Source organism: Parapedobacter sp., assembly GCF_035556095.1.
Classification (GTDB): Bacteria; Bacteroidota; Bacteroidia; order Sphingobacteriales; family Sphingobacteriaceae; genus Parapedobacter.
The window spans coordinates 230686-288356 of the sequence record NZ_DATMFT010000005.1; the positions used below are offsets into that span (position 1 = coordinate 230686).

At 48.5% G+C, this 57671-nt stretch carries 53 protein-coding genes and 2 tRNA genes (2 of these 55 only partly in view); 21 read left to right on the top strand and 34 right to left on the bottom strand.

The window, feature by feature from the left end:
* Window positions 1–709, top strand: partial view of a sigma-70 family RNA polymerase sigma factor gene (locus VNQ80_RS03000; protein WP_090605261.1) — the 3' portion only. The gene continues 152 nt to the left of window position 1, outside the view; the window shows 709 of its 861 coding nt (coding positions 153–861); its start codon lies off the left edge, out of view; its stop codon occupies window positions 707–709.
* Between the two features lie 70 nt (window positions 710–779).
* Here the strand turns inward: VNQ80_RS03000 and VNQ80_RS03005 are convergent, their stop codons facing one another.
* The gene (locus VNQ80_RS03005; RefSeq protein WP_325635966.1) at window positions 780–3611 is read right to left on the bottom strand and encodes a M16 family metallopeptidase; all 2832 of its coding nucleotides are present in this window, start codon (window positions 3609–3611) and stop codon (window positions 780–782) included.
* A 164-nt stretch (window positions 3612–3775) separates the two neighbouring features.
* Between VNQ80_RS03005 and VNQ80_RS03010 the strand changes: the two genes are divergently transcribed.
* Window positions 3776–4345 carry a hypothetical protein gene (locus VNQ80_RS03010; protein ID WP_325635967.1) on the top strand — a complete coding sequence of 190 codons (570 nt, stop codon included), beginning with the start codon at window positions 3776–3778 and terminating at the stop codon, window positions 4343–4345.
* Window positions 4346–4349: 4 nt separating this feature from the next.
* Window positions 4350–4826 carry a hypothetical protein gene (locus tag VNQ80_RS03015; protein ID WP_325635968.1) on the top strand — a complete coding sequence of 159 codons (477 nt, stop codon included), beginning with the start codon at window positions 4350–4352 and terminating at the stop codon, window positions 4824–4826.
* Here the strand turns inward: VNQ80_RS03015 and VNQ80_RS03020 are convergent.
* The gene (locus VNQ80_RS03020) at window positions 4823–6226 is read right to left on the bottom strand and encodes a sialate O-acetylesterase (protein ID WP_325635969.1); all 1404 of its coding nucleotides are present in this window, start codon (window positions 6224–6226) and stop codon (window positions 4823–4825) included. The genes VNQ80_RS03015 and VNQ80_RS03020 overlap by 4 nt on opposite strands.
* Before the next feature lie 91 nt (window positions 6227–6317).
* On the opposite strand from VNQ80_RS03020, the gene VNQ80_RS03025 reads away from it, so the two are divergent.
* The 3 genes from VNQ80_RS03025 (at window position 6318) to VNQ80_RS03035 (ending at window position 9649) form a co-directional block, all read left to right on the top strand.
* Window positions 6318–7673: an exonuclease domain-containing protein gene (locus VNQ80_RS03025; protein WP_325635970.1), complete on the top strand. Its 1356-nt coding sequence runs from the start codon at window positions 6318–6320 to the stop codon at window positions 7671–7673.
* Between the two features lie 115 nt (window positions 7674–7788).
* A complete protein-coding gene (locus VNQ80_RS03030; protein ID WP_325635971.1) occupies window positions 7789–9240 on the top strand; it encodes a glycoside hydrolase family 76 protein in 1452 nt (483 codons plus the stop codon).
* 55 nt (window positions 9241–9295) lie between these two features.
* Entirely contained in the window at window positions 9296–9649 is a 354-nt protein-coding gene (locus tag VNQ80_RS03035; protein WP_325635972.1) for a DUF4180 domain-containing protein, read from the top strand.
* Between the two features lie 65 nt (window positions 9650–9714).
* On the opposite strand, the gene VNQ80_RS03040 is transcribed toward VNQ80_RS03035, so the two are convergent.
* Window positions 9715–10914 carry a hypothetical protein gene (locus VNQ80_RS03040; RefSeq protein WP_325635973.1) on the bottom strand — a complete coding sequence of 400 codons (1200 nt, stop codon included), beginning with the start codon at window positions 10912–10914 and terminating at the stop codon, window positions 9715–9717.
* The gene (locus VNQ80_RS03045; protein ID WP_325635974.1) at window positions 10907–11527 is read right to left on the bottom strand and encodes a sigma-70 family RNA polymerase sigma factor; all 621 of its coding nucleotides are present in this window, start codon (window positions 11525–11527) and stop codon (window positions 10907–10909) included. Before VNQ80_RS03045 ends, VNQ80_RS03040 begins: the two co-directional genes overlap by 8 nt.
* 139 nt (window positions 11528–11666) lie before the next feature.
* Here VNQ80_RS03045 and VNQ80_RS03050 point away from each other — a divergent pair, with 139 nt between their 5' ends.
* The 5 genes from VNQ80_RS03050 to VNQ80_RS03070 all read left to right on the top strand — a co-directional run bounded on the left by VNQ80_RS03050 (window position 11667) and on the right by VNQ80_RS03070 (window position 16109).
* Window positions 11667–12659, top strand: coding sequence for a glycosyltransferase (locus VNQ80_RS03050; RefSeq protein ID WP_325635975.1), 993 nt, complete (start codon window positions 11667–11669; stop codon window positions 12657–12659).
* 291 nt (window positions 12660–12950) lie between these two features.
* The gene (locus VNQ80_RS03055) at window positions 12951–13172 is read left to right on the top strand and encodes an ABC transporter permease (protein WP_325635976.1); all 222 of its coding nucleotides are present in this window, start codon (window positions 12951–12953) and stop codon (window positions 13170–13172) included.
* Complete coding sequence (locus VNQ80_RS03060) at window positions 13147–13392, top strand: hypothetical protein (RefSeq protein WP_325635977.1); 246 nt, start codon at window positions 13147–13149, stop codon at window positions 13390–13392. The genes VNQ80_RS03055 and VNQ80_RS03060 overlap by 26 nt, the downstream gene beginning before the upstream one ends.
* A 66-nt stretch (window positions 13393–13458) precedes the next feature.
* Entirely contained in the window at window positions 13459–15846 is a 2388-nt protein-coding gene (locus tag VNQ80_RS03065; RefSeq protein WP_325635978.1) for an ABC transporter permease, read from the top strand.
* Between the two features lie 77 nt (window positions 15847–15923).
* Window positions 15924–16109, top strand: coding sequence for a hypothetical protein (locus tag VNQ80_RS03070; RefSeq protein WP_325635979.1), 186 nt, complete (start codon window positions 15924–15926; stop codon window positions 16107–16109).
* A gap of 173 nt (window positions 16110–16282) precedes the next feature.
* Here the strand turns inward: VNQ80_RS03070 and VNQ80_RS03075 are convergent, their stop codons facing one another.
* The 5 genes from VNQ80_RS03075 to VNQ80_RS03095 form a co-directional block, all read right to left on the bottom strand.
* Window positions 16283–17485: a GTP-binding protein gene (locus VNQ80_RS03075; protein WP_325635980.1), complete on the bottom strand. Its 1203-nt coding sequence runs from the start codon at window positions 17483–17485 to the stop codon at window positions 16283–16285.
* 205 nt (window positions 17486–17690) lie between these two features.
* The gene (locus tag VNQ80_RS03080) at window positions 17691–18386 is read right to left on the bottom strand and encodes a hypothetical protein (protein ID WP_325635981.1); all 696 of its coding nucleotides are present in this window, start codon (window positions 18384–18386) and stop codon (window positions 17691–17693) included.
* A 216-nt stretch (window positions 18387–18602) separates the two neighbouring features.
* Complete coding sequence (locus VNQ80_RS03085; protein WP_325635982.1) at window positions 18603–19319, bottom strand: hypothetical protein; 717 nt, start codon at window positions 19317–19319, stop codon at window positions 18603–18605.
* 176 nt (window positions 19320–19495) lie between these two features.
* Window positions 19496–19858, bottom strand: a complete 363-nt coding sequence (locus VNQ80_RS03090; RefSeq protein ID WP_325635983.1) for a hypothetical protein — start codon at window positions 19856–19858, stop codon at window positions 19496–19498.
* Window positions 19859–19963: 105 nt separating this feature from the next.
* Window positions 19964–21133: a damage-control phosphatase ARMT1 family protein gene (locus VNQ80_RS03095; RefSeq protein WP_325635984.1), complete on the bottom strand. Its 1170-nt coding sequence runs from the start codon at window positions 21131–21133 to the stop codon at window positions 19964–19966.
* A gap of 201 nt (window positions 21134–21334) precedes the next feature.
* Between VNQ80_RS03095 and VNQ80_RS03100 the strand changes: the two genes are divergently transcribed.
* Complete coding sequence (locus VNQ80_RS03100) at window positions 21335–21880, top strand: dihydrofolate reductase family protein (RefSeq protein ID WP_325635985.1); 546 nt, start codon at window positions 21335–21337, stop codon at window positions 21878–21880.
* Window positions 21881–21954: 74 nt separating this feature from the next.
* Here VNQ80_RS03100 and VNQ80_RS03105 read toward each other — a convergent pair whose 3' ends face one another.
* The 8 genes from VNQ80_RS03105 to VNQ80_RS03140 form a co-directional block, all read right to left on the bottom strand.
* Window positions 21955–22695 carry a murein L,D-transpeptidase catalytic domain family protein gene (locus VNQ80_RS03105; RefSeq protein WP_325635986.1) on the bottom strand — a complete coding sequence of 247 codons (741 nt, stop codon included), beginning with the start codon at window positions 22693–22695 and terminating at the stop codon, window positions 21955–21957.
* Window positions 22696–22761: 66 nt separating this feature from the next.
* Entirely contained in the window at window positions 22762–23757 is a 996-nt protein-coding gene (locus VNQ80_RS03110; protein ID WP_325635987.1) for a L,D-transpeptidase, read from the bottom strand.
* Window positions 23758–23944: 187 nt separating this feature from the next.
* Window positions 23945–24967 carry an LLM class flavin-dependent oxidoreductase gene (locus VNQ80_RS03115; RefSeq protein WP_325635988.1) on the bottom strand — a complete coding sequence of 341 codons (1023 nt, stop codon included), beginning with the start codon at window positions 24965–24967 and terminating at the stop codon, window positions 23945–23947.
* A gap of 185 nt (window positions 24968–25152) precedes the next feature.
* Window positions 25153–25226, bottom strand: a tRNA-His gene (locus tag VNQ80_RS03120).
* Between the two features lie 64 nt (window positions 25227–25290).
* Window positions 25291–27183, bottom strand: coding sequence for a molecular chaperone HtpG (gene htpG / locus VNQ80_RS03125; protein ID WP_325635989.1), 1893 nt, complete (start codon window positions 27181–27183; stop codon window positions 25291–25293).
* Between the two features lie 117 nt (window positions 27184–27300).
* The gene (locus tag VNQ80_RS03130; protein WP_325635990.1) at window positions 27301–27879 is read right to left on the bottom strand and encodes a hypothetical protein; all 579 of its coding nucleotides are present in this window, start codon (window positions 27877–27879) and stop codon (window positions 27301–27303) included.
* A gap of 210 nt (window positions 27880–28089) precedes the next feature.
* Window positions 28090–29115: an outer membrane beta-barrel protein gene (locus tag VNQ80_RS03135; protein WP_325635991.1), complete on the bottom strand. Its 1026-nt coding sequence runs from the start codon at window positions 29113–29115 to the stop codon at window positions 28090–28092.
* A 138-nt stretch (window positions 29116–29253) separates the two neighbouring features.
* Window positions 29254–30564 (bottom strand): ammonium transporter, encoded by a 1311-nt coding sequence (locus VNQ80_RS03140; RefSeq protein WP_325635992.1) that lies wholly within the window; start codon window positions 30562–30564, stop codon window positions 29254–29256.
* A gap of 436 nt (window positions 30565–31000) precedes the next feature.
* On the opposite strand from VNQ80_RS03140, the gene VNQ80_RS03145 reads away from it, so the two are divergent.
* From VNQ80_RS03145 to coaA, 3 genes are all read left to right on the top strand, one after another.
* Window positions 31001–32053 (top strand): patatin-like phospholipase family protein, encoded by a 1053-nt coding sequence (locus VNQ80_RS03145; RefSeq protein WP_325635993.1) that lies wholly within the window; start codon window positions 31001–31003, stop codon window positions 32051–32053.
* A 71-nt stretch (window positions 32054–32124) separates the two neighbouring features.
* A complete protein-coding gene (locus tag VNQ80_RS03150; protein ID WP_325635994.1) occupies window positions 32125–32493 on the top strand; it encodes a methylglyoxal synthase in 369 nt (122 codons plus the stop codon).
* Window positions 32494–32580: 87 nt separating this feature from the next.
* Complete coding sequence (gene coaA, locus VNQ80_RS03155) at window positions 32581–33537, top strand: type I pantothenate kinase (protein ID WP_325635995.1); 957 nt, start codon at window positions 32581–32583, stop codon at window positions 33535–33537.
* On the opposite strand, the gene VNQ80_RS03160 is transcribed toward coaA, so the two are convergent.
* The 8 genes from VNQ80_RS03160 to VNQ80_RS03195 form a co-directional block, all read right to left on the bottom strand.
* The gene (locus tag VNQ80_RS03160) at window positions 33534–34433 is read right to left on the bottom strand and encodes a mechanosensitive ion channel family protein (RefSeq protein WP_325635996.1); all 900 of its coding nucleotides are present in this window, start codon (window positions 34431–34433) and stop codon (window positions 33534–33536) included. The two genes, coaA and VNQ80_RS03160, sit on opposite strands and share 4 nt — an antisense overlap.
* A gap of 34 nt (window positions 34434–34467) precedes the next feature.
* On the bottom strand, window positions 34468–34962 hold the full coding sequence (locus VNQ80_RS03165) for a dihydrofolate reductase (RefSeq protein WP_325635997.1): 495 nt from the start codon (window positions 34960–34962) through the stop codon (window positions 34468–34470).
* Window positions 34963–34974: 12 nt separating this feature from the next.
* A complete protein-coding gene (locus VNQ80_RS03170; protein WP_325635998.1) occupies window positions 34975–35796 on the bottom strand; it encodes a thymidylate synthase in 822 nt (273 codons plus the stop codon).
* 178 nt (window positions 35797–35974) lie between these two features.
* Window positions 35975–39148, bottom strand: coding sequence for an efflux RND transporter permease subunit (locus tag VNQ80_RS03175; protein WP_325635999.1), 3174 nt, complete (start codon window positions 39146–39148; stop codon window positions 35975–35977).
* Window positions 39149–39183: 35 nt separating this feature from the next.
* Window positions 39184–40260 carry an efflux RND transporter periplasmic adaptor subunit gene (locus VNQ80_RS03180; protein ID WP_325636000.1) on the bottom strand — a complete coding sequence of 359 codons (1077 nt, stop codon included), beginning with the start codon at window positions 40258–40260 and terminating at the stop codon, window positions 39184–39186.
* Between the two features lie 21 nt (window positions 40261–40281).
* Window positions 40282–41616, bottom strand: coding sequence for a TolC family protein (locus tag VNQ80_RS03185; protein ID WP_325636001.1), 1335 nt, complete (start codon window positions 41614–41616; stop codon window positions 40282–40284).
* A gap of 28 nt (window positions 41617–41644) precedes the next feature.
* On the bottom strand, window positions 41645–42247 hold the full coding sequence (locus VNQ80_RS03190) for a TetR/AcrR family transcriptional regulator (protein WP_325636002.1): 603 nt from the start codon (window positions 42245–42247) through the stop codon (window positions 41645–41647).
* Between the two features lie 205 nt (window positions 42248–42452).
* Window positions 42453–42914, bottom strand: coding sequence for an Lrp/AsnC family transcriptional regulator (locus VNQ80_RS03195; protein ID WP_325636003.1), 462 nt, complete (start codon window positions 42912–42914; stop codon window positions 42453–42455).
* A gap of 129 nt (window positions 42915–43043) precedes the next feature.
* On the opposite strand from VNQ80_RS03195, the gene VNQ80_RS03200 reads away from it, so the two are divergent.
* Together VNQ80_RS03200 and VNQ80_RS03205 are read left to right on the top strand one after the other, a co-directional pair.
* Entirely contained in the window at window positions 43044–43187 is a 144-nt protein-coding gene (locus VNQ80_RS03200; protein ID WP_325636004.1) for a hypothetical protein, read from the top strand.
* Window positions 43188–43198: 11 nt separating this feature from the next.
* A complete protein-coding gene (locus tag VNQ80_RS03205) occupies window positions 43199–44143 on the top strand; it encodes an NAD-dependent epimerase/dehydratase family protein (protein WP_325636005.1) in 945 nt (314 codons plus the stop codon).
* Between the two features lie 155 nt (window positions 44144–44298).
* Here the strand turns inward: VNQ80_RS03205 and VNQ80_RS03210 are convergent.
* A tRNA-Phe gene (locus VNQ80_RS03210) sits at window positions 44299–44371 on the bottom strand.
* 187 nt (window positions 44372–44558) lie between these two features.
* Between VNQ80_RS03210 and mnmA the strand changes: the two genes are divergently transcribed.
* On the top strand, window positions 44559–45647 hold the full coding sequence (gene mnmA / locus VNQ80_RS03215; protein ID WP_325636006.1) for a tRNA 2-thiouridine(34) synthase MnmA: 1089 nt from the start codon (window positions 44559–44561) through the stop codon (window positions 45645–45647).
* A 23-nt stretch (window positions 45648–45670) separates the two neighbouring features.
* Here the strand turns inward: mnmA and VNQ80_RS03220 are convergent, their stop codons facing one another.
* The 4 genes from VNQ80_RS03220 to pfkA all read right to left on the bottom strand — a co-directional run bounded on the left by VNQ80_RS03220 (window position 45671) and on the right by pfkA (window position 49042).
* Window positions 45671–46102: a hypothetical protein gene (locus VNQ80_RS03220; RefSeq protein WP_325636007.1), complete on the bottom strand. Its 432-nt coding sequence runs from the start codon at window positions 46100–46102 to the stop codon at window positions 45671–45673.
* 122 nt (window positions 46103–46224) lie between these two features.
* Complete coding sequence (gene gap / locus VNQ80_RS03225; RefSeq protein WP_325636008.1) at window positions 46225–47220, bottom strand: type I glyceraldehyde-3-phosphate dehydrogenase; 996 nt, start codon at window positions 47218–47220, stop codon at window positions 46225–46227.
* A 5-nt stretch (window positions 47221–47225) separates the two neighbouring features.
* Window positions 47226–48074 carry a hypothetical protein gene (locus VNQ80_RS03230; protein ID WP_325636009.1) on the bottom strand — a complete coding sequence of 283 codons (849 nt, stop codon included), beginning with the start codon at window positions 48072–48074 and terminating at the stop codon, window positions 47226–47228.
* Window positions 48071–49042 carry a 6-phosphofructokinase gene (gene pfkA, locus VNQ80_RS03235; RefSeq protein WP_325636010.1) on the bottom strand — a complete coding sequence of 324 codons (972 nt, stop codon included), beginning with the start codon at window positions 49040–49042 and terminating at the stop codon, window positions 48071–48073. The genes VNQ80_RS03230 and pfkA overlap by 4 nt, the downstream gene beginning before the upstream one ends.
* Window positions 49043–49307: 265 nt before the next feature.
* Between pfkA and VNQ80_RS03240 the strand changes: the two genes are divergently transcribed.
* Window positions 49308–50006 (top strand): NUDIX hydrolase, encoded by a 699-nt coding sequence (locus VNQ80_RS03240; protein ID WP_325636011.1) that lies wholly within the window; start codon window positions 49308–49310, stop codon window positions 50004–50006.
* 44 nt (window positions 50007–50050) lie between these two features.
* Here VNQ80_RS03240 and VNQ80_RS03245 read toward each other — a convergent pair whose 3' ends face one another.
* Both VNQ80_RS03245 and VNQ80_RS03250 read right to left on the bottom strand, forming a co-directional pair.
* Window positions 50051–53416, bottom strand: a complete 3366-nt coding sequence (locus VNQ80_RS03245) for a DEAD/DEAH box helicase (protein ID WP_325636012.1) — start codon at window positions 53414–53416, stop codon at window positions 50051–50053.
* A gap of 35 nt (window positions 53417–53451) precedes the next feature.
* Complete coding sequence (locus VNQ80_RS03250) at window positions 53452–54759, bottom strand: HAMP domain-containing sensor histidine kinase (RefSeq protein WP_325636013.1); 1308 nt, start codon at window positions 54757–54759, stop codon at window positions 53452–53454.
* A gap of 228 nt (window positions 54760–54987) precedes the next feature.
* Here VNQ80_RS03250 and VNQ80_RS03255 point away from each other — a divergent pair, with 228 nt between their 5' ends.
* The gene (locus tag VNQ80_RS03255) at window positions 54988–55314 is read left to right on the top strand and encodes an iron-sulfur cluster assembly accessory protein (RefSeq protein WP_325636014.1); all 327 of its coding nucleotides are present in this window, start codon (window positions 54988–54990) and stop codon (window positions 55312–55314) included.
* A gap of 18 nt (window positions 55315–55332) precedes the next feature.
* Here VNQ80_RS03255 and bshB1 read toward each other — a convergent pair whose 3' ends face one another.
* Both bshB1 and VNQ80_RS03265 read right to left on the bottom strand, forming a co-directional pair.
* On the bottom strand, window positions 55333–56067 hold the full coding sequence (gene bshB1 / locus VNQ80_RS03260) for a bacillithiol biosynthesis deacetylase BshB1 (RefSeq protein WP_325636015.1): 735 nt from the start codon (window positions 56065–56067) through the stop codon (window positions 55333–55335).
* A 3-nt stretch (window positions 56068–56070) separates the two neighbouring features.
* On the bottom strand, window positions 56071–56697 hold the full coding sequence (locus VNQ80_RS03265) for a DUF4294 domain-containing protein (protein WP_325636016.1): 627 nt from the start codon (window positions 56695–56697) through the stop codon (window positions 56071–56073).
* 227 nt (window positions 56698–56924) lie between these two features.
* Between VNQ80_RS03265 and VNQ80_RS03270 the strand changes: the two genes are divergently transcribed.
* Window positions 56925–57671, top strand: the 5' end (the start) of a protein-coding gene (locus VNQ80_RS03270) for a bifunctional (p)ppGpp synthetase/guanosine-3',5'-bis(diphosphate) 3'-pyrophosphohydrolase (RefSeq protein WP_325636017.1). It continues 1461 nt past the right edge of the window; only the first 747 of its 2208 coding nucleotides appear in the window; the start codon lies at window positions 56925–56927; its stop codon lies off the right edge, out of view.

Genomic DNA, 57671 nt, shown 5'->3' on the forward strand with positions numbered 1-57671 from the left:
GGAGCGATTGACGAAGACAAACCTTCGGTTTGTGGTCTCCGTAGCCAAGCAATACCAAAACCAGGGACTTACCTTGGGCGACTTGATCAACGAGGGAAACCTTGGGTTAATCAAGGCCGCTAAACGTTTTGATGAAACGAAGGGCTTTAAATTTATTTCTTATGCGGTGTGGTGGATCCGTCAATCCATCCTCCAAGCTATCGCCGAGCAATCCCGCATCGTGCGCCTTCCACTGAATCAGGTAGGTTCGTTAAGTAAAATCAGTAAAGCATTCTCCAAATTGGAGCAGGAATACGAACGGGAACCCTCACCTGAGGAACTGGCAGACATTCTGGAAACTACCGTTGACAAGGTTTCAGACACGTTAAGCAATTCCGGGCGCCATGTTTCCATGGACGCTCCTTTTGTTCAAGGCGAAGAGAATACGTTGTTGGATGTATTGGAAAACGCCGACCCGGATACGGATAGCACGCTTATCGACGAGTCGCTTTCCGAAGAAATCAAACGGTCTTTGGCTACGCTTACCGAGCGCGAACGCGAAATCATCGTATTGTTTTTCGGCTTGGGCTCTAACCACCAATTGTCGCTAGAGGAAATCGGCGAAAAATTCAACCTTACCCGTGAGCGGGTGCGCCAGATTAAAGACAAAGCGTTGCAGCGCTTACGGCATACATCCCGCAGCAGGATCTTGAAATCCTACTTAGGTTAATGTATTAAAGCATACATTACACAAGAAACGCCCTGTATGTCAGGGCGTTTCTTGTTGCAATACGCGCGTATTATTGCGCTTCCGGCATAAGTACGAATTTGAATAGCCGCTCTTCTCCAAGGTATTTGTTTGCAACGGCTTTCACACTTTCAGGGGTCACCTTGTTCAGTTCATCCAAGTAACGCAAGATGTACGCGGGGTCCTCATTGCGCTGGTAAGCACCTGATAAGTGCCCCAACCAAAAGCCATTTTCACGTAGCTGGACTTCCAGCTGGCGTTTCTGTTCACTCACAAACTTCTCGATATCCACCTGCTCGGGCCCATGTTGTTTGATTTTATTGATTTCGTCAAGTGCGGAAAGCATCAATGGTTCCACCATATCGGGACTAGTGCCATAGGCCAAGCTAAACGAATACCGATGCCGCGGGGATTTGGCGTACGACGCCCGTGCTGACACGCCGTAAACGCCGCTTTCAGCCTCGCGGAGGCGCTCAATCAATTTGATGTTCAGGATACTTTCCAACGCATCGAGTTGCATGTTCTCCGCTTCCGAATAATCGTAATCGCCAAAATAGTACAGCCGTACGCTGGCTTTCTGTTCCTTGCCCCGGTACACTGTGCGTTCCAATCCCGCATCAGGTGGATAGATGCCCAGGTCTCGGGCTTCTTCCTCCCTATCCGTTGTGGGCAGGCCGCCGAGGTATTGCAGCACCAGCGGCGTCAGTTCTTCCTCGGTAAAGCTACCAACGATGGTTACCGTAAAGTCGGAAGCATCAGCAAAACGCTGCATGTAGATGGCGTATGCCATATGAGGGTCTACCTGGTCCACTTGCGCTACCGTCATGCTGGTGCGGCGGATGTTGTCGTCGTAAAGCACCGCGTTAATCGTGTCCGAAAATACGGCGTCTGGATCTTCTTGCCGATTGGCTAGCGAGGCCTTTATACGTTGCATATAACCCTCAAACACATCCATGTCAAGACGCGGAACGGTAAAATAGGCGTAGATGAGTTCAAATGCCGTATGCAGGTCCTTCTTACCGCTAGTGGCGTTAAAGCCTTCCGACAACTCACCGATATAAGGCCGTACGGACACCTTTTTGCCACTGAGGTACTTCGACAGCTGAGTGGCATCATAATAGCCGAGACCACTTCCCCCCACCACGCTTGCTGCATATGCGGCCGAGAGAAAATCCTTGTCATCATAGAGCGCCGTACCGCCGGGACTGAATGCAGTCAGACTGATTTCATCGTTCTTGAAATCAGTAGGTTTCAAGACCACACGTATACCGTTACTCAAAGTCAACTCAGTCACCCCTAATTCCGGTCTTTCGTGCCGGTTAACCACCGTTCCCGGCTCGGGTAGCTCTTCCAACAATGGCACGTCCTGCACGTCGTCGTCATATGGTGCAATATCCGCCACTTTTACCGTGGCCAGCCAGCCGTTCACGGTTTGTTCATCAGGCAGGCTATCCCTGTCCTTTTCAGGTGCCAAGATAAGGATGTCGCAATTCACATCGGTATAGTACTGGTCTGCGAGTGCATTGACATCGCCTAGCGCAATCGTGCCGATGAGCGATTTTCCTAAGCGATATCGGTCTTCATTACTTAGCGCTCGCTCTCCTTGCAGGAAATGGTTGAGGTAAGTCCCTACATAGCTTTCCGATTTCCGTTTGTCGCGTTCGGCATAAGACGATTCCACACTGGTGAGAAAATTGCTTTTGGCGCGCTCCAGTTCTGTAGCCGTAAAACCATGGCGTTTTATGCGCTCAAACTCGGTTACCACCGCTTCAAAACCGCGTTGCATTTCTCCCGGTTTTGCGGCGACGTACATTGTAAAGGCATCCAATCCCCGGAGAAATCCACCAATGCTGCCACCACCTTGGATGAAGGGCGGATCTGATTGGCGGGTCAGCTCCGCGAAGCGGGCACCGGCCATCTGGTTGAAGAGCGACTTGTTGAGCTGCGCGCGGTAGTCGCCCACCGTTTTTACCGGCGCTTCGGGATGTTTGACGATTACCTGTACAACGGACTGGGGCATCTCCGCATCGGTTACTGCCATAAACTGGTTTTTGCCTGTCAATGGAATATTGTACTCCGTCCTTTCGGGGGCGTCTACGGGATTTTCAAGGTCGGCAAACAATGCCTTAACGCGTTGCTCCATGTCGGCCACATTGATATCGCCCACAATGATGAGCGCCTGTAGGTTGGGGCGGTACCAGTTACGGTGGAAATTGCGCAACGTCTCGTGATCAAAACCTTCTATCCGTTCGCGTGTCCCGATGGGAAGCCGTTGCGCGTAGCGCGAGTCGTTCAAGATCATCGGAAAGTACTGATCGCGCATGCGCTGTTGCGCTCCCCTGCCGCCAAGCAGTTCATTGAGTACCACCCCCCGCTCCTTGTCTATTTCCTCCCCGTCCAAAAGCGCATCCTGTGCCCAGTCTCGCATCACCTGAAGACCGTTTTCCAGCAGTTCGGCATCGTCAGACGGGATGGGCAGTTGATAGACCGTTTCGTCAAATGAGGTATACGCATTCAAGTCTGAGCCAAACCGAACACCTGCCCGTTGCAGGTAATCCACCAACTCGTTCTTCGGGAAATTTTTGGTACCGTTGAACTGCATGTGCTCAAGGAAATGGGCCAGTCCCAGTTCATCCTCGGTCTCCAGTACGGAACCCACCTTCGTGGCCAGATACATAACCACGCGGTCTTTGGGCTCTTCGTTGTGGCGTATGTAATAAGCAAACCCATTAGGCAGTTTGCCTTGTAACACCGTGGTATCCATTGCCAGCGTATCGCTTAGTCTTAAGCTATCTATTGAAGGCGGCGAGTAGGATATTGCCACCCGTGGGACAATAAACAAAATGAACAATGGCAGTGCCAGCGAAGGAATTAATCGAATCATGTTGTGCATATTATTATTGAGCATAAAAGGCCATTGACCCGTCACGAAATCAGGTCTGTGCCAAAAGTAATCATATTTTTATTGGCGAGCGTGTTAAATCGTGTTAATCATAAAACGTTGGAATAACTTTTGCGAATCCATACCTTTGAAAATAAACTACACATATGGGAGTATATATCCGTTTAATGGTGGTCGTGTGCATAGCTGTGATTTTCGTGGCCTGCGGCAGCGACAAATCGGTAACTGAACGCGTAGCACTGAGCGAAGTTAGTTTTTACCTCGAATCTAATCCCGTTTACGAAACCGCGGAAATCGACTACGGCGAGGTGAAGTTCGGGCAAAAATCTGACACCGACCTGATTGCTGCTTACCGCGGGCTTGAAAACGGCGGTTATGTAACGATGGAATTGTTGAAGCAACGCAAACGCTTCCTGTCAAAAGACAGTACATTCGTATATTTGATTAAGCTGACGGATAAGTCCATTCCCCTCGTCTTGGAAAAGACAGACAAGCGGGCCACCGTAAAAACAGCGGAGTATGCGTTGGATGAGAAAGGCGGCGCACATATAGAACAAACCGGTAAGAACCGCGCTAAGGCTACGGTGACGCTCACCAAAACCGAAACCGATTTTGCAGACTTCGCCAAGAAAGGTGCCGATAACAATGCATCATTCATCAAGAAAACCTATCTGCTGCGCTTCAATAAAGATACCGGCTGGGGGGTAACCAAATAATGCGATGAAAGGTTTGTCTACCGTTATCGCCATTCAGGCGCTCCTTTCCACCATCGCTGGTGTCTTGCTATCGCAGATGTCGTTTATCGGCAGGGTTGGCATCAGTGTGATGTACCGCGAGTATGGTATTTTCAAAATCTGGTGGAAAACGGCTGTTTTACTGTTTGCTGTACAACTGGTTTTGACGCTCGTACTGTGGCTAGTAAAAAAGCTGCTCGGTCGCCGGCTAGCCCAGGCCACACTCCTGCTCTTTCTGTTGTTTGGCTTGGTGGGCGCTTACTTCACTTATCTCGATTTTACGACGACCAATCACCGGTTGATGAAGGTGAATTTCCATGCCGGAGTCTACCTTTTTTGGGGTACCTGGATATTGGCGTGTGTCTATTTCATGGCCGTGCCGATGAAGAAGCGACAGCCCCGTGAACCCGTTACCGAATCGACGGACGACGAAACCACCATAGCACCGACAGACCCCTCTTAAAGGCCCCAGTTGTCCGTCCGGAACGGAGCTACAGGCAGGCCGTTTGTGTTGAACAAGTTGGGCATAGCTGTCTCGGTAAACCCGAAACGAACCGCCATTGGTGCATTCACCGCGGGCGATGACACAATGAGTTCATTCCCTTTGATAGTGCCCACCGCTTCATGGAAGATCCGGTCGGCCCCGGCAATATAAAGGTCCGTAATCCGATCACCCACTACCTGTAATCCGTTTTCAAGGTAGTCAAAAGAGATGGTGATCGTTTTGCCTTGTGCCTTGTATCCGCTATAAAGCGGCGAGCGGTAATCTTTGCCGTTGTTTAAGCCGTAATGTTCGTGCAATGCTATAGCGGCCAACCGGTTGGCCACTTCCCGTTTTTGCGTTGGATGAATATCCTTTACATTATCCACGAGGTCACTTACTACCACCATACCGGTATTGGGCAGGATTTTAGCTGTCTTATCCTGCTGTTCGCGGAGCAGGGCAGCCAGCGGTTTTTCATTACCATAGGCAAAAGGTGCAATCTGGACGAAATAAAACGGTAGCTCGCTATTCCACGCCATGCGCCACGAGGTTACCATGGTACGCATCAGCTTATCGTAACCCCACCAAGTACCTACGTTGCTCTCGCCCTGGTACCAGTAAAAGCCCGACAGCACAAATGGCGTAAGGGGACGGATCATGCTGTTCCACAGCACACCGGCTTCCGTGGGCCAATGTTGTGAAGGGTTTAACATTGCTTCCAAATGGCCCAGTTCGCTGTCATTTTCAATGAGATACGATGGTGTCCATACTTCTGCTGGCGTACCGCCCCACGATGCGTTGATGATGCCGATGGGTACGTCCAGTTCCGCACGTAGCTTCTTGGCAATGAAGTAACCTATAGCAGAGAATGGTTTCAGCGATTCCGCGCTTAATGTCTGCCAGCTATTGGGAATATCGTCTTGTGGGTAGTCTGCCGCTGTACGGCTTACTTGCAACAAACGAATCTGATGATCATTAGCGCCTGGTAGTTCATCGAGTATTTCCGGCAATTGCTGGTTACCGCCCCACTCCATATTCGACTGCCCCGAACATAGCCATACATCACCCAAGAGGATATTGTGCAGTGTGATTTTACTTCCTGCCGACAAGATTTCCAGCTCATAAGGGCCGCCCGCCTGCGTAGTGGGCAATTCGGCCATCCACCGTCCGCCACCGTCTACCTTCGTCTTTACGGTATCATCCAGCCACGATGCTTTGATGGCTACCTCGACACTGGCATACCCCCATCCCCAAATGTTTGCCTTGGTATTCCGTTGCAAAACCATATTATCCGATAGCACATGTGGTATCCGGAGTTGACCGAAACTGGTGAGTTGGAATGCCACGGCGAGGCACGCCAGCAGAAATATTCTCTTCATGATACAGATTTAACCGGCGGCAATATAGAAAAATTGGTTGGGAAAATAAATCACTCGTTAATAGACTAACTATTTTAGTACATTTGCCTTTATGAAACAGCCCGGTATACCAACCCAATACGCCATCGTAGATATCGAAACCACGGGCACTTACGCGTCGGGTAGCGGCATCACCGAGATTGCTATCCTCGTCCACGATGGCCAGCGTGTTGTTGACCGCTATTCGTCGCTCATCAATCCTCACCGCCCCATACCACTGGCCATCCAGGCGCTTACCGGCATTACTGATGAGCTCGTGGCCGATAGTCCCTCGTTCGACGACCTTGCCCCGCATATATACAAACTGCTTGAAGGTCGGATATTTATTGCACACAACGTCAACTTTGACTATTCGTTTGTAAAGCACCATCTTTCAGCGGCAGGTTATGAGCTTAACGCACGCAAGCTATGCACGGTCCGGCTTAGCCGGAAAATCCGTCCGGGCCTTCCTTCTTACAGTTTGGGCCGGTTATGCGATGCGTTGGATATACCGATCAGCAACCGCCACCGGGCCGAGGGCGATGCTGAAGCGACAGCCGTCTTATTCGGTCGTTTGGTGGAGTGGGATACCGAAGGCGTGATTGCTGAAATGTTAAAGAAAGCGTCCAAGCACCAGCAACTACCCCCCAACCTACCCAAGGAGCAGTTTGATGCGCTTCCTACAGGGCCGGGCGTATACTATTTCCGGGACAAAAGCAATAAGGTCATTTATGTGGGCAAAGCGCGTAACATCCGTAAACGGATAGCCCAACATTTCAGCGGGCACACCCCGCAACTGCAACGTCAGCATTTTCTTCGCCATATTCATGCGGTTACCCACGAGCGCTGTGGCACCGAGCTCATGGCATTGCTGCTGGAGGCGACTGAAATCCAACGCTTATGGCCTACCTACAATCGTGCGCTAAAGCGCTTTGAACCCAAATACGCGCTCTATGCGTACGAAGATTGCGGTGGTTACCTACGCCTGGCAGTCGGCAAGCACGGCAAACACCGCAACCACGTGCACGTTTTTCACCGGCACCTCGATGCGTACAACCTGCTACATCGGCTCATTCGTGAGTTTGACCTTCATCCTGCACTTTGCGGCGTAGGTCTCGGAGGTACGCAACCATCACCTGAGGTGCATAACCCGCGGGTGCATGAAGCACTTCGCCATCTCGACAAGAAACTACCCACCTTTGCGATCTTCGACAAAGGGCGGGATGGCAACGAAACCAGTTGCATCTGGGTGGAGCAGGGTAAATTGTACGGTATGGGATACATTAACCATGGTGTTGATCGGGCATCAACTGAGGCCATTAAAGACGAACTCACCTGTTATTCCGCCAACCATTACATGATGCAACTCATCTATAACTATGCTGAAAAGCATCCGGCCGTGGTATGGAAACCAGCGATTGATCGGTAAGACGGATATTCAATTTATTTCGCTTTTAGCAGCCGACTATTGGATAAACTGCCATATTTCAGGGCCTTTAATGGGCAGCGGCTTGATTGAAATAATTACGTAAGTTTGCACCCAAATGATAAATACACGCTTTACTTTACTCTGCACGCTGACACTGATTATGGGCACCCGCCTGAATAACGAGTTTGCCTATCACACGAAGCCCGGCCCTTTGCCAACACCCACCGCCGGCACAGCAACTGCCGCCCTTGCCGAGCAAAACCTGCTACGCGCCATGGAACTCGCGGATAGTGCTTTCGCCCATTACTTTACTGGCGACGGCATGGCAATGGCTCGGTTTTACAACCCTTACATTGAAGTTCGCTCGGAAGAGAAAGGAAGCGTGTGGATGTACACCGCTGCCATCGAGGCCACTAATGCCATTTTGCACGCACTCCAAGCGTATGAAGCACACGGCGGACCGCACCTATACGAGATACATACCAAGCGCTACCGTGACCAGCTTGCGCGGCTTTATGACAACCTTGCCTATTATCGCGGCACGTTCGAACTCACCTCATTTACACAAACCCGCGAGTGGTCGGTCTATGGTGTACACCGCGCCGCTATGAAGGGCAGTGCGCAGGTGGCCGGCAAAGAAAATGTATATGACGACCAGCAGTGGTTGGTCCGGGAGCTGCTGCATTCCTATAAACTAACCAGCGAACCGCGGTACTTGGAGGAGGCGGAATATCTTACGGAATACGTTTTGGACGGATGGGACAGTACGCTCGATGCCGCCGGCAATGTTCATGGGGGTATTCCTTGGGGGCCGGGGTATACCACGAAGCATGCGTGCAGCAACGGGCCGTTCATTAGTCCGTTGGTATGGCTACATGAACAATACGCAAGAAGTGATGAGGAAATCGACCATCGATATATTGCTCCTGATGGTAGCCGCAAAACGGTATCGATTAAAAAGCGCGATTATTACCTGACGTTTGCCGAGTCCGTTTACGCTTGGCAGAAAGCGCATCTTCTCCGACCCGACGGCGTATACGATGATTTTATGGGCGGTTGCCGGGATTGCAAGATACGATACGAAATGGTTGACGGTGTGCGTTATCGGGCCCATACGCCGCTCCATGACCAGGTAGGTCCACCCTATTCCTATAACACGGGCTCCATCCTCTCTGGCGCAGTCGACCTCTACCGGGTAACCGGAAAGCCGGAATACCTTGACGACATGAAGCAACTTTCGAATGACAGCTTCAGTTACTTTGCAAAGAAAAGCAAACAACGGACTGGTTATTATGAGTTTGCAACAACAGGATTCAACAACTGGTTCAATGGGGTGCTCTTGCGGGCGTATTTGGAAACCTATCCTCTATACCGTAGTGTGGATCAGTACATCCAGCCGTTCCAACAGAATCTCGATTACGGCTATACCCGCTTTCTGCATAGAGGTATCCTCCCACCCGACCTGCTTGGCGGGTGGAGCGACGACCGCCAAGTGGAAGGCATGTTCGCCTTTACGTTTGCGGCGGAATATGCGTTGCTTTCGGAGTATGCATTAGAAAAACAATAACCAGTATTTTTAGATACCGTAAGTTTTTGCTTCTTAAAAGACCTATCTTTGGGACATGAAATTTCGGGAGGTAGGCGATTCTACGATAGCAGAGGTCGTTGCAGAAAACGTCGTTATCAATAATGTGGAAGAGGGGGTAGACCTTATCGGAAATGCCTATTACCAAGGATTTGACAAGGTTATCCTCTATAAGAAAAACGTTTCGCCGGATTTTTTCGACCTAAAGACCGGTATGGCTGGAGAAATCCTTCAGAAGTTTTCCAACTACCGTGTACGATTAGTCATTGTTGGCGATTTTAGTGTTTATACCAGCAAGAGCCTGCACGATTTTATTCGCGAAAGCAACCAAGGTAAACTTGTTAACTTCCTTTCTTCCAAGGAAGAAGCAATGGGCCGGTTATCGATGTAGTAATCACGCCTGACGCCTCTTAATCAATTACGGCAGGATTTCGAAAGCCTGTAAATCGGTAATGCTCACTGCAAATAGAACCGGATGGATACACCACCGTTCAACCAACGGTATTCATCGTCCTGTAACCTGCCCACGGGAACCGCAATGAATGGCGAGATAACCACATTGCGTTTCTTTAGCAGCGATGGAGTATACCGACCGGACACCTGGATAAAGCCTAAGTAGGTGTTACCCATATACAGCGAATCGGCACGCTTCATACGTGTCCGCTCACCGATTAACCGTCCGGTGGTATCGCCGGATAACACACCACCACTTACCCAGCGGTACCGTTGCAGGATGTCGGTGCGCTGGTCCCTCACCACCCGGAAAGGCACGAGACCTAAGGAACCGGAGAAGCTTTCAGTAAATGCATAATTCAACGAGATAGGGATGGCCACCATTCCAATAGCGTTCCTTACTCCGACAGTTTGCAGACTTACCGTATCGGTTTTGTTCGCCTCGAAGTTCTTTCCGATCCGTAAACCCATATAGCCCACCCCCACTTCTGTGGATAATCGGTTGGACAACGGAAGCTGCACAGAAACGCCACCGCCGAGTGAAATGCCCTTATCCGTAAATACCGGCGTTATGTTGGCACCGACGTCTAGCCCACTAGGCCCCCTCGATTTACGGTACCACCGGTAAAAGCCTTTCTCCTTTCGATCCACGCCCGAGACAAAGGGAGTCGTCGGGAGCGACCAGGTTCTTACAAGCCGCTCGTTTGTCACTGAACGGGCTAGCGGTGTGTTCAGTTCAACGTGTTCAATGACCTTTGGGTGCTTGTTTTTCCCTGGGCTACCGATTTCTTCTCCTTCTATCTGCCCCACAAACGAAGAACTGTAGGTTTTCTGGGCTATGGATACGCTGGCCGTTTCTTGTGTCTGCTCTTCTTCAATCGATTTTGCTATTGAATCCACAACTAGCGAATCGGGGTTCTCCTGTTCCGGCTCTTTTTGTGGACTTGTAACCTCGCTGGGGATATGCTTACCAGCATCATCTGTAAAGTCTAGTAACGGTAATATCCGTACCGATGCATACACCATCAAAAAGAGAGATGCAGCAATTCCAGCCAATTTCACGAATAGTGGAATCGGTTTACGGCGCCTTTTATTCCGTTGCCGCTGGAAGTGTTCCCACTCCGATCGGTCATACCGCTCCTCGAAATTCCTGAGCGAATCCCGGAGACCATCTATCAATTCTTTCCTCGGTCGCTTATCCATCACGCCGCCCTCCAATATATTTGATGTACAATGCCCGTAGTCCCTGCTTCGCTTTGGTTAGATAAACTCGACTGGAACTGGAGGGTATGCCCATCAGCCGTCCGATTTCATCGTGCGAATAGCCTTCCAGTTCATAGAGGTTAAAAACAATTCGGTGTAGGTCTGGCAGTCCCTGCAGCAACTGCAAGATATCTTCTACATCCAGCGTGTCGTCCATTTCCACTGCAGGATGGTTTTCCAGACCGTCAATGGCCACCGTATCGGGCAATGTACGTTGGGTCCTGAACCTATCGATGGCTGTGTTGACCGTGATGCGGACCAGCCATGCCTCCAGTATAGCTTTCTTGTCGTTGCCCTCACCCTTGAAGGTAGCTCGTTTATTGAATGCTTTCACAAAGCTATCGTTCACAATCTCTCTGGCCGTCTCCCTGTTTGGCACGTACCTGCGTGCCACTCCCATCAATTTGCCCCAATATCGGCTGTAGATCCATTCTTCCAACTCAGCCGTAAGACCAACCTCGCCATCAAAAATATCAGCTAAAAAATCGTCGTCTTTCTTGTCCACGTAAAGCAGGTATCCTAATCGTGTATGTCCAAAGTTTTGTGCTTCCATTAGTAAAGACGAGTGCTTCTACGCAAACGCTAATAAAAATACCTGTTTTTTTTTATTTCGGTAATTTTCGGTTATAAAGCCAAATAACCGTTAGCGTATCCGTGGCGGATACCGTCTTGTTTACGGAAAGAGGAAACCCATGCACTTATCCGTAATCGTACCCGTATTCAACAGGCCCGCTGAAGTAGAGGACCTGCTGTACAGCCTCACCCTGCAGACAGACCGTGCATTTGAGGTTATCGTTGTCGAGGATGGTTCCACCATTACATGTGAAGCCGTGGTGAATGCATTCACATCGAAGTTAGATGTCAATTACCTGTATCAGCCAAACTCCGGTCCCGGCCCGGCGCGCAACGCGGGAAGCAAGGCGGCACAAGGAGATTATTTAATTTTCCTTGATTCAGACTGTGTTTTGCCGGCTCGTTATATCGAAGTCGTCAAGTCTTCCTTAACGCTGGATTACGCCGATGCGTTCGGTGGGCCGGATCAAGCGCGGGATGATTTCACATTACTGCAACGGGCAATAAACTATTCGATGACCTCCTTCCTTACTACCGGGGGTATCCGCGGGGGGAATGAAAGATTGGATAAGTTCTACCCACGGAGTTTCAATATGGGGTATTCCATGCCTGTATTTGAGCGTACGGGAGGGTTTTCTGCGATGCGTTTCGGGGAAGACATCGATATGAGCATACGCATCATCGGAGCTGGATTCAAGACGCGTCTCATTCGGGAAGCTTATGTATATCATCGACGACGCACCACCTTGCGACGGTTTTTCAAGCAGGTGTATAATTCGGGCATCGCACGGATAAATCTGTATAAGCGGCATCCTCACTCGTTGAAGCTCGTACATTTGGCACCTACCATGTTTACCTTGGGAGTTGCTTTCATTTCAACACTTTCCACCATCGTATCGCCTTATTTTTTATTGTTGTTGCTTGTGTACTCGGCTTTCATCTTGTTCGACGCTACAATCCGGAATCGAAGTGTATTGATCGGTTTGCTAGCTGTTGTGATGAGCTACGTGCAATTAGTGGGCTATGGCATTGGGTTTATCCATGCTTTTTTTATGCGGATTATTTTGCGGCTAGGGGAATTTGCAATGTTCCAACGATCATTTTATAATTGAAATAACCCAACAGTCAAAATAGCCAACCTCGCTCCTAGCGATACCGCTTACACGCCAAGGAACCGGATATGGAATGGACCGCGGGCCTAGGTATGTGATTACGTCCTGATGGTGAACTGTCCGATAGTGAACATTCGGTGTTCGATATCGAACACTCTAAGGCATAATACATTTCATAACCAACAAGTATATAGCTTTTTACCCGTTTGGCCTGATAACTGTATAACTCGGAAGAAACGAGTTTATGGGATGAACAATTGATGCAAAACGGCAAAAAATGTAACGACAGTTATGATCAAGAACCATTTCAGAATCGCTTGGCGCAATATCACGCTAAATAAGTTCTATACCGGGTTGAATGTTTTAGGGCTCGCACTGGGCTTAACTGCATGCTTTCTCCTATACAGCTACATTACGTTCCACTGGGGGTTTGACCGCTTCCATGAACAAGCAGCGCGCACCTTTCGGCTGGTGAATGAACTACACTTTGAAAAAACAGAATACAGCAATTGATTTCGTCAAACTAGTTGGTATATCTTTTTTGGTGGCTTGTCCAGTTGCTTGGTGGGTTGTGAACAAATGGCTGGAAGATTTTGCCTATCGTATCGATATCCAATGGTGGATGTTTGCTGTAGCAGGGTTGGCTGCCGTAACGATTGCCTTGCTCACCGTAAGCTGGCAGGCTATACGGGCAGCGATAGCGAATCCGGTGGAATCGTTGAGGGATGAGTAGAAAATAGAACGCGGATGACACAAATCAAACGGATTGATACAGGTGAGGATAAAATAAATCAGCGAGATGATTAAGAACTATTTCAAAAGCGCCTGGCGCAGCTTGTGGAAAAACAAAACGGCGTCCATCATCAGCATCTTAGGGCTCTCTGTGGGCTTAGCGTGTTTTATCTTACTGGGTACTTATCTGCTCAATGAGCTTCGTTTCGACCGATTTCACCAACTCGTGGACCGCATTGCATTGGTTACCACCGGTTACAAGTCGCCCGAAGATGTCGAGATGCACTATATGGGGGTGACGCCCAACGCCGTTGCCCCTACATTGGCCAACCAGTTTCCAGAAGTGGAAAAGGCGGTGCGGATTTACAGCCGAGGAACTGTTACTGTCCGTCATGGCGATCAGCTATTCAATGAAGACAATATATGCTATGCAGACCCGGCATTTTTCGAACTGCTCACCTACCCTTTCGTGGCTGGCGATCCGCACACTGCATTAAATCAGCCCCAATCGATTGTGCTGACCGTACCAATGGCCGAAAAATACTTCAAAGGCGAAAACCCAATGGGCCAGACCGTCTTGCTCGACGAGAAACCGTGGCAAGTAACCGGCGTGGTAGAACCACCACCCACGTATACCCAATTGCCTTTTTCGGCGGTGCTCTCCTATACAACGTTGGAACGTTCGCGCGACCTCGTCTGGCATTCGGCCAACGATATCACCCTTCTACTGCTCAAAACCGCTACCGACTTTGAGCCACTGCAGCGTCAGGTGAATGCATTTGTTCAGCAACAATTTGCTGAGGCCATAAAATCCGGGGGTGACTACCAACTAAACATCGAACCACTTGCCGACGTACATCTTTATTCCAAAGCGGCAGGGACAGGCAATATCGCTTATTTGTATATCCTCGGCGGTATAGCCGTAGGATTGTTGCTCATCGCCTGCATCAATTTCACCAATTTGGTAACGGCACGGTCGGCAGATAGAGCCCAAGAAATTGGGGTGAAGAAAGTTCTCGGTGCCGAGCGGGGCCTATTGTTCCGGCAGTTCCTGTTTGAATCGGCCCTCACTGTTTTTGTTGCCATCCTGTTGGGGCTTATGCTGACTATGGTTGCCCTTCCTGTTTTCAACCGGTACATAGGCATGGACATCAGCATGGTACATTGGAATAATTTCCGATTTTACGTTGGCCTCGTTACACTCTTTATCCTCGTATCCCTCATTGCCGGTGGCTGGCCTGCATTGGTGTTATCGGCATTCAAACCCATCAGCGTGTTGAAAGGAAAGATGACCAATACGCGCAGCGGTGGGAACTTACGCAAAGGCTTGGTGGTTTTCCAATTCTGTATTTCTATTCTCTTTATCGCCTGCACGATCATTGCCGGAAACCAGCTGCATTACATACAGACGAAGGACACCGGGGTGAACCGCTCACAGGTACTTGTTGTCAATAGCGCTTCCCTTCCAGTAAGCACACTCGAAACCTTCAAAAACGAACTGCTTGGCCAAACCGGTGTACTTGGTGTCACCGCATCTTACCACTCACCGATAAACGTAACGGGCGGCTATACCATCTCGGGGGCAGATGGCAAGGACCCAGATTTTGCGTTGAGCATCACCGCAGTTCCCATTGAAAAAGATTTTGTGCAGGTTTTCGATATCCAGCTTCTCACAGGCAGTAACCTCACTGATGCAGATATTGAACGGGCTAGACTAGGTGATGATACTCGCGAGTATACCTTCATCATCAATGAGTTGGCGGCCCAAACCATGGGCTGGTCTTCCGAAGAAGCCATTGGCAAGTGGATCAACCTGAACGGACGACAGGGACGGGTGAAGGCGGTAGCCGCCAACTTCAACTTTGCCTCGCTCCACGAAGAGGTAAAACCCATCGTCTTGTTTCCAGAGTACTATTACTTTGGCAAGCTGTTCATCAAAACGGATGGCCAATCCATGGCGCACACGTTGAAAGCCATTGAAAGCACATGGAAGGCGGTGAATCCGAATAAGCCATTCGAATTCCATTTCTTAGATCAAGAATACAAAGCACTTTACCAACAAGAAACACAAACGACCAGGGTACTGAATGTCTTCGCACTTATCACGATACTTGTGGCTACCATGGGGCTATTCGGCCTCGTCACATTCACTGCGCAGCAGCGGGTGAAGGAAATTGGCATCCGAAAGGTCCTGGGTGCCTCTGTAATCAGTATTGTGCGCATGCTTTCGACTGATCTGGTCAAATTAGTACTAATTGCCGTGGCTATTGCCTCCCCGATTGCATGGTGGGCGATGAACAAATGGTTGGACGATTTTGCCTATCGTATCGACATCCAATGGTGGATGTTTGCAGTGGCAGGTCTAGCGGCCATCGTCATAGCTTTATTTACCGTAAGCTGGCAAGCCGTACGGGCGGCGGTGGCGAATCCAGTAAATAGTTTGCGGGATGAGTAGTGAATTATTTATCGTCGTAACGTCCCGTGGCGGAAACCATGGTTATAGTTACAATATTTTCCTGAATTGCATACTACATGCCGAAAACGAAAGTGCTATTAGGATATAATTGCTCTGCATCATCTGAATCGTTGAGCAACTATGCCGATAATCTCAAAACAGCTCTATTAAAAGATGTGAATAACCGCCCCTATTCTGTGGTTGTCTTTGACAAGGCTTGGGAGCTCGTACGGGTGCTTCAACGAGACTTGAACGGAGCTTAGACGGAACTCGAACGGGCGGCGGCCGTACAAGCTCCGAATAACGTCCGTCTGAACTCCGCTCAGTGTCCCAAGCCGTCTCCAGTCGGAGGCGAAGCCGGTTTACGACCTGTCTTTTTTTGAACAACAAGTGTTCGATATCATCGAACTTGGCATGACCATCGGCTGTGGGTTATTTAGTATATATTTTCAGGGAATTCATCTAGCCAAAACGTATGGCGCCAATCCACCGCCTCCCACTCGGTGAGTAGGCACCGCTCCAGGTCACGCAGGTGTCTTTCCTTGTCTAGGTATTGCCCGATGAAAACCAATTCCGTCTGTCGGTCTGCCCATTGCGGATGCCAGCGATCCTCGATGGAATCCCGGTGCTCGATGTAGTCGGCGTAGCGGTACCGTTCGGCTTCGGTGATGGTGCACCACCATGATCCTGCACTTTTGATGCGTAGGCTGCCGCCTGCTTGGCTGAAACTGATAGCCGCATGAGGACGTGAGGCTATCCAGAACAAGCCTTTAGCCCGTATGATATCGTGAGGGTAATGTTCGTTGAGATAACGGTACCAGCGTTGCGGGTGGAAGGGACGCTGCGCGCGGAAAACGAATGACGAGATCCCGTATTCTTCCGTCTCGGGCGTATGGTTGTTCTCCAATTCCCTGACCCAGCCTGCGGAGGATGCCGCCTGCTCGAAATCAAAACGTTTCGTTCCCATGATTTCTTTAGTATCCACACGGCCGAAATGGGAACGAATGATAGTCGCATTGGGGTTCAGTTTCCGAAAGGCCGCTTCCAGGGTGCCGATGGTTTCGTCGGCGACTAGGTCCGTTTTATTTAAGACAATGACATTGGCAAACTCGATTTGATCAGTGAGCAGGTTCACGATAGTTCGTTTGTCCTGGTCATCGTCCGTCAATGACCGATCGCGTAACGTTTCGTCGGTACCGAAATCCCTGAAGAAATTGTAACAATCTACTACGGTTACCATCGTATCGATATAGCTGAACCGTGAGAGGTCGATACCATTGTTTTCGTCCACGTAGCTGAACGTCTGTGCAACAGGAATAGGTTCAGATATACCTGTACTCTCGATCAACAGGTAATCGAACCGCTCTTCTTTGGCCAGCCGCTCCACTTCCACCATGAGGTCTTCCCGCAATGTGCAGCAGATGCAGCCGTTGCTCATTTCAACCAATTTTTCATCAGTGCGCGAAAGTGTGTTTTCCCGCTCCACCAGTTGGGCGTCGATGTTTACTTCGCTCATGTCGTTGACAATGACAGCCACTTTCATGTTCTCTTTGTTGTGCAGTACATGATTCAATAACGTGGTCTTTCCCGCTCCGAGGAAACCGCTCAAAACGGTTACAGGTAGTTTTTTCGCTCTCATATTCCCTTATATTGTTGCTTTCACTTCACCTTTTCTGGTTGGTCGATAATTATTGACGGCGTTTCCCCAACAATCCGACCGAACCAATCTAGAATACGCAGGTAATGGCGCTCGCCGTAAAGGTGGTATCATATTCGATCGGCCAAAAGGACGGCAGACCGGTTGCCCGGCCGCCGTCCCACACACAAAACAAATACGCTGTTAATTAATGATGATGCCCTTCCTCGGCATGGATTTCAAATTTTAATTCAAGTACATTCTCGCCGGGGAACTGCGTCGCATAATCGCTGCGGTTCCAATCGGTCCGTTCAATTTTTGCCTTTACACCGGGATCCAGTTCCCGCAACACATAAGCAACTTTTTTGGTGGCTCCCTCATTGTCGTGGCCCACGGTGAAGTAACTCAGGATACCCGTAGTCTCGAATTTACCGTCTACAGCCGTACCGTCGCCGTAAGTCTGTTCACGAGGCTGAAAAATCGCGCCGCTCTCATCATCCGAATCGGGGTTTAAAATAAAATCGCCACCGATCAGGAACGCTTTGTACGTGTCAGCAACCGCTTTACTAGCGATGAAATCATTCTGCACTTCCTTGTCCGTGTGATCCCAGGCTTTCAATTGAATCTTGTAGATCGCGTCCGCTTCGAGATGGAGGTGGCCGTTGGACGTAGCTGTGCCCTTTTCATCAAATTTTACGATGATGGACTCCCCTTCCGTGGCGCCGTCCAGTCCGTGGAAATGGTCGCCATGGGCTTCCGTAGCCTCGCCGCTCAGTTCCGTCAGGATAAGCTCCGCCCGCATAATACCCTCCTTAATCGGTTCGTCGCCGTCTTTGTTGCAAGATGTGAGTGAAAAAACGGTAAAGCCTACCAAGACGAATGCTGCAAATCTGTTTTTTCTCATGTTCATTGAAATTTGACTGTTGTTATTTAATTAATTGTTGTGTTTTTATCAACTTGTTATTATATAGCCATTTGTCATTGCCTATATCATGGACGACTATAGGTCGTATGGACGGTTTAACAATGCCGTGTTGGTATCGTTTTACAGGAAACCGACACTGTGTACTGGCCGTGAGGCCATTTAATTTTTTGTCTGTATGTGAAATTTGATGAAGAATTATTTTGTGAAAACCCCCGTTGTACGTGTCTGCCGACCCTTCCTGTCTTCCACCACCAACTGTACGCTGTAGGATCCTTTTGGGGCTTCTGTAACCTCGATATGTTCATGGAAACGATGGGTCAGTTGGCCAACTAATTCCTTGCCCGAAAACGCGAATGTTTCTCTCCAGGTATCCCCCTTGATTTCCACCACCACCGCAGCAATGCCAAGGGGTGCGCTTAGCTCAGTCTCCAGGTGCAAATCATTGCCCGCCGCGTTGATGCCCACATCCAACGCCGAGGCTTGCGGTATGGTATTGTCGATGGTCAGATTAAACTGTATGGAATCTTCGGAGATACATTCTGCCTTATCGATGACACGCAGCTTCAGCATGTAGTCGCCCGTTCCCACCGTATCGGGGACCACGATAATCGTCTCGAATTGAACATGCATCTTTCCGTCGAGCCCTTCGGTATATTCGTTGCTCAATGTCCAGCCTTCGCCAGAAACGGGCCGTATCGACACGTCGACTCGGACAATCGGCGCATCGGTGGCAATGTGGGCCGTTACCGGTAGTGCCTCCCCCAAGAAGATATTTTGATTGCCGCCGTTGCCTACCTGCAAATTCGACACGCCGTGGTGCCCCTGGTGGCAAGCGGCACATAATAGGAAGAAAACGAGCGAATAGGCCAATAATCCGTATATGCTCCGTAGAACCGGTGCTGAGAATGCCATGATTTTTAAAGTTTAGCAAAACTTGTGCGTAATAAAAATAATCAGATCGACTCCGGCCGTATATAGGGGTGGCTGCGATCCGTCAAGACAGCAGACAACGATATACACAGTATGCAATTTGTGTCGATTGCGTAAAATCGATGTTAATAATAGATAAAACAGGGATAAACCGTCGTTCAGCTACGGCGTGGTGGGTCTTTGTTAGTAAAACATTGGAGTTTGCCCTTACAGGGCATATGATTTCCTGCCTCTCCGAAAAGTAAGGGTACGGGTACCATGGGGTTATCGAAGGCAAATACGGGCACTGCACCGGCACCAACCGGAACAAAATGGGAGTAAAACTCACATTGGGGGCACGTAGTGCCATGACTACCCGGCTTCTGTTTGTCGCCGTGGTGATGGTCTTCGCATAAGCTAAGCTCGTGGATGTCCGTATGGCTATGAGCCGCACGCATAACCGGCACGCTTATGACCAACGTGGCCATGACCAGGATGATGACCTGGCCGAGCATTCCGAAACGTGTTTTGCGCTTTACCATGATTTTGCAACAAAGTTGCTTATTTAATTTTGGATTTGCAAGACCGAAACTGGAATTTCGAGTTGAAGGTGAAGAAACGCGTACCGTACCGATTGGATAGTACGTCTATAAATTCCCCATAATCAGCCCATATTTTCCATTGGTGAGCCAGTTTTGATCAGCTTCGAACATGCGGCTTAGCTTATGCTCACTTAGCCCGAGAACAATCTCCGATTTGAGTGTACGGATGGAAAAACAAGGATGGTTCAAGTAACCCAATAGCTGTTCGACTGGCGTGGTGTATGGCCACTCTCGGTCTTCAAACAGTCTTCTGTAATTGGCATCTCCTTTAAAAATCAGTACGGAGTTATTGCTGAAGCCCCTCGTAATTACTGGGGGTAGCTTTGTAAAGTGGCATGGGCTATTCCAAAACGGATGGCTCAACAGCTGAAGTTTACCGCTATCGAGATGGTTTTCCAGCCCGTCGACCAAGTACGCTAGCGGTTCGGACTGGGAGCCGCGTAAAATCTCCAAGTGGCCGACTACATCGGGAATGGTTGCATCGGAGACAAATGTGGGGTATGCTTTGAGGTGCAGATTGACGCGCGACACCTGTCCGGTGGTCAACAAATAGTCGATCAGGAAAAAATCGGAAAGCAGTTCGAGTCCGGCATTATCCGCAATGAAATTCACTTCTCGGGCAGGTGCTGAAGTTATCAATTCATACAGCGCGGCTGAGTCGTCGATAACCAGGTTGTTCCGAAGTGCTGGATCTACCAGTACGTCGTTGGTTTCCAGCTGGCTCAAGTCGGCGCTATTCCCCCACAGGGCAGCGTGTATTAACGAGGTGAAATACGATGCAGTAAAAACAGGCGGCTGTTGTATGTACTGGCTTGCCATCGCCGATGCAAAGTGGAGATGATGCTTGAGGCTGTTCGCTTTCAAGTTGTAAAACGGATCCAAACCGCTGTTTTTATAGTCCACAATCTGGATGATGCGGTAGTATATATAGGCTTCCGCTTCGTAAAAAGGCACTTCGGTATATCTTTTTCCAGCGTGCTCGGCAAGAAATGTTTTCCAATATGCTTGGTCTTCGGTATAAAACACGGTGCCTTCCGATGGCACTACACCTTCCGCTATTTCCTTCAGCAGGTTGTCAAGCGCTGTCTGCTGGCTTGATGAGAGTGGATTGCTGGCTTTGAGCTGGTTGATGATAAACGGAAAGCGAACGTCGAATGTGAACGCCGCAAAGGGACTGTTTGCGGCTGATATGGGGCGGGGCAAATTTGATTCCATCAACTATAATTCCTATCGTGTCTGTTGACCCACAAACCTACCAAAAACCCGCTGATAAATAAATTTGTTGATTAATTATAATGTACTACCCTATACTTGTCTGTTTACGCCCCAGCATTTGTCTGTTTTCACCATCGAATTTGTTGAAATAACTGTCGAACTTAGCATGCTCAATTAATGGATTAAATAAAACCACACGCTATGAGAAAGTTGATTATGTGGAATATTATGACGCTCGATGGTTACTTCGAGGGTGATGAGCACTGGGACTTGTCGTTCCACGAGGTGGTATGGGGCAAAGAACTTGAGCAATTAAGTATCGAGCAATTACACGCAGCGGATTTCCTTGTTTTTGGCCGGATAACTTACGAAGGCATGGCGGCATACTGGAAAAATGCAACCGGCGAAATTGCCGATTTGATGAATGAAATACCCAAGCTTGTTTTCTCTCGAACATTGACATCGGCCCAGTGGAACAACACGACCCTGATCACGACGGACGCTACCGTCGAAATCTCCAAACGGAAAACGGAAGGCAATGGCGATATGTATGTGTTCGGCAGTGCGAACCTTTCTGAAACATTTATAAATAGTCAGCTATTCGATGAATACCGGATCGGAATCGCCCCGGTGATATTGGGTAGTGGGCAGCCGCTTTTCAAACGCGGAATAGCTTACGAAAACTTAACCCTCATCGATACCCAGCAATTGGCCACCGGTGGGGTGGTACTAAGGTATCGGAGCTAGTTATTCCCTATCTTTTAATCGGGTTTCTTGCACGCACCATACGAGATCCCTGCGGGACGCAAGCAGTATCTGTTTTAAAACTGGGCCAATAATGTCTTAGACGCCGCGGCGTCATTCAGAATGGCGCTGTTCGCCAGATAATCATCGCTATCCCCATAGATAAATAGCAGCGATTCACCCTTTATGGCATCAATGATCGGTTTGTTTAGCGCGCGGGGCAATGCCGGGCAACCGTAACTTCTCCCTAGCCGCCCGGTAGTGCGGATGACATCTTCACTGCAATAGTCGGCCCCGTGGATAACAATCGCCCGGGCCATGGCTTGGTCGTTGATGCCGGGCTCCTGCCCTACCAATCGCAGGGAATAGCCGTTGGCTCCTTGATAGGTCACATCGGTAAGGTAAAATCCCAATGAGCTTTGTAAAGACCCATGAGTATTGGAAAATTTGGTCGCATAATTACCGCCGCTATTCCGGCCATGTGATACGATGGTGTGAAATAACAGCTCCTTGTGTTTCATATCCAGCACGTACATGCGTTTCTCGGTAGACGGCAGGGTAAAGTCAATCACGGTAAGCAGATCCTTATTCTTGGCAGGGATTGTTGAATAGCCAACCATCGCTTGTTCAAATACCTCATACTTAAGTATAGCTTGAAGATTGAGGCGGTCGTAGAGCCGCTGTGTTTCGGACATCCTCGGCTGCACCGAAATCATGGAATCTCTTGATTTAGCCGGTTCCATTTTCTCAACACGTAGAGGCTGGAACGCAAGGGCTGCCAACAACGCAACCATTGCCCCTAGGAATAACTTCTTCATACGCACTTTTCTTTCCTTCGGATGCAAAGGTAACAATAATATGGAAACCAATGTGTTAAATGAATGTCATTCAATCACAACAACCAATGCATGTAGCGTTTCGGCCCAATCGTATATGAATTTGGCGTGCGAAGTTGCCGTGCGTACGCACATATGCGACCGAGGCACCGTGCCTAGCGTAGGGCTATGTTCGATGATTTCGCCGTCCGGATCGTCTGTGGGAACGCCATGCACGTAACCGCCATTCGAAAAGCGGCTGGCATGTGGTGCATAACCTTTGATGACTTCGCTACCATCTTCCGTATACAGCATTTTGGGTTTTTTCTCTTGGACCACAAAGATACCCAATGGTGTTTCCATCGCATATGGAGGGTCGTGCTTGCCGGATGTCGCCGGATTCATGCTGCGTATCCGCCAGGCCCCTTCACTTGAGCGTTCGAGCGTTGCGATGTTTTGGTTGGTGACGTCTACAATTACCACATGATTGAACACGACACTGTCATCCAGCTTTTTGACATACTTCCTTGGCACTTCCCAACGGCCCTCGAATGACGGCCCAGCCACTGTTACCAAGGCCGTCGTATCGTCGCCCAGCAGTTCGACAGGCGAACCGTCGCGTCCATAAATCAAGGGGACGTCGCCATGTCCGGGCGCATACATCGGTACAGATTGATACCGCTGGGTTCCCAACGTATCGGCAAGTCGATCATGGTCATCTGTTACAGCATTGGCCACTTCGGGTGCCTCGCCGTTGCTGTTGTTATAGTTTTGCAGTACCGCATACCGTTTATGATCCTGTTGAAAATTCTCTATGATGGCTAACTGCTCCTTGATTTTATCCCATTGGAATACACGTATGGTGTCTTCATACGCATATTGATCTTCCAGGGTATACTCGTTATAGGAAAAGTCTTTAGTCAGCTCGATTTGGTCTGCCGTAAGGCGGGGTCGCTCCATGGCTTCCGGCTCATTCCGCTCCGTATCATTGGGTGTCTTACGCTCACCACATGAAAAAAACAACCCTACGACAAGTAAATAATTGGTATACAATAATATCCTCATGCAATTAACGGTTTAATGTAATATCTTTCTTCTATAAAGACAATTATGGCCGCCGGTTGTTTGATTTTACACGTAATCATTCACAGATGGGCCGGCATTTTTATGGTACAGCCGCGCTACCTAAACTGCTCAACGACGCCATATTAATGGCACTTACGTCACTTTTCAAGTGTGATGTGTTAAGATGTTAACGCCAACCCAATCCGGGTGCGATATGATTCAGAATGGAGGACAGCACATGTACGTTATAATCAACCCCCAACGTATTAGGTATGGTAAGCAGTAGGGTGTCTGCTTCCCGAATCGCTTCATCTTGGGCCAGTTCTTTGATGAGTTGATCCGGCTCAGCTGCGTAGCTTCTGCCGAAAATAGTCCGTTTATTATTTTCAATGATACCGATTTTATCGATCCGATTAGCTTCCTGCCCGAAATAGTAATGGTCTTGCTCGGTTACTAATGCAAAGATCGACCGGCTTACCGAAACCCTGGGTTCGCGCTGATGCCCGGCCTTTTTCCACGCTTCTTTATAAAGCCTGATTTGCTCGGCCTGCTGCACATGGAAAGGCTTACCGCTTTCGTCGTATTTCAAGGTGGAGCTCTGTAAGTTCATACCGTTTTCCGCAGCCCAGACAGCCGTGGCATTGGATGCGGCCCCCCACCAGATACGATCCCGTAATCCATCCGAATGGGGCTCCAGGCGCAACAGGCCCGGAGGATTCGGAAACATTGGATTCGGATTAGGTTTGGCGAATCCAACACCGTTGAGTCGCGCTAGGAATTCCAACGCTTTACGGCGTCCCATATCGGCATCGGTTTCCCCTTCTGCCGGTTCATAACCAAAATAACGCCAACCATCGATCACCTGTTCCGGCGAGCCCCTGCTAATGCCTAATTGCAACCGACCGGCTGAAATTAAATCAGCCGCCCCTGCATCTTCGACCATATACAGCGGGTTTTCATAACGCATATCGATCACCCCAGTCCCTATTTCTATTTTGCTTGTTTTTGCACCGATAGCCGACAGTAACGGAAACGGTGAAGCCAGTTGGGCCGCGAAATGGTGTACCCGGAAATATGCCCCATCCAAACCGATTTCTTCCGCAGCAACAGCCAGATCAATGGACTGAAGCAAGGTATCACTGGCTGTCCGGGTACGGTAAGACGGATGATCAGACCAATGCCCAAATGATAAAAATCCTATTTTCTTCATAGCTTGCTTACAAAGATAACGATTATCCGCATCGTGTGCATATACCGGGGAACAGTGAAGGATGGTGGATGGCTGTTGTTCAAACGGGGAATAACTGCCGGCGGCGCATTGGCAATGATCGGAAAAGATCGGCCGCTGGGCACAAAAAAAGCACCTACGAATGTAAGTGCTTTAATTACTAAGTGGGTAAGTAATCGGGCTCGAACCGACGACCTCCTGAACCACAATCAGGCGCTCTAACCAACTGAGCTATACCTACCGTGTTATTGGATTGCAAAAGTAACAATTAAACCACAATCCAACAACAGTTTTAAAAAAAACAATTAACCGATTAAACTCACGCTCCGCTTCACGAAATTCGTCAACTCATTTCCCGTAAGCAATCCTCGTGAAAGCAATGCTAAATCAAAGGCTTGCTTAGCAAGCTGATGCTGCTCGTCTTCGTTTGCTGACGAAAGGACCCGCTTGATCAACGGATGGTTGCCGTTCACGGTCACTTTATAATTATCGGGCATCGACCCATAGAAACTCATACCACCCCCGGTTTGGGCCATGTCTTTCATCCGTCGCATAAACTCGTCGATCGTAACGGTAACCGGCAGTTCCTGCTCACCTAATGCTTCCACTTCAACCTTCATATTATCGCGGCTGATGGCTTTCTCGAAAAGGGATATTACCGTTTTGCTTTCTTCCTCGCTCAGTTGCAATTCCCGGGCATCATCCTTTTGGATCAATTTATCAATAATATCGGCATCTACCCGCTTAAGCTGTGTTTTTTCGGCCTTTTGCTCTAAGTAGGCCACAAAGTGGCTATCGATGGGCGAATCCATCAGCAACACGTCATATCCTCGATCTTTGGCAGTGGTGATGTATCCATCTTGCTGTCCCGCATCGTTGGTGTATAGGTAAACCACATTGCCGTCTTTATCCTGCTGGATATCTTTGACCTTTTCGGCGTATTCCTTGAGCGTGTAAAGGTCGCCGTCGGTGTTTTTCACCAAACAGAAATCGTTTGCCTTCTCAGCGAACTTATCATCACTTAACATCCCGTATTTAACGAAAAGACTGATGTCCTTCCATTTTTCCTCAAACCCCTTGCGGTCTCCCCGGTATAATTCGGCGAGTTTGTCAGCCACCTTCTTCGTGATGTGGGCATTGATTTTCTTGACATTGCTATCGGCCTGCAAGAAGCTACGCGACACGTTTAGCGGAATATCCGGCGAGTCGATGACACCATGTAGCAGCATCAGAAACTCGGGGACAATATCTTTCACCTCGTCGGTGATAAAGACCTGACGGGAATAAAGCTTGATTTTGTTTTTCTGTACCTCGAAGTTCTCTTTAAGTTTGGGGAAGTACAGAATGCCAGTAAGGTTAAATGGATAGTCGACGTTAAGATGTATCCAAAATAGGGGCTCATCGAGGGAATATGGATACAGCTCACGATAAAAGGCCAAGTAATCTTCATCTTTCAATTCCGAGGGTGATTTTGTCCAGGCCGGATTGGTATTATTGATGATGTTATCGACCTCAACCGACTTGTACTTGGGCTTACCCTCCTCATCTTCACCATCAGGCTCGCTGGTGGTACGCGTACCGAAGCGGATGGGTACCGGCAAGAATTTGCCATACTTTTCGAGGATATCCTGCAGTTTGTTCTTGTCGAGGAACTCTTCGGAGTCTTTGTTGATGTGCAGGATGATATCCGTTCCACGCTCGGTGCGCGTGCCCTTAGAAAGTTCATACGAGGTGCTGCCATCGCAAACCCAACGCGCCGGCTCAGCGCCCTCTTGGTAAGAAAGCGTTTGGATTTCCACTTTGTCGGACACCATGAATGCCGAATAAAAACCAAGACCGAAACGACCGATGATCTCGTTGGCATCTTTAGCCTCTTTGAATTTCTCAACGAACTCGGTAGCACCCGAAAACGCAATCTGGTTGATGTATTTCTTCACTTCCTCACCCGTCATCCCAATACCGCGGTCTGATATCGTGATTGTTTTGGCTTTTTCGTCAAATGCCACGTCAATGGTTACGTCGCCCAGCTCGCCTTTATACTGGCCTAGAGATGCCAACCGCTTAATCTTTTGGGTGGCGTCGACAGCGTTGGAGACCAATTCCCGCAGGAAAATCTCATTATCGGAATACAGGAATTTTTTGATCACCGGAAAGATGTTCTCGGTGTGGATGGATATGTTGCCTTTTTCCTTTTTCATATATAACTAACTATTGGAATAAATCGTAATTACTAACTAACGCCGCGATATTAACAATATACGTTCCAAGAGCGCATTAACGTCAGGATGGCAGGACATAATGGCAAAAAGGGTCGATTAATCCATGGCGGTGGTTACCACTTTAGTCTTCCCCGCGGTCTCAAGCTGCCCCAGCACGTCATCGGCCAGTGCTTCGATCGCGTCATAGGCATAGTTCTTCTGTTTCTTCCATACCTGTTCGTTCATCTTGCTGAACTTCTTTTCCAACGGAATGGGGGTTGCCGTTGCTCTGGCCCGTTTACCAAAACGATCATTGCGGTACGGTTGGTAACGAAGATCGGTAAACCAATAATTTATTTCACCCGCGTTGTTTTCCAATACAAGGGTGTAATGAATTTCTCCTGCAACATAGTTACCTATGCCCGCATGTTTTTCCATCGGGACACTGCCCGTGCTTTCCAAGCGTGCTGCTGTCGTGCGGGTGATTTCATTTCCTTTGGTGAGCAGGAACGTTGTCAATTGCTCCCGCATCGTGATAAAATTGGCATCGCTTGCTAACGCATCAGATTTATACACTACGAGTTTTCCGCGCTCGTCTACCATAAACTGTCCGGCGTCTACGCCGACATCGTCTTTCACCGGGCTTCCGTGGCCAATGACCATACCCGCCACAAACATGATTGTTAAATTAATCATAATGCTAACTTTTATATTGTTTAACTTAGGGGTCATCTCCTTCAATAACCCATAGCCGTGAAGATAATAATCGGCAGTCAACTAGTTGTTATTATCAAGGAAATTTTACAAGCTTATAATCAACACAACCGCTACACGCAAAAAACCTAACAGGTTTTTAAACCTGTTAGGTCATTCATCCACGTGCGCAGCAAATCCAGGGGCGAGCCCCTAGAACGCGTAAACCAAAGCTAAAGAGAATTGTGACGCGCTTTTCGTCGGGTCCATCTCCATGTTTTTATAGAATAGTTCTGTAGAGCCATTGTCTAACCGGAATTCGGGAATCATCGTCAACGGACCGGCCTTCACATTGGCCGATAAGGTAAGTCCGACAACCGACTCGCCACCGGGAACAAAGGCCCAGCCAGCGTCCTTTTCCGTATAATATTCGCCCCTTGCACCTAATGCAAATGCGTCTGAAAATCCGTATTGGAGGTACAACGCACCTCCCGAGTACCCGCCATCTGCATCACTTGCATCGGAGAAGTCGGCCGCATTCAATCCGACCGTGAATGCATCGGTCACTTGGTAGGTGGTGGTGAGGTCAACGATGGTGCCCGTGCTCCCGGTCAGGAAATTGATGTAGGCATCCCAGCCATCCACCGGGCTGAGCGATAGCTGTGCACCGAAATCGGATACACCATCGAAATCCTGATAGGCGTTCCAATCGTTGAATAATCCCACCATCAGGCCAACTTTATCGGAAAACGCATATTCCGCTTTAATCCCAGCGTTTTGGAATGGGCCCGCAGAGAACAAGTACGATGTGGAATAGTTGAAGTTTCCGGTAGGCGAGATAATCTCGTAGCCTACAAATGTGCCCATAAAGCCCGCTGTCATGGAGAACTTTTCGGTAAATGCATAACTCATGTGAAGGTTCTGGATATGGAACGAATTGCCATCCCCCCCGTTTAGCAACGATTGATAGCCGCCACGTGGACCGAACGAAACATCACCCACAAAAGACGCTTTACCCACCGTTTTACCTACTATTAAATTAACCATACCCAGCGAAACCGAATTCTGCTCATTGGCAAATGAAGTAGGGATATTACCAAGACCGTCTCCATCCTTATATCCTGAAAAATCGTATTTGTAATAGGCATCGACTGAACCGGAAATTGTCAAATCGCCATCCTGTCCGTAGGTGAGAAAGCCGGATAACAATAGACTTCCCGCAATAAAAATTTTTTTCATCTTTGTATAAATAGCTCGCTTTGTCTTAAGCATAGTTTCGAGGCCATCTTAAGTAAAGCAGTTAAACCATCGGTTGAAATTGGGGTAGCGTATGGCTTAGACCATCGCTATTCCCGTTCAGCCGTTATTGATCATAAGTTAAAGGCTTTCGCCGTGTTGGGTGATGTCAAGCCCTTGCTCCTCTTCTGCAACGGAAACACGGAGTTTGCTCACCATATCAGTCGCCTTCAACAGCACGAAAGCCATAATAAAGGTAAAGGCTACTGCCGCTATCAACCCGAGTAAATGGGCTACGAACAATCCCGTTTGGCCAAAAAACAACCCGTCAGTCGTAACCGCCTCGTTGATGGTGTGGGTAGCAAAAACGCCGGTGAGGATCATACCGACCATCCCGCCTACGCCGTGACTTGGAAAAACATCCAGCGTATCGTCTACTCGTGAGCGTGTACGCCATTCGACCACAAGCCGACTGATGACCGAGGCAACAACGCCGATAATCAATGAATGGCTAACGGTAACAAACCCCGCTGCCGGCGTGATAGCCACCAGACCCACCACTACGCCGATACAAATACCTATTGCTGTCGGTTTCTTGCCCCGCGCGGCGTCGAAGAAAATCCAAGCGAGTGCCGCTGCGCCCGATGCCGTACTGGTAGTAGCTAACGCCGAAGCCGCCAACCCGTTTGCCCCGAATGCAGACCCGGCATTAAACCCAAACCAGCCGAACCAAAGCAATCCCGTGCCGAGCATCACATAGGTAACCCGTGCAGGATTCGAACCACTTGAGCCGTTGCCCTGTTTGAGATATAGAGCAGATGCCAATGCCGTAACGCCAGCAGACATGTGTACAACTGTGCCCCCCGCGAAGTCGAGTACCCCCATACCAGCCAATAACCCATCAGGATGCCAAGTGGCGTGTGCCAACGGAGCGTAGATGAATACGAAGAACAGCACAAGGAACAGCACGTACGATTTAAACCGGATGCGCTCTGCAAAGGCACCGGTAATCAGCGCTGGGGTGATGATGGCAAACTTCAGCTGATACATGGCAAACAACGCAAAAGGGATGGTGGGTGCGCCAGGCCAATTCGGGCCACCTACCACACCTTCAAACATAAAGTACGTGGCGGGATTGCCGATAATGCCGCCCATCGATTCGCCGAATACCAAACTGAAACCGAACACTACCCAGATTACGGCAATTACGGCCATACAAATGAAGCTCTGAAACATGGTGGATATCACATTCTTCTTTTTGACCATACCGCCATAGAAGAATGCGAGTCCCGGTGTCATGATGAGTACGAGCGCCGTGGAAGTAAGCATCCATGCAACATCCGACCCATCAACCTCCCCCGCTCCATCGGCCGGCAAAGCGGGAAAGAAAAATGCCAGCAACGTTACAATTACAAGCATCAGAAATGGAAAAATAGATTTTTTTGTCTCCATACTTTTGTTTTTTGATGTGAAATCTGATTATAAAGTAAAACAATATCAATTATTATCACAAAAGTGTATAAATATTTCATAAAATCAATACAATTATTAAAAAATATTCATTTTTTACAATAATTAAATTCAATATACCTCATAATTACATATATAATGTAAATCATATAATTATTTTACACACGTTTTTAATTAATTTATTTGATTTTTATATTTCAAAACACTTAAATTTGATATATACAAGACTTAAATCAGAAAATTAAAACTATTTTTACAATAATCCGAGTGAATTTGGTGCATTAAATAGGCAATTCGTTGAACAAAAACTCATATCCAAGTGATCTGAACGAGAAAGACTCCGTTACGCTTTATTTCACATAATTATATGTTGCATTTCGAAACAACTTTATCTAAGTTTACCGGCAAAGTGCAAGTGATGAAGAAAATCCTTTCGATCGATGGCGGTGGTATCCGGGGCATTATCCCCGGCATGCTGTTGGTGGCTTTGGAGCGACGATTGCAGCGTATCAGCAATGATCCCAGCACGGCGATAGTGGACCATTTTGATTTCTTTGCCGGAACGAGTACGGGTGGCATTTTGACATGCTTGTTGTTATGCCCGGATGAAGAGAACCCTTCGCGCCCAAAATATTCGGCACAAGAGGCGTTAGACATCTATGTGAAACATGGGACCGATATCTTCAAGGCCGGTTTTTTCCGCCGACTGATTGCCAAATTCGGCTTATTGAGTGAACGTTACCCGAGTACGACGTTAGAGCACGTGCTGGAATCGTACTTCGGTGAATGCAAACTTAGTCAGCTGCTTAGGCCTTGCATCATCACGGCCTATAACATTGAACTTCGAAAGACACACTTCTTTAGGCAGCAAACAGCAATTACCCGTGGTGATCCGCGCGATTTTTACATTCGCGATGTATGTCGGGCCACTTCAGCCGCCCCAACCTATTTCAGTGTCGCAGAAATCCGATCGATGAGCGGCACACGCTATCCGCTACTGGATGGCGGTGTATTCGCCCCCAACCCCTCGATGAGTGCATTGGTTGAAGTGACAAAGGCATTTAATCAAACCAAAATCAATGATATTTGGATCCTATCATTGGGCACCGGCCGTTCGCGGAAAGCCTACGACTACGAACATTTCAAGAAAAGCCGAGCCGTATCCATCGGTCCGGCGTTAATCGACATCATGATGAGCGGCGCCGCCGAAAGCAGCGATTTCTTTCTTCAGCAATTGTATCGGTCGGCAGGTAAGGAGCAACAATACATACGGATAGAGCCGAAAAACCTCCATAGCATCCAGGAAGAACTTGACGCGGCTAGCCACAGCAACATCCAGAAGTTGATCGCACTGGGCGACCGTATGGTAAGCGAAAACGACGAACTAATCAATCAGATTGTTGTGCGGCTGGTGAAAGAGAAAGACGATTCGCAACCCAAAGCCCCCTGGCGTTTTCTATCGACCAAATAATGAATCGTTTGAAGACCCAATACAACCCGTTTAAATTTTTTGTGAGAAATAAAAAAAATGAAAACCAACTGATGCAACAACAAACAATTGCGCTTATTGCGCACGATGGAAAAAAACCGGAAATGGTGGCATTTGTAAAGGATCACTTTGCGTTACTGAACCGCGCGAAACTTATTGCTACGGGTACCACGGGGTCCTATATCCTGCAGACTGGACTCGCTGTGGAGTTAAAGCTGAGCGGCCCGAGAGGTGGTGATGCCCAAATCGCAGCGTTGGCAGCCGAGGGAAAAATCGACGCGATTATTTTCTTCCGTGACCCCCTCGGCAAGCATCCGCACGAACCCGACATCCAGATGCTGATGCGTGTGTGCGATGTGTATGATGTGCCACTGGCCACTAATCCAGCCACGGCTGAATTGATACTGAAAGGCCTCAGTTAAAGCGGGCTGCAAAGCCAGAATTATTCCATCCTGTGCTCGAATAAAACACTTTTTAACTATTTTTGCGACTTAACCAACCCCACCGGTATGGTCAAAACGGATAACGGTATCACATATTCTCCCTTTCGGCACGTCACGCGTGATACATGGAAAACGCTCAACGGGCATCCCAATTATGTGCTGGCTGACGAAGACATCCGAAAGCTTAACGCACTGAATGAGCCGCTGACGATGCAGGAGATCGAAGAGGTCTATTTTCCGCTGAGCCATTTGTTACAGCTCCACATAAACAGTTACAGGCAACTGCACGGGTACACCAATTCGTTTTTCGACAACCACACCAAGCGCTTGCCTTTTATTATCGGTATCGCCGGAAGTGTAGCTGCTGGCAAAAGCACCACAGCGCGGGTTTTGCAAAAGGTGTTGTCGCTCGCACCGGGAAGTCCACGGGTAGAATTGATCACCACAGACGGTTTCCTTTACCCGAACAGCTATCTGGAATCAAAAGGCATACTGAACCGCAAGGGGTTTCCCGAAAGCTACGATACCCGACGGTTACTGGGTTTCCTGTCGGATATCAAATCGGGCAAAGAACTGGTTTCAGCACCTGTATACTCCCACTTGGTATACGACATTATTCCTGATGAATTGCATTGGGTGGCGCAACCCGACATCCTGATCGTAGAAGGCATCAATGTGCTCCAGGTAAATGTAAAAGGAAAGCACCGCGGCCCACGCGTATTCGTATCGGATTTCTTCGACTATTCGATCTACGTGGACGCTTCGCCGGAAAACCTGCAGGAATGGTACACCAGACGGTTCGAATGGCTCCGCAAGACAGCCTTCCAGCGTGCCGACTCTTATTTCCATCGGTATGCTAACCTCGACGAAAAACAAAGTGCCGAAACCGCAGCCAGTATATGGAATGAAATCAACAAGCCCAATCTGGTGAAAAACATCCTACCCACGCGGTTCCGTGCCGACCTGATTCTAGAAAAAGGTAGCCACCATTTTGTGAAAAGCGTAAAAGTAAGAAAAGTCTAGCCGCCGATCTTGTTTACGGCCTCGCCGGTTTCAAATGCGATAATGTGCTGATAAAGGTCGTTTCTGACCTTTCTACGCAGGCCGGTATCTTTTTTAGTGGTTGAAAACTGCAGTTTATATTGGACGGCATCTTTTCCAATACCAACCACCCGCAGTTGAAAACTGCCTTGCACAATATCAGATCCATAATACTGCAGCGCATTACGCATTTCATTTTCCAAGGCATCATTACGGCGCGAGCTTGCCAAGGGCAGCTCGAATTCGATCGTCAATTTCCGAGAATTCTGCAGCGATTGGTTGATAATATTGGTAGTGAATGCGCTGTTGTTAGGGATTAGCACCACATCGTCGTCGTCGTTCTTAACCATGATATTCGCCAACGTAATGTCCATGATCTTACCTTGATGCTCACCGATACGCACCGTGTCGCCAATGGTAAACTGGTCGGAAAACATAATCAGCAGTCCACTGATCATATTGGTAATGTAATCGCGGAATAACAGGGCGATGGCCATGGCAACAATGGTGATGCTCGTCAAAAACTCCTTCGGATTAATGCCGAATGCTATCATCAGCCCGAGAACAGCGAACACGACATTCAGCAACGTAGCTATCTGGTTGATCCCCAGAATATAATTACCACGAACCCGGTTGTTTTTCTTGTTACGCCGCCGATAAATTGAAATGAGTATAAACCGGCCAATAGCAATGAGGATACTTCCGGTAAGGAATGTATTGACGCCGTAAGCAATACCGGATAAACGCGGTTGCTGCCGATATATGTCGGCATCCGCGGCGAAGGAATAAGCTATGGCAGTCCATAGCACCAGCTTGAATGCAAAAAAGAACCAGCCACCGAGTGGGCGTCCCTTTCCGATGTCAGAAGCATGTGTCATGGGTTAAAAATACGTAATTGATTTTGAAATCCACCTACTGCCGGTCGTAAATCTCAAAGGTGTAGCTGTAGTCATGCCGATCGTCCGCCGGGTGATGGTCCTCCGAAACCAGCCGCCAAACGCCTTCATCCAGCTGGGGGAAAAAGCTGTCGCCAGGCAGTACTACATGTACGCGGGTAAGGTAAATACGGTCAATAACAGGAAGGGCCTGTTGATATATTTCTGCCCCTCCCACCACAAACACTTCTTGCACACCCGTGCACGCGTCTAGGGCAGCCGCTAGCGAGTGGACCACCTCGGCACCTGCTGCAGCATATGCAGCCTGCCGGGTGACGATGATATTGCGCCGGTTGGGGAGCGGCTTGCCGACCGACTCATACGTTTTCCTGCCCATGATTACCGGATGGCCGGTCGTAGTACGCTTAAAAAAGCGCAAGTCGTTGGGCAGGTGCCACAGCAAATGATTGTCCTTGCCGATGGCGTTATTTTCTGCGGCAGCTACAATGGCCGATACAAGGGGTCGCTCCATAACTTAGGGCTATTATACCGCCACCGGTGCTTTGATACGCGGATAGGGATCATAATCTGTAAGTTCGAAATCTTCATACCGGAAGGCGAGTAAATCGGTTACCGCCGGATTTAACTTCATGATTGGCAAGGGGCGCGGCGAGCGGCCCAACTGGAGTTCCACCTGCTCGAAATGGTTGCTATATAAGTGCGCATCGCCAAACGTATGCACGAAATCGGCAGCTTCCATACCGCATACCTGAGCCATCATCATGGTTAACAGCGCATACGACGCAATATTGAATGGTACACCGAGGAAAATATCTGCACTACGCTGATAGAGTTGGCAGGATAGCTGGGGCTTCAAGAGACCCCTATCGGGGTCCGCCGGAGCCACATAAAACTGGAAAAATGCATGGCATGGGGGTAACGCCATGTTTTCAATTTCGGCGACATTCCAGGCAGAGACGATGATGCGGCGGGAATCCGGATTTGTTTTGAGCTGCTGCACCACCTTTTCGATCTGGTCGATATACCCACCGCCCGGCGTGGGCCACGACCGCCATTGCGACCCGTATACCGGACCGAGATTTCCAGCCTCGTCTGCCCATTCATCCCAGATGCTTACGCCGTTTTCCTTCAGGTATGCGATGTTGGTATCGCCACGCAAAAACCAAATCAATTCGTGGATGATGGAGCGCAAATGCACCTTTTTGGTTGTTACCAGGGGAAACCCGGCTTTCAGGTCAAAACGCATCTGATGACCAAACACACTCCGGGTACCGGTACCTGTGCGATCGTGTTTCTCCACGCCGCTTTCGTACACATGGCGCATCAAATCGAGGTATTGCTTCATGCTAATTGCTTCCTTTCAAGTGGGTAAAGATACGGAATTCGTAACGATTACACCAGTTCGCACCGGGCGATTTCGAAATAGCGTCGTCGCTCCTCTCCGCATTGCGCTGCATGAGGTATGCAGGCGGGGCGTTCAAAGAAAACGTCCCGGATGTGACATCCGGGACGTTAGTCGGTAATTAGTAGGCGGTCTCTTCTTCGTATTCTTTCACCTCTTTATGTACATAGTCTTCGACCATCAGCTCTTCGATAGGTTGGCCCTTCTTATCCAGTCCAAAACGGTGCAGGATGTTGTCCATAATCTGGTAGATTACCGGCACGACAATCAACGTTAGGAACAATGAACTGACGAGACCGCCGATAATGACCCACGCCAATCCGTTTTTCCATTCAGCGCTCGGGCCGGTCGCCAACGCAATTGGCAACATCCCGAATACCATGGCAATGGTTGTCATGAGGATCGGGCGTAGCCGCGCCTGGTTGGCCAAGATCAGCGCTTCACGCGTAGACTTACCTTCCGCTTTGAGATGATTAGTAAAGTCTACCAGGATAATGGCATTCTTAGCAACCAATCCGATCAACATGATCAAGCCGAGGATGGTGAATATATTTAATGTATTGTTGGTCAGTGCCAACGCCAGCAACGCACCGATAATCGACAGCGGAATGGAAAACATGACTACAAAAGGATACACGAAGCTGTCGTACAACGCCACCATGATAAAGTAGACGAGGAGTATAGAACTGAGTAATGCAATGCCCAGAGTACCGAAACCCTCGGACTGCTGCTCCATATCGCCGCTCCATACATAACTTACGCCAGCGGGCCGCTGTACCTCGTCGAGTTGGGTCTCCAAATCAGCGGCTATCGCACTGACGGGGCGGCCTACGACCTGCGATTGTACTTTCACCGACGTACTTTTATCGCGCCGTTCCAATTGGCTTGGTCCCGACCCTTCATGGATACTGGCAAATTGCGATAACCGCACCAGTTGCCCCTGGTCGTTCGTGAAGGGTAGGTTGCTCACATCTTCCACGTTTTTACGGTCATAATCGTCGAAACGAATGTTGATGTCGTACTCGTATTCGCCAGAGCGGAATTTGCCGTCGGTATTTCCGCTAAATGCAGTCTGCATGGTGGCACCCACGGTCTGAAGATTCAAACCCAGGGCAGCCATCTTATCCCGGTTCACTTCCACCGTGATCTCCGGTGTACCGCTCTCCACAGAGAGCTTGGCTTCCGAAGTACCGGGAATTTTGCGTACGCGCTCCAAGATCGCTTCCGCGTAGTTGAGCACACTATCCAAATCGGAGCCGATAACCACCATCTCCAACGGTGCCTGCTCGGCGAAACCAACGATACTGATGGGCACCGTCTTCACCTTCGCTCCCACCAGCACTTTTTGCATTTCACGTTTCAACTTTGCGGCATAGATGTTACTGGGGTCTTCGCGTTCTTTGCCGCTAGTAAGCTTCACGGTAAGCTCCGCTTTGTAGGCGGTCGCCTGTGTACCGACGAACCCGTCATTCGACTGCCCAACCGTGGTGATTACGGAAACCACCTCCGGTTTGGTCGCTAAAAACTCCTCCGCCTTCTGCGTCATCTGATTGGTTTGCTCAATGGAAGCGTCTTTGGGCATCTCTATCTGCACCAGGAACTCACCGCGATCGCCCTGTGCAAAGAACTCGCCACCGATATAGCCGCCAGCCAATAGACCAAAGGAGGCGAACAGCATAATGGTAACCGCAGCTAGCGTGATGAATTTATGGTTAAGCGACCATTTCAGCACGCCGGTTACCCAACGCGTAAAACGATGTAACTGGTTTTCGAACCATAGTACAAACCGACCGAAAATATTCTTATCAGATACCCGATCCAGCTTACCGAACCGCGATGTAAGTAAAGGCACAATGGTAAATGACGCCACCAAACTAAGTAATGTGGCAATTACAACGACCACACAAAATTCGCGTAAAATATCGGACACCATACCCGTACTGATGGCGATCGGCAGAAATACCACTACGATGACCAATGTAATGGAGATAACGGTAAAACCGATCTCTTTCGCCGCGTCGTAAGATGCACGCACCTTGTTTTTGCCCATTTCCATGTGGCGGTATATGTTCTCGATGACCACGATGGCATCGTCAACAAGGATACCCACCACGAGGGATAAGCCAAGGAGCGACATCAAGTTGAGGGTATAACCGAAGAGGTTAATACCGATGAACGTTGCAATCAGCGACGCCGGGATGGCAACCATCACGATTACCGCATTCCGGATACTGTGCAAGAAGAACAGCATCACCACCGCTACCAGTACCACCGCCAAGAACAAGTCGAATATAACCGCATTGGCCGACTCGAGCGTGTACGTGGAACTGTCATTGGCGATGTCTATTTTCAAGCCCTCGGCCCGATAGGTGTCCATCAATGTAGTTATCGTCTCTTGCGTACCGCGACTTACTTCGACCGCATTGGCATCGGATTGTTTCAATACCTGCAGGAGTAAAGCACTCTGCCGATTTACCCGAGCAATTTTTTCGATATCTTTCTGTGCATCCTGTACATCAGCAATATCGCGGATGCGTACCTGTCCTCCCGTTGGTGTTGCAGCGACAACCAGGTTACGTAGTTCGTCGACCGATCTGTATTTGCCGGCCAACCGGACCAATATATCTTGGTTTTGGGTTTTAACGCTTCCCGTCGGGAAGTCGAGGTTTGATGTGAGAATAGCTTGCTGTACCTGAAGGATAGATAATCCATAACCCTCCAACTTAGATGCATCTATACTCACCTGGATTTCGCGTTCCTGGCCACCAATGAGGTTTACCTGTGCAACTCCCGGCACACGCGACAGCACGGGTTGTACACGTTTATCAATGAGGTCGTAAAATGCGGCCTCGTCCATATCGCCAGTGGCAGCAAGTGAAAGAATGGGTAAATCATCCATCGAAAACTTGGCTAGTGAGGGCGCTTCGGCATCATCCGGTAGTTCGGATAGGATGGCGTTCACCTTTCGCTGCGCATCGTTGAGTGCGTAGTCGACATCCGTGCCGCTATTTAGCTCGATGATAACCATCGACAGGCTCTCGAACGATGTGGCGTCGAGCTTTTTGATATTCTCCAACGAGGCTACCGCGTCTTCAATTTTCTTGGTCACGGTGTTTTCCACCTCACTGGGTGACGCCCCCGGATAGATCGTGGTGATGGATACCACGCTGGGGGTAAACTTGGGGAGCAACTCGTAGTTCAACGAGAAATAGCTCATGATGCCCAACAGGGTCAATGCGGTGAATACCACAATGACGATGGATGGACGTTTTATCGATATTTCTGCTATCTTCATGAGTTAAGATATGAGATATGAGACTTTGTGAATCGTTATCCTTGGGTTGAATCGACCTGTGCGGCAACCTTGGCGCCGTCTACCAAATTGATTTGCCCACTTGTGATCACCGTTTCGCCTTCTTCGAGCCCTTGTACAATTTCAACCTGTTCGCCGAAGATTCTTCCCGCAATCACCTTGCGTATCACCGCTGCACTGTCCTTGTTTAATACATAGACTTGGTTGCTATTTACCCCACCAACAAATGCGCCACGTGGCACCAAGATGGCAGGTTCAGTTTGCGGGAATTTGAAATGGGCCGTACCGTACATGCCGGCCCTGAGTTCAGAAGCTCGGCTATTATCGATAACGATCTCTACCGGATAGTTGAGCGTATTGTCGGCTTTCGCGGCAATGAAGCGTACCGTACCATTGAATTCTTCGGCCGGGAATACCGTACTTGTAACCGTGACCTTGTCACCGACTTTGAGGTTGACTACCTGGGTTTCGTTGGCCGTTACCTGCAATTTCAGTTGAGACAGATCTACGATCTCAAAGAGCTCGGTACCTGGTGAAAGATACGCTCCCATTTCGATTGCGCGGCGGTTGATTATGCCGTTAATGGGCGACTTAACCGTTGCGTCCGACACCCGGCGATCGGCTTGCTGCAGCCGGACCTCGGCATTGCGGAGCTGCAATTCGATTTCGTCCAGTTGGGCCCGCGTAACGCCACCGGTTTCATAAGAGCTCTTGTACCGGCCATAGTCCGTTTTCAACTTTTGGAGTGCGTCTTCAGCCGACTGTTTATCCAAACTGAGGATTTCGGGGTCTACCAACGCCAATACCTGTCCTTTACGTACGTGCGAACCCTCGTCTACCATAATACGTGTAATGCGTCCACTGACTTCAGACAATAAAGTCAAATCTTGGTTGGCGGCAAAGTTGCCGTTCGCCGAGAAATCGAGTACGATCGGTTGCTTACTTACCGTAGCCGCCTTAACAACGACGGCTCCGCCGGTCTCGGCAACCACAGCGGTTTTCGCCTCGTTTTCTTTTTTGTTATTCGTTAAGACCCATCCGATGAGGCTCAATAGGCCAATAACGACGACAATAATGCTAATGATCCGTTTCATATATGTGTGATGATGATGATGTTACTCGTTTATTAATGATTTAATCTCTCCGTTTGCTTTCTTCAACTGAATTTCGGCTATTTTGTAATTCAGCAACGCTTGTGTATAGCTATTCTGTGCTTGTGTCAATGCATTTTCGGTGTCCAACAAGTCGGTCAGCGGCGCCAATCCATTGTTATAGTTGTTTTGGGTACTGGCGTAAACCTCTTGGGCTAAAACTACATTCTCTTGTTGTGACCGAATGGTGTTTAATGCGTTATGTAATTGGATCTGCGCATTCTCATTAGCCAAATTCAACGACTGTTTCGTATTCCATAGATCCTGCTCGGCTTTGAGGTAATCGACCTTTGCCTTCCCCATGCGGGCACGGGTAGCAAATCCATTGAAAATAGGGATACGTAAATTAAGGCCGATGACCATCGAACCGAACCGAGCAGCCATCGGATCCGTAGAACTCTTATAAAGGTAATTGAACCGGTCAGACATCGCGGTGTATGTATAATTGCTAACCAGCGCCAATGTAGGATAATATTCTGCTTTATAAGCTTTATACTGGAGGTCCAGCAGTTCCAATTGTTTGTTCATCAGATTCACCTCCACCAAATGGTCCGTCCGGTTCTGCCGATCCGGGAAGTCCACTGCCGAAGGGACCTCTTTCAATTCCGTTTCAGGTAATACGATAGCCGTTTCGATAGGCATACCCATGGTATATTTCAACTGATTTTCCAACATGACGATGCCATTTACGAGTTCCTCACGCTGATTTTCCAAGTTCGTAATGTTCACCTTGATCCTATCCACATCAATCTTCTTTGCCAATCCGTTATCGTATTGGTTTGAAACGATGCCGTGGATTACTCTCACGTTTTTAAGGTTGGTATCGATCACGCTCAGCTGTTCGCGGTTCACTAAAACGTGGTAGTAATTCATAGCTACTTGTTCGATTACCTGTTCCTCGGTAAGCTCGGCACTCAATTCGTAAAACTCACTTGTTGTTTTTGCCGCCTTTAACCCTGTAAAAACCTGCTGATTAAAAACCTGCTGATTCAACTGCGCTCCTACATATGAATCCCACGGTTGGCCGATGGTAACCGATTGTCCCGCAAAAACCAGTTTTCCGATAACCGGATTATAGTTTAATGCACCGACACCTTCAACTTGCGGCAATGCCGATGCCCGCACCTCGGCGACCTGGTGTTTTCCACCCTCAATGTCCAACCGAGCCTTTTTTACAGACTCACTGTGCGAAAGCGCATAATTAAGCGCTTCCTTGAGTGTCAGAACCTCTTGGGCGGAAACCACTTGCACGCCCATTAAACCGACGAATAGCGCGGCTATAAATAATCGTATATTCATTGTTGATTTATTCATGTTCTCAATTTCACTATTTTTTTTGGAGACCGTTGATAACGATCGCTGCAGCTTGTTTTTGTTTTTCAAATACGCGGGAGAGCTCATCCCGATCGATCAACGCATGAGGTGCGGCATGGTCGCAAAACATCGCCAATCCACGTATCATGGCAACATATAATTCAGACGTTGAAGCCACGTCAAATGTTACAAGTTCGTTATTGGCTATCCCTTGCTCAAATATCCTCGAAATGGTTTCCACTTCTCGTTGAAACAATCGTTCTGCCAGTGTTTTCCACTTTTCTTCGTGGATGTTCATCTCATGGAGATTAAGAATCAGCATGTAGTATTTTTCAACATATGCTTTCTTCATCTCCAGCATCCAAATCAGCAGGTCCAGCGTGCCTTTGGCCTCATCGAACGCTTTTTCGATTGCTGCATCACTTTCGTCGATAATGCGGTACGCTATTGCTTCGATCAGTGAGAACTTATCCGGAAAATAATAATACAAGTTTGCCTTCGAAAGTTTCAGATCATCTGCCACTTCACTCATCGATGTTTTGGCAATACCGAAATGCGAAAAACGCTTCAAGGCTGCTTCAATTATTTGATTCCGTTTGTCGTCTACCGTACTCATTTTACCTTTTTACCATTTGACTATCTTTAAATTTTGGTCAAAAGTACAACTTAATAGGCAAATAGCAAGCGAAAAATGATGCCAGCGCAATGCATTCGTTATCTTATGACATAATGTTTACAAAAGAACGAATGATACAAAGCAATGGTTTGTAAGTGACAACCTTATGTCAGAATGGCTAAAAAGGACAAAAATTAATCAACGGCTACAACGGGTACGCGGTATCGCTTCGGGCTTCTTCCAGTACAAAAAAGCTTTGTACGGTACTGATATTGGGCAAGGTGGCTAATTTTTCGCGGAGGAAATGATTATAGGCATCCATATCACGTACCGCTACGCGCAAGATGAAATCGTATGCACCGGTTAGCTGCATGCACTCCATCACTTCATCAAACGCCAACACATCCTGCTCGAAGCCCAGCAATACTTCCCGGTTATGGGAGGTCAACAGCACGTGCGAAAAAGCAACTAGGCTACGGTCGATTTTACGCCGGTCCACGATGGCAACGACCCGTTTGATATATCCCTGTTCACGGAGTTTCCGACGGCGTTCCTGGATTGCGGCCACAGATCTATTTAATTGCAACGAAAGTTGCTTGTTGGACAAGGTCGCGTCGCGCTGGAGGATGCGCAACAATTCAATGTCTATGGGATCGAGATCAATCAAATCAAGTTTTCAATTACTTTAACGGCCAATAATCCGCTTGACGATTCAAACATATGAAAAAAATGGCATTTCAAGCAGTTTGCTGTTAAATTAACGGAATTAAAACAGAACCCTTGTGTTTTTGTTTAAATGGGTAGAATTTTGCAGCGTTATATCGAGCGATGGTTGGTGATGCAGATGGCACAACACATGGATGACCGTCCCTCGCGCCGATCAAGGCTTAAACTCAGGTTACTACATGGTGGCCGTTACATGGCCACCATGTTTTTTTGAACAGCTTTCGTATGCAGGAACAACAGATCATCATTACTGGCGCCAACGGCCAATTGGGCACCGAGCTAACTGCCGCACTCCGCGTGCAATATGGCGGTGGGCGCGTCATTGCCACCGATATCCGCCAACCTGCCGTAACCGATATCAACTTCCGATTGCTCGATGTTATGGACCGCGAAGCGTTAGGTCAGCTTGTTTCAGACACGGGTGCTACGATCATATATCATTTGGCGGCATTCCTTTCAGCAAGTGGCGAACAGCACCCCTTACAGGCTTGGGACCTCAATATGCAGGGCTTACTAAATGTGCTTGAAGTCGCCCGCGAAACAGGATGCCGTGTATTCTGGCCCAGTAGCATCGCCTTATTTGGCGAACACGTGCCTAGCGCGTATTGTCCGCAACACACGGTGACGCAGCCGGGAACCGTGTATGGAATAAGCAAAGCCGCCGGTGAAAATTGGTGTCAATACTATCATAACACCTATGGGGTGGATGTGCGTAGCATACGATATCCCGGCTTAATCAGCCATACCGCGTTACCGGGAGGGGGTACTACTGATTATGCAGTAGACATTTTCTATCATGCCGTCCGAGGCGACACTTATACATGCTTTCTAGCCGCTGAAACGATACTCCCCATGATGTACATGCCGGATGCTGTGGCTGGAACGATTCAGCTAATGGAGGCTCCGGCAGATGCCATCAATATCCGTACTTCATACAATTTCGCCGCGTTCAGCTTCAGCCCCGAGCAGCTCGCAACTGCCATACAGAAGTACATCCCCGAATTTACATGGCGATACCAGCCTGATTTCCGCCAACGCATTGCCAACAGTTGGCCACAGGATATCGACGACCGCTGTGCCCGTAGTGATTGGGCATGGGAACCCAAATACGGGTTTGATGACATGGTCAGCGACATGCTGTCCGCAATCGGGGCTCGGATTACGAGATAGTGAGTTTTTCATGTGTTTTCAAACGCTTCTCGCTTGCGCATACGCTAATGCGTACGGGAGCATATACTTAAAAGAAATAGCGATTGGCTGATAGCTAAATGTCAGGAACGATCCCAGAAAAAAAGCCCCCTCGTGTCAAACGAGGAGGCTCTCCGTGGTACCAGCTGGATTCGAACCAGCGACACAAGGATTTTCAGTCCTTTGCTCTACCAACTGAGCTATGGTACCGCTTAACAACCGTAATAAGGCTGTTTTGGGACTGCAAATGTAGCGCCTTTTTTCATTTAAGAAAATTTTTTTTGAAAATTATTCGAGAGCTGATGGCAAGCCGCTGATAGCGTTGGTGATAAAATGACAAGGTGAAAACATACCGAAATAAAAATTAGCCGTACATTTGCATTTTGAATCCATACAAATGAGCAAACGAGGAAGAGTATTAGTGGCCATGAGCGGCGGTGTAGACAGTTCTGTAGCGGCAGTGATGCTTCATGAACAGGGCTACGAAGTCATCGGGTTAACGATGAAAACCTGGGATTATGCCTCCTCGGGAAGCTCAACCAAGGAAACGGGGTGCTGCAGCCTCGATAGCATCAACGATGCCCGGGCGCTGGCGGTTTCTTTTGGGTTCCCCCATTACATATTGGACATCCGGGGAGAATTCGGCGACTCCGTGATCGATAATTTCGTTGACGAATACCTCGCTGGGCGTACACCGAACCCGTGTGTGCTCTGCAATACCCATATTAAATGGGAGGCTTTATTGAAACGGGCAAATAAGTTGGATTGTGAATTCATCGCTACCGGACATTATGCCAATATCCGCCAGCAAGAAAACGGACGGTATGTTATCTCCAAGGGCCGAGATACCCATAAAGACCAGTCTTATGTACTTTGGGGAGTCTCGCAAGAAAATCTTGCCCGTACCCAATTCCCACTCGGCTCTTACACGAAGGCTGAAATCAGGCAACTGGCAGCCGAAATGGGACAACTAGAGCTGGCCAGTAAATCCGAAAGCTATGAGATTTGCTTTGTGCCAGACAACGATTACCGCTCATTTCTGCGCCACCGGGTAGCGGATATTGACGACCGCATCGGGCCGGGCAACTTCATACTTACAGACGGCACCGTAGTAGGCCAACACCAGGGTTACCCCTACTATACCGTTGGCCAGCGGAAGGGACTGGGAATCGCGCTTGGGCGTCCGATTTTTGTAACCGAAATCCTTCCGGAAAGCAATACCGTGGTACTTGGTGATGAGCATGAACTGCAACGGCATGAAGCTTACGTTCGGAACGTTAACCTAGTCAAATACGCCGCCATTACACAGCCGATGGAAGCGGTAACCAAAATTCGGTATAAAGACGCGGGCATGACCAGTACTATCGTGCAACACGACGGGAATATGAAAGTCGACTTCCACCATGCGGTAAAAGGGATAGCACCGGGCCAATCGGCGGTGTTCTATGAAGGCGATGACCTACTGGGCGGTGGCTTTTTGATGTAATCAATTTCTTGCTTCATTGACTATCAAAACGTTATACGTAAGCCAACATGTGCTGATCTAATGGTCTGGGCGCCTCTTTCCGACGACATACCCAACCGGTCCGAGTAGGCAATGGGTGTTACGGTAAGGAGGGCTGCCTTCCGTCGATGGTAGCCGGACCCTATTGCAAACCCAATGCATGTCAATCCGCTGGTTAGCCCAGCAGCATAGAAAAAAATAGAGTTCACGCCGTTGCCCAGCACCTCCCCTATGCCTTCCCCATCTTTACTACCATAAATGATTCCACCGGTAATGCACGCCACGCTAACGCCCCCGGCAATGAGCGCGACAGTCTTATCTCGTTTTGCTTTCCTGAGGTGGTATTCTTGCGTTTTCACTTCCTTTTCCTGGGCATATACACTGCCGAATAGGAAAAAACCGAGAGCGACAAACACAATCCATGTTTTAGCCGTCATCTTCTAGGGTATTAACGGATTACTTCTTAATGTTACACAAGTATACGTGATATCCCATAAAAAAAATAAAAGCCCGTCTCATTTTTAACGAGACGGGCTTTTATCTAATATGCACGCTATCGTTAAGCGTTGCCAACAAGTTCTACGAGGTCAACCAATTTGTTGGAGTATCCCCATTCGTTGTCATACCACGATACCACTTTCACGAAGTTGTCGTTGAGTGAAATACCTGCACCCGCATCAAAGATCGATGTGCGCGCATCGCCCCGGAAATCTTCCGAAACGACAGCGTCTTCGGTATAGCCAAGGATACCTTTAAGCTCACCTTCCGAAGCTGCTTTGTACGCTTGCTTGATCTGTTCGTAGGTGGCCGGTTTTTCCAACCTAGCGGTTAGATCCACTACCGATACATCAGGCACGGGCACCCGGAAAGACATACCGGTAAGCTTGCCTTGCAATTCGGGCAATACCAGTCCTACCGCCTTAGCGGCTCCCGTAGACGAAGGAATGATGTTTTGGTAGGCACCGCGCCCACCGCGCCAATCTTTCACCGATGGGCCATCTACTGTCTTTTGTGTAGCCGTAACCGCATGGATGGTACTCATCAGTCCTTCCACGATACCAAAATTATCATGGAGTACCTTGGCGAGTGGGGCCAAACAGTTGGTTGTGCAGGAAGCATTAGAAACGATGGTTTGTTCGGCTTTCAACGTTTTATGGTTTACACCAATCACAAACGTAGGGGTGTCGTCCTTAGCAGGTGCCGACATTACCACTTTCTTTGCACCGGCATCGATATGTTTCTGTGCGGTCTCTTTAGTCAGGAAAAAACCGGTAGACTCAATGATCACCTCTGCACCCACGTCTCCCCATTTCAGGTTGGCCGGATCCCGTTCAGCCGTAACGCGAATCGTTTTTCCGTTTACAATAAGATGGCCATCCTTAACATCCACGGTGCCATCAAACTTTCCATGGGTAGAGTCATATTTCAGCATATAAGCCAAATAATCCGGCTCAACGAGGTCATTTATCCCAACAATTTCGATACCAGGACGGTTTACCGCTGCCCTGAATGCTAAACGGCCAATCCGGCCGAATCCATTGATTCCAATTTTCATTTTTATTAGTTTTTATTTAAATAGTATTTCAATAAATTATGTATAGGTTCTTTGATCACCGTACCTATTGAGATATCATACTTGCCGGCCACGTCCCGCAACCATTCTTCGTAGCCTGCGGCCACGCTTCCGGTAAAGTTAACGGTCACACCTGGGTATTGTTTGGTAAGCGGTAAAAGGTAGGTCTCCATATACAGCTTCAACCCGTGATAGATCGTTTTCTTTATAAAACGATGCTTATGGTTTTCCATCACAAAATCTGCGAAAGACGTCAAGAATAGTGTTGGGTTTGCCTGATTATACACTTTATCCATTATAATCTTGCGATCCATCGGATACCGCGCAACGAATTTCTCCATCAGATCTTCGGGCATGGACTCATTCAGGAAGCTTTTTAAGAGCATACGGCCTATCCAATTCGCCGAGCCCTCGTCGGCAAGGATATACCCGAGGCCAAAATTATTGTCTGAAGTCCGCCTACCATTAAAATAAGCTGCATTCGACCCACTGCCCAAGATGCCAATAAGCCCCTTACTGTCACCGAAAGTCGAAATGGCGGATGCCTTAACATCGTGGTCCACCAATATCTTCGCATTTTTGAAAAAATGTTTGAAAACCGACGCAATTTTATCTTTCCGTTCCGGAGAAGATGAACCTGCACCGAAGAAGTAAATCCGCCTGATCTTTTCGGCGTAATTAATGAGATTATTATTTTTATTCAACAGCTGGAGGATAAAACGCTCCTCGTGCAGATACGGGTTAATTCCCATCATCCGAAAACCCGTCACAATCTTCCCGCGTTCGGCCAATCGCCAATCGGAAAATCTCGAGCCGCTGAATACAACCGCGATCATATTGACAAGACCTCCATCATTTCCAACATATCCTTGTTCAATTTGAACACCTTTTTGTTCAGCACCTCTTCGAGGGGTGTTGTTTTTATCTCGTTGCCCCGCAATCCCACCATTACCCGAGTTTCGCCGGCGAGCAAACGCCGTATCGCCGCATATCCTAATCGGCTCGCCAACACCCTGTCAAAGCTACTGGGCGATCCACCCCGTTGGAGGTGCCCCAAGATGGTCACCTTGGTATCGTAAAAATCAAATCGTTCCTTTACTTTCTTGGCCACATTGTATGCGCCGCCGTTTTCCTCCCCTTCAGCAACAATCACGATAGTAGACGATTTTTTGCTTTTTGCAGCTACCTCAAGCTGATTGCATAAGGTTTCAATACCGGTTGCCTTTTCGGGCAATAAGATCGCTTCCGCCCCGCCAGCAATGCCGGCATTCAACGCAATGCAACCCGAGTCGCGTCCCATTACTTCCACGAAAAACAACCGGTCGTGCGACGCTGCTGTATCGCGTATCTTATCGATCGCTTCGATGACCGTATTTGTTGCTGTGTCATAACCCAACGTGAAGTCCGACCCATAGAGGTCGTTATCTATCGTTCCTGGCACACATACCACCGGAATGGCGAACTCGCGGGAAAAAACTTCGGCTCCCGTAAAGGTACCATCGCCACCGATGGCGATGAGTGCGTCGATTCCTGCGGCTTTGATGTGGTTGTAAGCCTGTTGCCTGCCTTCGGCAGTACGGAAAGCAGCACACCTGGCCGTTTTGAGAATTGTGCCACCCAGCTGGATGATGTTACTCACTGACCGGCTGGTCATCTCCTGGAAATTGCCATCTACCATCCCTTGGTATCCTTGGTAAATACCAACCACCGATTTACCGGCGTGCAATGCGGTCCGGACCGCTGCCCGAATACAGGCGTTCATCCCCGGGGCATCACCACCTGAGGTAAAAACCCCTACTTTCATTATGCTTTGCACTTTTCTAATAATCTTTTGTAAATTAGCAGCACGAATATAGTGTGTATTTGTTACACTATTAAATTTTTCAAGAATTATTTTTTTACTCGAAAGGTTTTAAAGTGAGCAAACTTAGATAAATTTGCTTTTATATGCAATTATAATCAGTGCATATATGAAGGCAACTTATCGGTCTCTCCTCCGCATTGAGAAACAAATTTTAAAGAGGAAATTTAGCACAAAAAGATCAATTAATAGACAAAATAGAGCGGCTTTGCAATCAAATTTACCACATTTACAATCGACATTTACCACGGACTGCGTTATCTTCGGTTTCCACGAAGGTGAGTTAAAAGTGTTGCTCATTGAGCGCAATGAATACCCTTTTAAAGGATGGTGGGCACTCCCCGGATTTTTCGTGGAAAACAACGAAACCATCGATGACGCCGTGAAGCGGATTCTTTATGAGCACACCGGTTTGCGTGGGATTTACATGGAACAGTTGTATACTTTTGGCGACTTGAAACGCCATCCTCAAGGACGCATCATCACCGTTGCATATTATGCCCTGCTACGGCTCGACGATCTAAAAAGTCAGCCGGAACCGATAACAGATTATGCCCGACAAGCAGTGTGGCATCCCTTGAACGGCTTACCCGAGCTTGGTTTCGACCATCGGCATATTATCGATAAAAGCATCCAGAAAGTGCGCCGCAAGATCAGCTACAGCCCGATTGCTTTTGAGCTATTACCGGAGAAATTCACGCTCACCCAATTACAGCAACTTTATGAGGCCATTTGGGGCCGTAAGCTGGACAAACGTAATTTCCGCAAAAAAATGTTGAATTACGATATCTTGAAAGAGTTGTCTGAATTCCAACGTGGCGTTTCTTACCGTGCCGCTCGGCTGTATAAACTCGATAAACGAAAATACGCCAAAGTCTTCCAAAATGAATTGACATTCAGTCGGTAACTGGAATAGACATTCCTCAAGATGGCGGGGCCATAAGCTATCCTTTACAACAGTCCTAACAATGCCTCCCGACTCAAATTTTGGAAAAATGACCCATCGCTATTTACAAGTCCGTCGGCTAAGGCGTTTTTAGTGGCTTGCAGCTCCAACACTTTTTCTTCCACGGTGTTGGGTGTAACCAACCGATAGGCCACTACTTTTTTGTTCTGGCCAATCCGATGTACTCGATCGATAGCTTGGTCTTCCACAGCCGGATTCCACCACGGGTCTATTAAGTATACCACTTCCGCAGCGGTTAGGTTCAGTCCTGTACCTCCTGCCTTGAGGCTGACCAAGAAGACCCGAACCTTGGGATCCTCCTGAAACGAGCGAACGACCTCTCCGCGGTTCCGTGTACCCCCGGTAAGACTCACATAAGGCACGCCGATTTCCGCCAGCATCTCCGCGACTAGGTGCAGCATAGATACAAACTGCGAAAATATAACCAGCTTATGATGAGGTGATTTATCGCTTACCTGCTCTTTTAATAGTTTAAGTTTAGCAGAAGCCGATTTATTCAGCATGCCATCCGGCAGCAGTGCAGGCGAATTGCATATCTGCCGCAAGCGCGTCAGCCCACGGAGTACATGCATGGGACTTTTATCGAGCTTTTCGCCCGAAAGCGCACAGATAAAATCGCGGAATTCTTTCTCGTAAGCGCTGTATATCTTACGTTGCTCATCGCCCATGTCGCTATATAACACCTGACATACCTTTTCGGGCAATTCCCCAGCAACCTCTGCCTTGGTGCGTCGTAGTATAAATGGCTGTATTTTCTGATTCAGCTCCTTTCTTCGCTTTTGGTTCTTAAACTGATCTATCGGCTTGCCATACACATCACGGAAATAACGCCTGTCGCCCAACAGTCCCGGACAAGCGAATGACAGTTGTCCGTACAAATCGAATGAGCTGTTTTCAAAAGGCGTTCCGCTAATGGCGATACGGTTGCGGGCCTGCAGTAGCCGTGCTGTTCTATAGCGCTGTGATTCCGGATTTTTGATATGCTGAGATTCATCCAGGTAAACGTAATTGAATAGGAAGTTTTTAACGAAACGAATATCGGACAATAATGTGGTATAAGACGTTAATACAACATCATAACGCCCGAAGGAAGCGGTGGTTTTTACCCGCTTTGAACCGTAAAGCACCAGCACCCGTAGCGCTGGAGCAACAGCAGCCAACTCCCGTTCCCAGTTGAAAATCAGCGTGGCCGGCACCACGACAAGGTCAGTTCCCACGCGCCCTGCTTCGCGTTTAGACAAAATGAACGCGATGATTTGAACCGTCTTACCCAAGCCCATTTCGTCGGCCAAAATGCCGCCGAACTGGAAGGTGTCCAAAAAATTGAGCCATTTCAGTCCTTCATGTTGGTATGGGCGAAGCGCTACGGCGAGTCCCCGTGGTACCGGCACTTCCGGCATCGTACTGAAAGTTGCCAGCCGTTCACGGAGCTCTTCGATTTCGGCGGCAACCCGGCCGTCCAATGTCGCTTGGTCGTACAGCGTCGCAACCGTTTCGAAATTGACCTTAGCGTACCGAACGGTCTCGTCGTCTACTACTTCACCCGCTTGGAAGTAAGCCGAGAACTTATCGATCCATTCCTGCGGAAGCATACCCTTCGTGCCGTCGTCCAGCACGATGTACCTGCGCTTGCTACGCAACGCGGATTGGATTTTTTTCAACGAAGCCTTTTCCTTACCAAAGCGCACATCGTAAGTGGCGTTAAACCAGTTTATCCCGCTGATTACTTTAATAGTTATCGATACCCGATTTGGATTGAAGTCATTATCGGTGAGTTCATTGAATCCATATACATCGATGTTCGCTTCGCGCCATGTATCAAATGCAGGTAAAAACCACGCTTCATCGAGGAAGTACTTCCTGTGCAGGTAGAAATAATACAGTTGATTGTCCAGTTGCTCAGGGAAGAACGGGTGTTGCTTAATTAGCAGCGTGATGAACGCCTGCTCAAAGTCAGCATCCCTCGGCACGTTAAAGTCGTTCCCTTTTCCATCGATGGCTGTTAGTTGCTTTTCCGTGCGGATAGCTACCTCGGCTTCTCCGTAGCGAACCACGGGGACAATCATCACATGATCACCGAAATCCGACAAATAAAGTAATCGTTCCGGCACTTCAGCAAAACCTCCTTCAGTCAGCTGTCGGGGCGTAGCCGCTTTGCTATCGGGATATTCAATACGAACCGCAGCTGACAGTTTCTCCAAAAACTCCCTGTGGAACGCCCGGTATTTGCTCGCATGAATAAGTAACTGGCCCTCCTGCTCTTTTAACAGCGTCATTAACCCCAACAGCGGCGTGCTATCCAACAGGTACAGGGTCTCTTTAATGCACAAAAAATATCCGAAGCGGCACAGCAGCTTATGTAATGGATATACCTGACCATTAACAGTAAAAATGCCCGTAACGGTATAGAAGGGTCCAGACGGACGGATAGACAAACTGGTGCTGCGCGGTGCGACAGCCACCTTCGCTGGCACTAATGTTTTCGAAGATACTGTTTCACCCCTTTCCTCATCGTGGTAGTAGAACGGATAATTACCGCCATATTTTAAAATGGTGTGCAATGCCGCCAAATCCGAGACGGTACGGTCTCCCGCTACAATCTGCTGGAGTGACGCGATTGCGGCATAAAACTTTGCCTCACCAACATCCTTTGCCGACGCGATAAAGTCAAATGGCTGCAGGCGTGTGAATGGGGGCTTTAACCGGCCCGTCTTTGTACGCCCTGCGTGCATGACATCTACCCGGATATGCCGATCGTATTTATGTTTGCTAAACACTATAATCTGCTGTTCCAATGGGTGAAGTATACCCGGCACCAGTAGGGCTTGGTTTTCGGCTCGGCTTGCCAATTCCCGTAACCTTGCCGAGTTCAGCGGAAGCAACCCCTTGAGTCGGGGCTGTACAACCAACCGTCCTTCAATAAGTGTTGGAACGAAATAGCGTTCAAGGTCGGGCTCATGTTCGAACCCATAGGCAACCGCTACTTGTTTTATACGCCGGAGACGGAGTGCCGGGCGATAAAAAATCCCCAATTCGTCGCGCCGCAGGATCGCGATCAGCACTGCCGATTCGGATTCTGTAAGCACATCTACCGCAGCAGGCGCGTTGCTCGAAATCGTCAACCCGTTTGTTTCTTGCGTTACGGTGACCTTCCGATGATTACCATCTGTAGCACGACAGGTAAACACGCCGGTATTAATAGCAATTTCCCGGGGCTGTACAGACATTACGAGCTGCGATTCAATTGCCGGCTGCTGGTCCGCACCCGCCAACGTGACGGCCAACTCGGTCAGCTGATCTATTGTGGTATTGCTGAAAACAAAAATATGGGTGTCGCGCGAGTCAAGCATCAAGGACGTTTATTAAGTCGGCCGGGGTTTTAAGGTCAGTTCACGATCGGCAACCTAAGGCGGAACGTGGTGCCTCTCCCCTTTTCACTCTCGAACGTTAAACTGCCTTTAAATGCGTGTGCATACTCCTTGCACAGAAACAATCCGAGGCCGATACCACGCTCGTTGTTAGTGCCATAAGTCGACCTAGTCTTTAACGTAAATAATTCCGCCTGTTGGTCTTCATCGATGCCAATGCCATTATCTTCCACTACCAGCTCGCATTCCGTCCCTATCCGATTTGCGGTGACGCGGATACAGCCATTTGGCATGGTGAACTTAATCGCGTTTGCGATGAGATTACGGATAATCAGCTGCAACATATCACGATCCACCAACGCATACAGCGAATCATCAATGTCCGCTTCCAACGAAATATCCTTTTGACTGGCATAAATCTTTTGAACATCAATGACAGGTTTCAGCACCTGGTGAATGTTATTCCTCACCAGTGACATGCGGAATCCACTCAACTGGCTTTGTGACCACACCAACATGTTGGAGAGCATCTCTTGCGAACCGTGGAGTGCGGTCGCAAGCCCGCTTTCCACCTGTCTTCGCTCCTCGGGCGTCAGGCGATCGCTGGCTACTAACCTCACATAACTGTGCAGCGACGCTAACGGCGCCTGCAAATCGTGAGAAATGATCGAGAATAATTTCAGCTTTTCGTCATTCATCTTTGCCAAAGCAACCGTTTTCCGTTCTGCTGAATCCCTTTCACGGTTATAAGCCTCTTTGAGGTATGCCAAACTGAAAAAACAGATAAAAATACCTGTCGCATAGGCAAAGGCCATATCGACAAAGTGAGCTCTGCTATTGGCGTAAGTAACGATTATCGTTTGAGGATAATGGTACTCGATTACTAAAAGTCCGATAACCACCAGCAGAAAGAGTGTCACCCACCATTTATATAGCTTTTTTGGCGACATGATGATGATGACCACGAACGATAGCATAAACGTCAGCAGCGAGGCGCCATGAACTCCCGCACTGAAAAAATAATTGATCGAAAACATCACAATACCCACGCCGGATGCAATGACCACTCCCCATACCACCCGTTGCCTGAAACGTGCCAGGTAATAGGCCACACTTATAAGCGCAGTAAAAACGAGAAAGATAAGAGACGTGATCTTCAGCCCCGAAAAATAGTTGAATGGGATATTGAAAACCATAATAAATATGACAACGAGACAAGCGGAATTCAGTAACCGGTTTTCCAATGATAGGGCTCGACCACCAACCAAGAAACGTAGCCATCGCCCTACGTCCCATCTGTTTTTTTCTGGATGCCCGGTGGTCATGGTGCAAAAGTAAGCAAACAAATTGAGTAAATTTTTTAATTCTAAGGTTAATTGCGGATGTGCAGTCTTTCAAAAAAATGACGCACCGTAAACTTTGCGGGCCGGCTATTCCACAAATATTTCCGATATTTGCGTATTCGCATGAACGCGCATCTTTGCGTACGATCATTCGGATTAACCGGGCAGACGTGTTACGGAAGCCCATCACGTACTTAATGCATAACGGGTATGGTAACAATAACGGAGAAGGCAAAGCAACGCATCCTTGACATCATGGCCAAGGAAAATTACGACGGCACTTATTTTATACGTGTGGCAGTAGAAAGCGGCGGCTGTTCGGGGTTAAGCTATCGCCTTGACTTCGACAACGAGGAAAAAAAAGGCGATCAGGTATTTGAAGACAAGGGCATCAAAATATGCCTCGATATAAAGTCGTATTTGTATTTAGCAGGAACCGAATTAGACTATTCGGACGGGCTCAATGGCAAAGGTTTTGAATTCCACAACCCCAACGCGTCACGTACGTGCGCCTGCGGAGAAAGTTTTGCGGTATAACCTAACCGGCATTCACCCTTATTTGAGTACAAACAGATCGTCTACCCCCAACAACCGACGACAAGTAAATCCTTCGGCATACTTCGCTCCGATGTATTTACCGTATTCCCTGGCCCGTCCTTCAATGTATTCCAAAAAATCTGGCTTTGAGATGTACGTTTCCGGCTCGTCTGATTCGTACGCATCGCTGTGGAATTGCGAGCGGTATGCTTTGATGGCCCTGATTTTATCATTCCAACAAGCTGTCACGTCGACCGCAATGTCCGGCTTGATGTAGTAATCCTGGATCAACTGCAGTAGCAATCGTGGGCGATGGGGCACCTGGGGTGCATGCTCGTCGCTATGTGTTTCTATCTTCCGTAGGCCCGCAAGAAAGACCGAATCGTTGACGAGGTCTCCTGCCCTGCCATGGTCCGGATGGCGATCAACCAATGCATTGGATATAACGATATCGGGGCGGTATTTACGAATGGCCCGAATAACCACCAATTGGCTGATTTCGTCATTACGGAAAAAACCATCGCGCAAGCCAAGGTTTTCACGAGCGGACAATCCCAATATCTCGGCAGCATTTGCCGCCTCTACATCACGCGACTCAGCGGTGCCCCGCGTACCCAACTCGCCGCGGGTGAGGTCTACAACACCTACCCGCTTTCCCATTTGCACATGCTTGATGATCGTGCCTCCACAACCCAATTCGGCGTCATCGGGATGCACAGCGATGACCAGTAAATCCAGTTTGTTTTTGTCCATATATCAAAAATACCCGTAAGCCGGGCGACGCTCAAGGCTGCGTATAATGTTTTCAATTTCGAAATCCTCTTCGGCGTTGTAAGTATCTTTGAGGTTATGCCCGAAAACACGGGCAATCGACTGGTAAAAAAACGCGGTGATTCCACCACGCAAATCCTTTACCACTTCGTAACTAGAGTTCCCCGTTTGGCGGTCGATAAGCTTAATCAGTATTTCGCCCTGTGAAATGGTTAGGTTCTTCACTTCACGATTGAACATATCCTTGATTTCCTTCTCGCAGGCTTTGACCAACCGCTTTTGCTCCCGCCGATTGTCCGTCACTGCCAGGTCACGGTAGAGCTGCTGATATTTATCTTGGGCGTACTTCGCGTATGGCAATACCTTGATGACATTGTAGCGCAAGCGAAGGTAACGGGCTTTGTCTTCCGGGCTCCTGAAAACCCGCGTACGTGTTACCGTTACCTCTGGAATCAGCATCCAAGGTACCCGCTCGCCTTCGACCAACGTGGTAGCCACCGTACGCCGTTGGGAACGCAGGCTATCGGCCTGGCGCGACAACGTATCTTGCGCATACACCCCGCTTGCCAGCAGCGTTATACCCAAAAAAAGCATCAGTCGGATGAAAGCCATATGATGTAATATTCAATAATTATCCGTACATTTATGAGGTTAAATGAAAAGCCGATAACGGCTACCCACTATCCTTTTTACGGATATACAAACTTAGCTAAAGTTGCTTTGATATGCAATTATAATTGTGTGGGACCAAAGCATGATTGTCGGGCTTTCCATTATCGTGAAAAAAACACGAGCAGCGGAACGGAAGAAATTTTACATAAAAGGACAAGGCGATATGTATGAAAGAATTGGTGATTGATTTAGAAGCAGAAAGCAAAGAAATACGTAAACGTTACCGTGCGTTACTGCGCGCTTGCAAGCCAACGCTGCAGCGCGGCGATAAACAGATGATACGCAAGGCCTTTGATATGGCGTTGGAGAGTCACAAGGATATGCGTCGCAAATCCGGTGAGCCTTATATATATCATCCGATTGCGGTCGCGCAGATTGCGGCGGAAGAAATTGGTTTGGGTACGACGTCCATTGTTTGTGCGCTGCTGCACGACGTCGTGGAAGACACCTCCATCACGTTGGAAGACGTGGAACGGGAATTCGGCAAAAAGGTTGCCCGCATCATCGATGGTCTGACCAAAATATCAGGCATATTTGACCCCAACAGCTCAATGCAGGCGGAAAATTTCCGTAAGATGCTGTTGACGCTAGCGGATGATGTCCGGGTTATACTTATCAAGTTGGCCGACCGTTTGCACAACATGCGCACGATGGACTTTATGCCGCGTGATAAGCAGCTCAAAATCGCCTCCGAAACCTCTTATTTGTACGCGCCCTTGGCCCATCGGCTGGGCTTGTACGCCATCAAGTCCGAGTTGGAAGACCTTTCCATGAAATATACCGATCCGGACACGTACAAATTCATTGCAAAAAAGCTGAATGAAAAAAAGGCCGAACGTGAGCGCTTTATCCATAATTTCGTAGAACCGATCAAGGAAATACTCAACGAACAGGGTGTCCATGCGGCGGTATTC

Coding starts and splice junctions, on each gene's coding strand:
- VNQ80_RS03135 (WP_325635991.1), bottom strand. CDS start 29,115: ATGAAAAAAATTTTTATTGCGGGAAGTCTATTGTTATCCGGCTTTCTC.
- VNQ80_RS03145 (WP_325635993.1), top strand. CDS start 31,001: ATGAAGAAAATCCTTTCGATCGATGGCGGTGGTATCCGGGGCATTATC.
- VNQ80_RS03020 (WP_325635969.1), bottom strand. CDS start 6,226: ATGAAGAGAATATTTCTGCTGGCGTGCCTCGCCGTGGCATTCCAACTC.
- VNQ80_RS03255 (WP_325636014.1), top strand. CDS start 54,988: ATGGTAACAATAACGGAGAAGGCAAAGCAACGCATCCTTGACATCATG.
- VNQ80_RS03005 (WP_325635966.1), bottom strand. CDS start 3,611: ATGATTCGATTAATTCCTTCGCTGGCACTGCCATTGTTCATTTTGTTT.
- VNQ80_RS03110 (WP_325635987.1), bottom strand. CDS start 23,757: ATGAGGATATTATTGTATACCAATTATTTACTTGTCGTAGGGTTGTTT.
- VNQ80_RS03220 (WP_325636007.1), bottom strand. CDS start 46,102: ATGACGGCTAAAACATGGATTGTGTTTGTCGCTCTCGGTTTTTTCCTA.
- pfkA (WP_325636010.1), bottom strand. CDS start 49,042: ATGAAAGTAGGGGTTTTTACCTCAGGTGGTGATGCCCCGGGGATGAAC.
- VNQ80_RS03065 (WP_325635978.1), top strand. CDS start 13,459: ATGATTAAGAACTATTTCAAAAGCGCCTGGCGCAGCTTGTGGAAAAAC.
- VNQ80_RS03185 (WP_325636001.1), bottom strand. CDS start 41,616: ATGAATATACGATTATTTATAGCCGCGCTATTCGTCGGTTTAATGGGC.
- coaA (WP_325635995.1), top strand. CDS start 32,581: ATGGTCAAAACGGATAACGGTATCACATATTCTCCCTTTCGGCACGTC.
- VNQ80_RS03050 (WP_325635975.1), top strand. CDS start 11,667: ATGCACTTATCCGTAATCGTACCCGTATTCAACAGGCCCGCTGAAGTA.
- VNQ80_RS03170 (WP_325635998.1), bottom strand. CDS start 35,796: ATGAAGCAATACCTCGATTTGATGCGCCATGTGTACGAAAGCGGCGTG.
- htpG (WP_325635989.1), bottom strand. CDS start 27,183: ATGAAAAAGGAAAAAGGCAACATATCCATCCACACCGAGAACATCTTT.
- bshB1 (WP_325636015.1), bottom strand. CDS start 56,067: ATGGACAAAAACAAACTGGATTTACTGGTCATCGCTGTGCATCCCGAT.
- VNQ80_RS03150 (WP_325635994.1), top strand. CDS start 32,125: ATGCAACAACAAACAATTGCGCTTATTGCGCACGATGGAAAAAAACCG.
- VNQ80_RS03180 (WP_325636000.1), bottom strand. CDS start 40,260: ATGAAACGGATCATTAGCATTATTGTCGTCGTTATTGGCCTATTGAGC.
- mnmA (WP_325636006.1), top strand. CDS start 44,559: ATGAGCAAACGAGGAAGAGTATTAGTGGCCATGAGCGGCGGTGTAGAC.
- VNQ80_RS03090 (WP_325635983.1), bottom strand. CDS start 19,858: ATGGTAAAGCGCAAAACACGTTTCGGAATGCTCGGCCAGGTCATCATC.
- VNQ80_RS03080 (WP_325635981.1), bottom strand. CDS start 18,386: ATGAGAAAAAACAGATTTGCAGCATTCGTCTTGGTAGGCTTTACCGTT.
- VNQ80_RS03265 (WP_325636016.1), bottom strand. CDS start 56,697: ATGGCTTTCATCCGACTGATGCTTTTTTTGGGTATAACGCTGCTGGCA.
- VNQ80_RS03015 (WP_325635968.1), top strand. CDS start 4,350: ATGAAAGGTTTGTCTACCGTTATCGCCATTCAGGCGCTCCTTTCCACC.
- VNQ80_RS03025 (WP_325635970.1), top strand. CDS start 6,318: ATGAAACAGCCCGGTATACCAACCCAATACGCCATCGTAGATATCGAA.
- VNQ80_RS03130 (WP_325635990.1), bottom strand. CDS start 27,879: ATGATTAATTTAACAATCATGTTTGTGGCGGGTATGGTCATTGGCCAC.
- VNQ80_RS03190 (WP_325636002.1), bottom strand. CDS start 42,247: ATGAGTACGGTAGACGACAAACGGAATCAAATAATTGAAGCAGCCTTG.
- VNQ80_RS03095 (WP_325635984.1), bottom strand. CDS start 21,133: ATGGAATCAAATTTGCCCCGCCCCATATCAGCCGCAAACAGTCCCTTT.
- VNQ80_RS03105 (WP_325635986.1), bottom strand. CDS start 22,695: ATGAAGAAGTTATTCCTAGGGGCAATGGTTGCGTTGTTGGCAGCCCTT.
- VNQ80_RS03115 (WP_325635988.1), bottom strand. CDS start 24,967: ATGAAGAAAATAGGATTTTTATCATTTGGGCATTGGTCTGATCATCCG.
- VNQ80_RS03140 (WP_325635992.1), bottom strand. CDS start 30,564: ATGGAGACAAAAAAATCTATTTTTCCATTTCTGATGCTTGTAATTGTA.
- VNQ80_RS03085 (WP_325635982.1), bottom strand. CDS start 19,319: ATGGCATTCTCAGCACCGGTTCTACGGAGCATATACGGATTATTGGCC.
- VNQ80_RS03160 (WP_325635996.1), bottom strand. CDS start 34,433: ATGACACATGCTTCTGACATCGGAAAGGGACGCCCACTCGGTGGCTGG.
- VNQ80_RS03245 (WP_325636012.1), bottom strand. CDS start 53,416: ATGCTTGACTCGCGCGACACCCATATTTTTGTTTTCAGCAATACCACA.
- VNQ80_RS03250 (WP_325636013.1), bottom strand. CDS start 54,759: ATGACCACCGGGCATCCAGAAAAAAACAGATGGGACGTAGGGCGATGG.
- VNQ80_RS03175 (WP_325635999.1), bottom strand. CDS start 39,148: ATGAAGATAGCAGAAATATCGATAAAACGTCCATCCATCGTCATTGTG.
- VNQ80_RS03040 (WP_325635973.1), bottom strand. CDS start 10,914: ATGGATAAGCGACCGAGGAAAGAATTGATAGATGGTCTCCGGGATTCG.
- VNQ80_RS03205 (WP_325636005.1), top strand. CDS start 43,199: ATGCAGGAACAACAGATCATCATTACTGGCGCCAACGGCCAATTGGGC.
- VNQ80_RS03200 (WP_325636004.1), top strand. CDS start 43,044: ATGGGTAGAATTTTGCAGCGTTATATCGAGCGATGGTTGGTGATGCAG.
- VNQ80_RS03165 (WP_325635997.1), bottom strand. CDS start 34,962: ATGGAGCGACCCCTTGTATCGGCCATTGTAGCTGCCGCAGAAAATAAC.
- VNQ80_RS03045 (WP_325635974.1), bottom strand. CDS start 11,527: ATGGAAGCACAAAACTTTGGACATACACGATTAGGATACCTGCTTTAC.
- VNQ80_RS03055 (WP_325635976.1), top strand. CDS start 12,951: ATGATCAAGAACCATTTCAGAATCGCTTGGCGCAATATCACGCTAAAT.
- VNQ80_RS03100 (WP_325635985.1), top strand. CDS start 21,335: ATGAGAAAGTTGATTATGTGGAATATTATGACGCTCGATGGTTACTTC.
- VNQ80_RS03035 (WP_325635972.1), top strand. CDS start 9,296: ATGAAATTTCGGGAGGTAGGCGATTCTACGATAGCAGAGGTCGTTGCA.
- VNQ80_RS03230 (WP_325636009.1), bottom strand. CDS start 48,074: ATGATCGCGGTTGTATTCAGCGGCTCGAGATTTTCCGATTGGCGATTG.
- VNQ80_RS03070 (WP_325635979.1), top strand. CDS start 15,924: ATGCCGAAAACGAAAGTGCTATTAGGATATAATTGCTCTGCATCATCT.
- VNQ80_RS03075 (WP_325635980.1), bottom strand. CDS start 17,485: ATGAGAGCGAAAAAACTACCTGTAACCGTTTTGAGCGGTTTCCTCGGA.
- VNQ80_RS03030 (WP_325635971.1), top strand. CDS start 7,789: ATGATAAATACACGCTTTACTTTACTCTGCACGCTGACACTGATTATG.
- gap (WP_325636008.1), bottom strand. CDS start 47,220: ATGAAAATTGGAATCAATGGATTCGGCCGGATTGGCCGTTTAGCATTC.
- VNQ80_RS03010 (WP_325635967.1), top strand. CDS start 3,776: ATGGGAGTATATATCCGTTTAATGGTGGTCGTGTGCATAGCTGTGATT.